The sequence below is a fragment of the Solibacillus faecavium genome, assembly GCF_014836905.1.
GTDB lineage: Bacteria > Bacillota > Bacilli > Bacillales_A > Planococcaceae > Solibacillus > Solibacillus faecavium.
Genome location: NZ_JACSPZ010000011.1, coordinates 57,672 through 115,342 on the forward strand (window position 1 = coordinate 57,672; position 57,671 = coordinate 115,342).

Here is a 57,671-nt window from a genome sequence, read left to right on the forward strand (position 1 = left end):
TTTCCGTCTGACTGCGAAAGAAATCCATTATATTGTGAATCAATCTGATTCAATTGCTGTCATTACAGATGCGGATCAAACTGAATTAATTAAGTCCGCAATTGCAGATGTTTCTGTTAATCCATTAATTTACAGTACTGGAGATGCAGCTGAAGGGGTTATATCTTTAAAAGAGCTTGATACTACACAAACTGATGACCCGAATGTACCAATTTCTGCAGATGATGATGCGCAAATTTTGTATACATCAGGTACAACGGGTAATCCAAAAGGGGCACTGCTTACACATGGGAATGTAATTAGTCTCAATAGTGCTCAAACTGTAATGATGAAATTAAATCGTGAGGATGTCTATTTACTAGTAGCGCCGGCATTCCACTCGGCAGGTTTAAATATGGTTCTTACATCTTGCTTTTTTGCTGGTGCCACAGTTGTCATGATGCGTGATTTCCATCCTTTAGAAACGCTAAAAGCGATAGAGCAGCATAAAGTCACGCTATTCTTTGGTGTGCCTGCTATGTACAATGCATTTTTCATGATTCCGAAAGGGTCTTTTGATTTATCATCTGTTCGTGGCTATATTTATGGTGCAGCACCAATGTCACCAAGTATGATTGAAAGTGCTGTAGAATATTTGGGTTCAGACCAGTTCTATAATGCGTGTGGTTTAACTGAAGGTGGACCAGGAGGCGTTTATTTAACACCAGAAGAACATAAGACAAAGCTAGGTGCGAGTGGAAAAGCGATGACATTTTTAGATGTTCGGGTAGTAAATGATTATATGGAAGATATATTACCTGGTGAAGTCGGTGAGCTAATTATGCGCGGTGAATCTGTAATGAAAGAATACTATAAAAAACCAGAAGAAACAGCGAAAACGTTTCGTGACGGTTGGCTTTTAACAGGTGATTTAGCAACAATTGATGAAGAGGGCTTCATTACACTTGTAGACCGAAAAAAGGACATGATTATCTCAGGGGGAGAAAATGTTTATTCGGTTGAAGTCGAGCAGATTTTAAATGGTTATCCTGGCATTGTTGAATCGGCAATTATTGGTTTGCCAGATTTGAAATGGGGAGAGGTAGTAACAGCTGTTATCGTTAAAAAGGATGATATAGAGATTGATGAAGAAGATATCAAAGCATATTGTCGCGAGCATTTAGCTGGTTATAAATTGCCACGTAACTTTATTTATGTAGAAGCTTTACCTCGTAATGTTTCCGGGAAAATATTGAAATATCAATTACGTGAAAACTGGAAAGAGGATAAAATTAGTCAGTAGGGGACTACTTTACAGCAATTCAAAAGAGTATCAGGCGGTTTGTATTAGTAGGGGGAGTAATCATGTATTTAGAAATTTATCTTTATCCTGTCCCTGAAGAAAACAAGGAACAATTTTTAAAAATTAATCGAGAAGCTGAACGTATTTACAAAGAATATGGTGCCCTTGAGAGCGAGACATTTACTGCTACCTCTATTCAGCCAGGGTATGGTTGTATAGGAATGATATCGGCCGTTGAATTACTTGAAAGCGAGATACTTATGTTAGAAATTAACCGTTATGATAATAAGGAGCACCATAGTCAGGTTTTGGAGAAAGTTGATAATGATGAACAAATTGAAAAGTTATACAATCAAGTGATTGAGGTAATCGATCTTAGTCGTACTGTCCGTGGTGAATTCGAGTTTCTTTGAGGGGCATAAGCTGAAATTTCTTTAATTGGTGCAGGCACATATTCAAAAGTGCGTGCATTTTTTGATGAATAATCCCTAATATTTTGTCATACAAAACACCCCTTAAGTTTTTACACTAACTAAAGGGGTGCTGTTCTAATGATTTACATTTTTTTACGGTGTCTCTGTTAAGTCTTCCTCTATAGAATTCGGTGTTTCTATTAATTCTTCTTTAGAAGATTGTTCCTCAGCAGCGGCATCGCCAGGTCCTTCTGTAATTACTGGTAAATTAATATATAATTTACCGGCAGCTTTTTGACGAGTTTCATTATTAAAGTCATCGATTGCAATTACTTCAATAACTGCTCCGTTTGCAACAGTATCAGCAGGAACTGTCCAATAGCCAACGTAATGACCATTTCCTTGTTCCATCATTGGTAATGCAGTTGCATTTTGAACTAAGTTTGTTAATGGCATATGGATTACAAAAGTAGGTTTTAATCCTGGCTCACTATCAAACTCAATCTTAACTGTTCTACCCGTTGTAATTGTAATGTCTGTATCTGGTTTTAAATTTGTAATGATCGGTGCATCGAAATCTGCAGTTACAGTAACTGTCTTAGAAACACTGTTGCCAGCTTTGTCTGTAGCTACTACTGTGATTTCATTCGCTCCATTATCAAGAATAACGCGTTTAGAATACTTTCCATCGCTGATAGTAGCGTTTGAGCCATTAACAGTCACTGTGTCAATATTTTCATCTGTAATTAAACCTTCTACAGTAACTGTTTCACGATTTACTTTTTCACCATTAGATGGTTTGTCGATCGTTAGTTCCGGAACTATCGTATCTAAAGTTACTAAAACCGGAGTCGATTCACCTGTTACTCGACCATCTAATTTCGAAAGAACAGAAAATTCATTAGCGCCTTCAACTAAGTTTGCTTTAATTTCAAATTTGCCATCGTCTCCAACTACTGTTGATGTAACTACTTCACCATTTTGTTTTAACTCAATAGTTGTTGTTGGAGATGCTGTTCCAGTAATTGTTGTTTCAGGCTCATTTGTAATTGAGTTAGTTACTGGAGAAGTGATTACAGGACCGACTACTTCATAGCTAACACGTGCCCGAATCATATAGTTTCCTTCGCTTGCAGGAGCTGAAGACCATGCACCTGATACATGCTGATAGCTTCTAGCTGCATTTTTACCATCTTCATCCGTTGCTAGACCTGGCGTATTCGGGTTTGCAACTGTTTGACGGTAAACCATATAGAAGTCACCATTTACAACAATATTGTGATCTGTTAAATCTACAACTGTCCATTCACCATTTCGAAGAGCTGTTGCATCAATTGGACCAGCTAATTGTTTACCTGGCGTACCGTCTGCTCCGGTAGCATCCCAAACTTCCACTGCAAATGCAGTTCCGCCTGGAGTAGGCCATTCAGTTGTCCAGAAGCGGAATACACCATCTGTTACAATTCCGTTTTCTTTTCCTTCAGGAAGAGACATTTTTACTGCCCATGCATTTCCGGCAGCGTTGAATGCACGAGCATTTTCCGCAGTACCATCATCATAGCCGATTTCTCCACCTGGATATGTGTAGAAAGGTTCAAGAGAAATGCTTATAGGTGATAATTCACCTGTAAGAGAAACAGGAATTTCTTTTCCATGGTATCCACGAGCAATTACTTTAAGTGTGTACGAACCTACATATGCTGTAAGGGCAAAGTTACCGTTAGCATCTGTTTGGACAGGTGTGATATTTGCGTCTTCAACTAAAATAACTGTTGCACCTTCAATTGCTTCTCCTGTTGATTCGTCAGTAATTGTACCGCTTATTGTATTTTGTTCAATTTCATCTAATGTGAAATTCGCAGTAGAAGTGCTATCCGCATCAATTGTGACTGTTTGTACTTCAGATTCGAAACCGTAAGCCTCTGCTTTTACATTAAATGTGCCCGTACCATGTGTCATTTTGTATGAACCGTCTGCTGGGCTTGAATAAACCGAACGTCCGGACTCTATCACACTTACTTGAGCGCCTAATGGAAGAAGTGTTGGATTGTTGATTACTTCAATCTCAGGTGCCTTATCTTTTGAAAGTACATCAGGTTTAATTGTCTTTGGATCTACAGCTTCTTTTAATGCATCTTTTTCTTTCCCGTTACCTTTATTGCCATTGTTTCCGTTGTTGCCATTGTTCCCCTGGGTATTTCCTTTATTGCCGTTGCCATTATTATTGTTTTTACCTTTAGAAACTTTACCAGTTTGAGATACGCTAGCTAATGCTACATCATCAATATACCAGCCATCTCGTTGTACACTAGAATCTGAGAATGCATTGAAACCAATATAAATACGTTGTCCAGCATAGTCTGATAAATCAACCTCTGCGTCTAACCAACTATTGGATATACCTTGAACCATTAATAATTGTGTCCAGTTTTCTTGGTCTGTTGACACGAATACATGTCCATAATCATACGCTCTACCAGAACTAGCTTGTTCGAAGTTATGCCAATGTTTAAATTGTAGGTAAGAATTTCCTTCAGGTAGATCAATTGGAGGTGCAACAAGTGTTGCGTTCATGCTGTTTGCGTATGTGCCAGATAAGTTTGTTGCATACACCTTTTCACCTGAGGCAGCATTTCCTGGACCAGATGTTGGTACACCCCAGTCCCAGCTGTCATTAGTACCAAATGAGTACCAGCCAATTGGTTGTGTTTCAAAGTTTTCAAAATAACCAACAGTGATGCCTGGTTTTACTTCCACAACGTACTCGTCACTGATGACTTCATTGTTACCGAAGTCATTAATTGTCCATTTGTACGTAAATGAATTGCCAGATATTAAATCCCCTGGAATAACTACAGCGAATTCACCAGCTTTATGATCACCAGATTTACGTCCAGCAGGGATTTGTTGCCAAGCATTATTTTCATCTTTGTAGTTAAGCACAACTGATGAAACACTAATGTTATCACTAACTGAAACGGTTAAATTTAGATCCATTCCGGCATATGTTTCACTTGGTGCAGTATGCTCGAAATTAGGGGCTTCATTATCCGTTCCTGCTTGTGTAACTTGACCCTCTAGCGTACCTAGTCCAGTAATAATAGAAGAAACTGCTTCATAAGCATCTACTAATCCATAACCATAACCTTGGTTAGGTGTAGTTGTGTATTGACTATCTGTTAAAGGATTTGCAGTGTCTAGAAGAATCTGTTCCATTTCATCTACTGTTAAATTAGCATTTACTTGACGTAGAAGGGCAGCTACACCTGATACAGCAGGACCTGCCATCGATGTACCATTCCAACCACCTTCATAACCACCGCCAGGAACTGATGAACGAATGTTTACACCTGGAGCAGAAATATCTGGTTTAATTTCAGCATAAGGAGAAGGGCCACGGAGAGAGAAATTCCCAACTAAGTTATTGATGTCTGTTGCTCCTGTAGCAAATGACTCTGGATAGTTTGCTGGTGCAGCAACAGATCCAGCACCCCCTGGGTTAGTAAAAGTTGTATTACCTGCAGAGAATTCAGGGAAGATTTCTGCTGCACGCCAGTTAATAACAACATCACGATACCATTCGTCTAATCCAGGACCACCGCCCCAAGAATTATTTACAACATCGGGTGCCATATCAACACGTGCATTTCCGTTAGCATCTGTTGGTGCTAAAATCCATTGAGCCGCCTCTAATAGATCAGCATCTGAACCACCATTAGCAGTGAATGCTTTTACGGCAATATATTTAGCGCCAGGTGCAACACCTATTTGATTAGAGCCATTTGGTTCACTACCAACCATTGTACCGGTAACGTGAGTTCCGTGATCTTGATCATCATATGGAGTAGCACGTCCAGCAGAAGTTGAATCATACCAGCTATAATCATGAGAAACTTCACCGGTTGCTGCGTTATAGCCACGGTATTTTTCTTTTAAAGCTGGGTGATCCCATTGAACGCCGGTATCGATACTTGCAACTACCGTACCTGATCCATCAATACCCATATCCCAAACTTCTGGAGCATTAACGCGTTCAATATTCCACTCAACGTTTGCAACTTCCGCACTTGGTGCTACGGCGTCTTCAGTTTTGGTCGTAAAGAGTTGACGTGTTTCATTTGGTAATACTTTCTCTACTTCCTCAAATGTGGCGATTTTTTCAGCAACTTCTTGGGTTGCTGTGACGGCAATGGCATTTACGATATAAAAGGATGTAATATCTGATGCATTGCCAACTTCCGCTTCTTTATTGAGGAATTGCATGACTGATTGTTGTGAATCTATAGATGTTGCCTTTAATTCGGAGACAACAGCAGAACGCTGAATCAACTTGGCGTTTAGAGCGGATAAGTTGGAATCTACCGCTTTTTGACGAGCAGCCTCAGCAACTTGAGCAGAATTCGCTTTATCTTTAAATTTCACTAAAAAGGTTACTTTATTATCTTCTTTGAAATTTTCAAGTAAGCGCGCATTCAGTTTTTCACGTGCGGAACTAAAAGTACTAATAGAATTGGAATCTCTAAAAGATTCATAGAGTTGATTGGAAGTTGTTTGTGCGCTAGCAACACTTGGTGTCAATAAAGAAAATGTCATCGCTGCAGTAGCGAGGATACTAAATGCTTTCCTAGAATTCTTTTTCCTCTTCATTTTCATTCCCCCTTAGATTTTCGATCGAACTTTACCTATAAATTTGCAGCTTGTAGGTTGTCCTTTAAGGATTTTAAAAACAACCTTTCCTCCTCTCTATAGTTTTTTGGGTAGAAATGACTAATTTGTGAAATTAAATTCTCTAGATGTAAGTACTATGTTAGATTATGGAAAATACTTTATTTGTCGTATTATGTCGAATAATTTAGAGGGTAAACACTTTTGAATTTAATTACCTATTTTTTGTAAGTAATGGAGAGTCAACAGACATAGCTGGATATCAGTGGGGTATAGTATTAATAAGGTTTTACAGATATTATGGATTTTGCAAAAAGATTGAATTTATCTGTTATTTTTAAAAAAAGATTAGTTTAACCTAAAAAAGAGCAATAGGTCTAAAGGTCATTTATTTTTTGGAGGTTGTAAGAAGGACTTTTTATCTGTATATCGATTTTGAAATTATTATTCTTAATGAAGAAAAGCGGTAAGTATCTTTCGATGATAATTAGATTGGAAATTCAGAATTTAAAGCGACTGATAGTATTAATAGTTTTTAAAAATAAACAATGCAGTAAACAGAATGTTATTTTCAACAAACTTATCGATAAATTTGAGAGGGAAAAAAGGCTTGTAAGATCCCTGTATATATTTAACTAGTGTACAAGTTTTTATTTCACTGGAGTTCTTTTTGAGTAAAAGCTAAGGTTTTGGAATGTCGAAATTTGTCTAAATTCTAGGTCCTGTATAATTTACAATTAAATTGGTTCATCACTATAAGTTGGGATGACAAAATTGCCGCCTCGCGATAGCGCAAGCGGCTTGATTATGTGTTTTTTTACTTCACTTTATAACGAGGGCAAAATTTTGGGATTGGTGGGCCTCGCAAACGGCAATAAAGGCAGTGATAAAGACATGTATCACGTGGCTTTAGCGCTGTCTTGCCGTAGCCCACCAATCAAAGTAGAATTTTATTAGAAAAGTAACCCCATGTTATGGTGATGAGCCATTCAATTGAAAAGTAATTGGAGTAAATAGGGAAAGTATATATTTTGTAAAATTATTGTGACATAATGAAGAGAATAGGAGGACTCAGTATGAAGAACGAATTAATATTGATACTTACATATGTAGTTACAATTACTTTAGTGACTTTGACAACATTTAATCCAGAAGAATACATAATAAAGGATGCCTATATGGCGGCTTTAACGGGTCTTATTTATATTGTCTTTACAATTGGATGGGGAAGGCTAGTGCAGCAAATAAAATTTAACGCATTTCATAAATGGCTTTTTGTTTTGATTACTTGGTATACGTTATTAACGATTGGAGATATTTTATTATTTCAGAAAATGCCAAGTGTGTTGATTATGCTTGGGGTGTTACTTTTTATACTAGGATGCCTTTATGTTTATCGAGCAAATGGCATAGTAGTAGATGCTTTAACAGCTGCTCTATTATTGTTGATACTCTACATTGCGATGCGAATTGAACATACTATTTTTCCAGGAGCGATAATTGGTGGCATCTTCATTTCAATGCCATTTTTAATAATCGCGGCAAAGAAATCCCTTCGTGCAACACAAGTTCTAGCGCGTCTTGTATTTTTCTTAATGGCTTTTACCGTTTTATTTTTATTTCCTGGAACGCCTATCATTGCAGAGGGCGGCTATTTGCTGTATTTAGTAATCATTATCATTGTTGTAGCTTTTGTCCTTAGACGTAAAATTGAACTGCTCTTGCCACAGGAAGCCATGCCTGTATTATTAGTAGTTACTTTGGTTATGTATGGTGTGAAATTTATTTAATATGTCATAAATAAGAAGGCTGACGAGAAAATAATACTTTCTCGTCAGCCTATATTTATGTGCTTTTTTACAACATTGTTATCCATGTTATGTGTAGAACGAATATCCCGGTATATAAGAACATAACGAAAGAAAGAACTACTCGCCAAACGTTTGTTAACCTTGTAGGAAAGTCTGATTTCCATAATAACCAAACTAGACCAGATAAAATAACTTTTGTTCCTAGAATCGTTAAAGGGGAAAGTGAACTCAACAGTGGGTTCGCTTCTTCAATCCATTCGTTACTAAGTCCCCAAGCTGTACAAATGCCATCAATAAGATTTAACACCAATATGACCAACAACATCCGTTTAATATCAAATAAACGTCTCACTATATATCACTCTTCGCTCGAATCGCAATCTCTCCTTTTTTAATTTTTCCATAGATTTATTTTTTCTACTTTTTGATTTTTTTCAAATTCTCCATCTTTAGATAAGCGTTTACCAAAGTGTACTTATTTTATACTGCCTATATAACCGGTATTAATTAGAAATTAGATTTAATCATCTTGAGCCATTAGTTCTCAATTTATAGATATCGAATTATTTAAAAGGGAGTGTTCGTGAATTAACTAATATCAAATTTAGATTAACTGGTTTGAGGGAGAGGCAAATATCAGAATTCAAAATATAAATGACGTTTTAACTGCATATTAAGAGATGCTAGATGAATATAATTTAAAGAAGACGCTAAAACGATAGGAATATTTAAGATTATTATTCTTTTTTTAATAGAAAGGTGATGGGTATGGTACAGAAAGTATTATCAATGTCCCAACAGCTGCTAATTGGGGAAGCACTTAAATATGCTGCACATAATGTTGCTGATCGGGAAGCATTTATAGATGGAGATCATCGATTAACGTATGGGGAACTTTTGACGCGTTCGCTACATTTAGCGGGATGGCTACAAGCTCAAGGGATTGGTGTAGATGACAAGGTAGGCTGCTTGTTGAAGAATGGCCTGCCTTTTGTTGAGTTATATTTCGGCGTTTCATTAAGTGGTGGTGTTTTTGTTCCAGTCAATTTCCGTTTGGGTTCTAAGGAAATGGAATATATTCTGAACCAATCTGATGTAAAGATATTATTTGTTGAAGAAGAATTTATAGATAGCGTTCGTTCTATTATGCAAAACTTATCTCAAGTCAAAATTATCGTGCCAATTAAAGCCGAGAATTTAGAATTTGAGATAAACACAATCCCATATGAAGCCATATTTAGTACAACTACTGAATACAAGTCTGTAAATCTCACTGACGATGACGCGCATGCCATTATTTATACATCAGGTACAACAGGAAAACCAAAAGGGGCAGTTTTAACCCATAAAAATTTTTATATGAATACAATGAATAAACTTTATCACTCTCAACCTAGGAAGGGCTCAAGGCAACTGATTATTCCTCCACTTTTCCATGTTGCTGCGCTGTCCTCTCTTTTACAAAATTGTCTAATAGAAGGGACGATCATTATCCACCGTGAATTCCAACCAGATGTCGTTCTGAAGACTGTCCAATATGAGAAAATTGAAACAATGTTTATGGTTCCGGCTATGTGGAATTTTCTATTCCAAGTGCCGAATCTATCTGATTATGATTTAAGTTCAATGACGAATTGTTCTTTAGGGGGAGCAATCTGTCCTATTGAAATTAAAAAAAGAATTTTACAAGTGTTTAAAAATGCAACGATATTAGAAGCTTTTGGGCAAACAGAAATGAGTCCCTCCACAACATATTTAGCCGGTGAAGATGCACTTAGGAAGACGGAATCTGTTGGAAAACCTTCTATCAATGTAAGGGTACGAATTGTGGATAATGAAATGAATGATGTGCCTGTTGGAGAAGTGGGGGAAATTGTCTATCAAGGACCAACTACAATGAAGGAATATTATAAAAATGAGGAGGCAACAGAAGAAGCTTTCAAAGGGGGCTGGTTTCATAGTGGCGATCTAGTACGAATGGATGAAGAGGGCTATATTTATGTGGTAGATCGAAAAAAAGATATGATTATTAGTGGCGGTGAAAATATTTACCCGAAAGAATTGGAAGATGTTTTATATTCTCATCCAGATATTTTAGAAGCTGCGGTAGTGGGAATTCCGGACCCTACATGGGGTGAGACTGTGAAAGCTTATATTGTATTAAAGTCAGGAAAACAGATGACGGAAGAACAAGTAATCCAATTTTGTCAAAGTAGCATTGCTTCTTACAAGAAACCGCGTGCTATTGAATTTATGGAGTCGTTGCCTAGAAATGCTGCGGGAAAGGTACTTAAAATGGTTTTGCGTACGGGAGCTTACCAATAAGTCTAAAAAAATATCTAAATATTTAAAATAATTAATAGTGTGAAATGGTAAACTAAAAAGAAGGGAAGAACATACGTTGACCTACCAAAGTATACAAGTGACATTAGCAGTAAATGGTGTTTGTACAGTTAAGTTAAATCGTCCTCAGGTAAGAAATGCACTTGGCCTTCAAATGCGAGAGGAATTAAAAGATTTCTTTACTGAAGTTCAAAACAATGATGACGTAAAAGTGATTGTGTTGACAGGTGAAGGAAATGCGTTTTCTGCAGGCGGTGATTTAAGTGCTTTAAAAGATGTAGAAGCTGCTTCGGGTCGCAAGAGATTGCAAACGGGACATGAAATGATTTCTTCCATTGTAGATCTTGAAAAACCGGTTATTGCTGCTGTTAATGGAGCAGCAGCAGGAGCAGGGTTTAGCCTAGCATTAGCTTGCGACATAATTATTGCAAATCAATCTGCCGTATTCATTCAAAGTTTTTCAAAGGTGGGATTAATTCCTGATTTAGGCTCTATCTATTTTTTACCAAGACTTATAGGAAGGCATCGTGCACTAGAAATGATGTTCTTTGGAGAAAAAATTTCTGCCGAGCAGGCTCATGAACTTGGAATTGTTAATCGAGTACTGGAAGATCATTTGTTTACAGACGAAGTTTACAAACTAGCAAATCAACTTACAGAAGGTCCGCAAATGGCTTTAGGGTTAATGAAGAAACTAGTAAATAGAAGCATTCTTGATGATTTGGCCCAGTCTTTAGAGTTAGAAGGGTTTGCACAAGCCATGTGTTTTGAATCAGCAAACTTTAAAGAGGGGGTAGAAGCCTTTTTTGAAAAACGAAAACCTGTTTTTAACCAATCATAGTTAACTGAATAGATGTATGTTGGAGTTTTATAAAAGTGGAGAGGTGGATTTTATGGAGCGTTTACCAAAAAGTTTAGAAAATTTAAGACTACCAGTTATCGGTTCCCCATTGTTTATTATTAGTAATCCGAAACTAGTGATTGAGCAATGTAAAGCAGGCATTGTTGGATCTATTCCAGCGTTGAATGCACGACAAACGAGTGTACTTGATGAATGGTTAGCTGAAATAACTGAGGAATTAAATACTTATAACAAAAATAACCCTGAAAGACCTGCTGCCCCGTTCGCGATTAATCAAATTGTGCATAAAACGAATACTAGATTAGAGCAAGACATGGAGCTTTGTATGAAATATAAAGTGCCTATTATTATTTCTTCGCTAGGGGCCCGAGAAGAGGTATTTGAAATGGCTCATAGCTATGGTGGTATCGTTTTTCATGATGTCATAACAAATAATTTTGCTAAGAAGGCGATTAGTAAAGGAGCAGACGGATTGGTTGCCGTTGCTGCCGGTGCAGGTGGACATGCTGGCAGACAAAGCCCATTTGCTCTAATACAGGAAATTCGGGAATGGTTTGATGGACCATTAGCGTTGTCAGGTTCGATTGCAAATGGTAGGGCTATTTTGGCGGCACAGGCGATGGGTGCTGATTTCGCTTATATTGGGTCACCATTTATTGCAACAACGGAAGCAAATGCTAGTGAAGATTACAAACAAATGATTGTAGACAGTACGGCAGAAGATATTATTTATAGTAATTTATTTACGGGTGTGCATGGCAATTATTTGAAAGGTTCTATTAAAAATGTAGGGCTTGATCCAGATAACCTAGAGCAAGGCGATCTTTCAGCTATGAATTTTAAAGAGGGAGATAAAAAAGCTTGGAAGGATGTTTGGGGAAGTGGACAAGGTATTGGTGCAATTAAAGAAGTAGTGCCGACGAGAGAGCTGATTAATCGGTTTGAGGAAGAGTATAAAGAAGCACATATGAAAATGGCAATGCAAAAGCTCCCTGTATAGGATGGGTAAGATGAATTTAGGGATTAAAGCCAATCTATGCTTGAATTCAATCATGTTTTTAACAGACTTCTCTCTATAGGGAAGTCTTTTTTTGAGCAGAAAAAGCAGGAATACGATATTGTGAATTTCAGCTGTTAATATTATAAACTTTAATAAATGGTCTATTTTTTAGTGATTAGTTTTAAAAATTTTTCACAAAATGAAACCTTTAAACTAAATTCGTGCTCTAAGTTAGTAGGAGGGAATAAGATGGATCAGTACATACAACAAGCACTTGCTGGTGATGAAAATGCAATCCGGCACATAACTACGATGCATAAGCCTAGATTACTCGCTAAAGCATATACATATATGAAAAATAAACAGGATGCGGAAGATATTGTGCAGGAGACGTTTATAAAAGCGTTCGATGCATTGGCACAGCTAAAGGAACCGAAATATTTCGCAACATGGTTATACAAAATATTGATTCGTGAATGCTTTCTCGCACTGAAAAAGAAGAAGCGAACAGAGCTGTTAGAGATAGAAATTATGGAACAGCTTCAGTTACTGGACCAGGAAAACAGCGAGGATTACAGCGAGTTACATAACGCCATCGAAATCCTTAAAAAAGACTACCAAATGGCGATCGTAATGCATTATTTTTATGATTTTAAAGTGTTTGAAATCGCGGAAATGTTAGGGAAGCCAAACAACACGATTAAAATGCATCTGCACCGCGGCAGAAAGGCAATACGCCAAAAGCTAGAGGAAACGATGCAAAAATCAATCCAACAAAAGGAGGTAAATCGCATGTTAAAAGAACAATTATTGGTCTTAGCACAGCAATATGGAAATGTGCCTGAACATTATGAGCTAGAACTAGAAGATTATCATGAGGAAGGAATTGCTTCGTTTATGTGGCAAGGGCCAAGTAAAGATGAAGGGGTTTTTATTCGATTAGATGATAAAGGGCGACTTGATGATTTTGCGATAACTCCCTCAAAAGAAGGTGCACCGATTACTGAAGAGATGAAGCTTAAAATAGCCGAGCGACTGCTACATGAACAATACCCGGAAGCACTTTCGTATTATACACTAATAGAACAAAATAAAAAGGAATCGAGTACAAGCTTTAAGTATGGACAAGTTGTGGGCGGGTTTCCATTAGACGGTTTTTATTGTCTTATAGAAGTAACCGATCCAGGTGAGGTCATTCATTTCACCTATACGGGTTATATGGAAAATCCTCCAGAAATACCAAAGGAGCTTTACCCTACGGAACGTATTTTAAATGCATTGTATGAAGGTGACTGGTCAATTTGTGCAGAAAGCTTTAATGAAAAATATAATTCCGTTGCAGCATCAGGTATATATGCGATCTATGAATCAAAGCTATTAAGGCAGGCCTATGATGCGGTAACAGGCAAACCGTTATTTGATTCTGGTGATGAGAGAAAGCAAAATTATATGCCATTTCCAAATGTTGAAGCATTGCCGAAAAAGGACAAAATTGGAGAAATCATTGGCATCAATGAGGAATGGGAGCAATATGAAGAGGTAAGCATGAGTATGGATGAAGCGTATGAAGAGCTGAATTGGCGTCCTAAAGGCTGGCAAAATCCTCAGGGGAAATCATACGAGCATTACATGAAAAGTAAATTTGAAAATCGAGTAAAAGCAAAGGTGGACAAACGTACGAAGCGTTTGGATAGTTTTATTTGGTTTGCAGATATTGAAGGTGAGGGGAACCTTTCTGAAGAGGAATGTTTACAGATTGCCGCACAGTTTATTCAAACATACTATTCGGAGTATACACCATATTTATATGTTGAAGTAAAAGATGAAGAGGACATAGAGGAAAACCGTGCCTTTTTCCGTTTTGTCGTGCAGAAGGATGGATTTTTCGTTGAAAATGAATTTTTCCATATGAATATTAGTAAAATAACAGGCGCTATTTTGATGTTTTTAACACCGAATGTAGCGGTTGAATATATTGAACAGTTTGAACCAAAAGCAATTAAGCCCGTTAAAGAATTACTGCCACTAAAAGGTCTAAAAGTACATCTGGAATGGGACAAGGTGTATGGGGAAACAGAAGAGGATGAGGTCAATATGCGTTTTATTTACCGTATACGGATGACGGATGGTGCCTTTATAAAAGGGGTAAATGCGGAAAGTGGAGAGGTTATTTATAGTTTGATTTAATGAAAAGTCTGTGCGAAACTACTAGCGAGGTCCACCAATATTTTTAAACTAATTCGGCATCAAAAAAATATTTTAAAAATAACGGAAATTAGTTCCTCTATTTATCCCGTTAAGCAATCCAACCTACAAATATTAGTAATGACCAAAAATTACATTAAAACATAGAAATTGTTAGTTAAATATGAGCATTTTGTGAATTAGTATGCAACATTTGACGCGATTAAACCGTCACGTTATAGTCAGGTTACAACTAGATATTATTTTTCAAAGAATAATATTTTCTTGAATGGAAAATATATAGCTTACTGACAACGAAGAAATATACTAATAGGAGTCCTATATGCTACATTACACAAAACTGTTTTCATGTCATCAAAAGGAATGGCTCGTGCTGCTACATGGTCTAGGTGGCAATAGCACCCTTTTTTATAAACAAGCAGATTATTTATCGCAGCATTATAATTTATTATTAATTGATTTACCGGGTCATGGCGATTCGAATGGGTTAGATGTAAATTACTATGTCGCAGCAGATGTAGTGCCGAAAATTACAGAGGTGCTCGAGAAGTTAAAGATTAAACACGCACACTTTTTAACATTTTCACTTGGGACAATTATCGGCAATGAGCTTATGTACCGTGCGAAGCAGTACATTAAAACGATGACGCTAGCTGGTCCGGTGCTCAAGTTTAATAGATGGTCGTCACTGTTAATTCAGAGCGCATGGATATTCCGCCATTTCGCACCATATATGCTCTTTTACAAAACATTTGCATACTTAATTATGCCGAAAAAATCGCATGCTAAATCACGTTTTTATTTTGTGCAGGAGGCAACGAAGTTAGGACGAAAAGAGTTTGTAAAGTGGACGTATTTATTGAAAAATGCGAGGAAGCCCTATGAGCAGCTTAAGCAAAGTGACTGTACAATTCCGAAGTTTTATCTAATCGGTAGGGAAGATCATTTATTTTTAGATGAAGCTAAGCGAGCAGTAGAGAATAATTCATACGCATCATTACAAATCCTTGATGACTGCGGGCATGTATGCGTTATTGAAAAAAGCGCGGAGTCAAATGAAGCAATCCACCATTTTATCGAGTCCAATCAGGTGTTTGCAAAAGTTAGTTCACTGTGAGACTTCTCAACACTTTCATAATAACAACTTTAAAGCCACCTACACTTTTATAGTAGGTGGCTTTAAACACTTGTAATGAACATTTAGAGGAATTCTTAAGGTATCACTTTTTTAAATATAAAATGAAACTAGATAAGTACTCGTTTACTCTAAAATGATTGTTTTTTGATCAATAGTAGTTTAAATATGGTGCTCTTTTTATACTTATAAATATTTTTTCGGCTTTCTTCTATATCGATTACGGTTTCAAAACCACTTTAATACAATCATCTTGTTTTGTGTCGAATATTTCATAACCATGTTTTGCTTTTTCAAGAGGGAGGACATGTGTAATAATATCGCCCGCATTTACTTTACCCTCAGCGATTAAGTTATAGACATGAGGCATGAGATGAACAACTGGGGCTTGTCCGGTACGAATCGCTACATTGCGTTGGAAGATATCTCCGAGTGGGAAAGCATTGTATCGACCACCATAAACACCGGTAATTTGAATTGTACCTCCTTTACGTACGGCTTGGCTGGCTAAGACAATCGCTCCCATAGCACCACTTTGCAGTTTTACGCCACTTGCAAGGAATTCTAGAGGCGTCATTTTTCCACTCATCCCGACACAATCAATGACAACATCTGCGCCGCCCTTTGTAATCTCTTTCAAATATTCACCACAATTTTCATGGTCTTCGAAATTAACGATTTCCACCTTGTTTGTCTTCTTTGCGTGTTTGAGACGATATCCAATGTAGTCAACTGCGATTACTCTTTCTGCACCTTTCAACCAAGCAAATTTTTGCGCCAATAGTCCAACAGGTCCGCAGCCAAGAATAACAACCGTATCTCCCTTTTTTACACCGGCATTTTCTACACTCCAAAAAGCAGTTGAGGCAGCATCGGCAAGGAGAACTAAACTTTCATCGGGAACTTCGGATTTTTCAGGGATTTTGAAGGGGAGAAAATTACCATAGGGAACACGCATATACTCTGCCTGACCTCCCGGAAATCCGCCTGCTGTGTCTGAATATCCGAAGTAGGCGCCCATTTCACCATTGTCATTGGCATTATCGCATTGACTTTCCAACTCGTGATTACAATACCAGCAGTTCCCGCAAGCGACATTAAAAGGAATGACAACCCGGTCACCTTTTTTCACCTTCGTTACATCCTTGCCAACTTCTTCTACAATTCCCATTGGTTCATGGCCAATGACATAATCTTGCCCTATATTTGGGATCATACCATGCATCAGATGCAAATCAGATCCGCAAATAGCTGTTGTTGTTAGGCGAATTATAATATCATCGGATTTTTTTATTTTAGGATCTTTTACTTCTTTAACCTCAACATTTTTTATACCTTGGAAAGTAACAGCTTTCATTAAAAAATCCCTCTTTTCCGTTTACTTTTTTGGTGGGGTAGGGAACATTCCTTTGCGATTCATGCTCTTAGGGAATAGATCCAACTGTGCAATACTAATCGCATTCTCTGCAGATTTAATATCCAATTCTTTTTGACCTTCAAGATCATAGGGCTTAAGCCATTCTTTCTTCAACATTAGCTCAGAAATCTCAAAGTATATATCAATCATGACTTCTAGCTGCGTTCTCATGATTTTTTGGAGAGTTGGGGAAGCTGTTTCTGTTAAGGCGATTGAAAGATTTCGAATTCCCGTTTTTGTTGTAAGTAAAAATTCAAGGGCAATTCCCGAATCAGTTAGTTCGGGCATTCCGATTGAATTTAAAGGATCTAAATAGTCTTCCATAACATAGTCCTCCTAATATTCTAATTCCGATTTAGCGTAGAGCTTAACCATAGCGGTAAGTGCGGGGGTAGTTAATTTTACGTTTTTGTCTAATAAAGCTCTTAAATCATCATCAAAGACTACACCTTGACTCAGCTTCGATTTAAGTAAACTAGTTGTCATAAAGTTAATGACTTCATGAAATTCCATTGTTTCATGAAGTGCTAATTTTTTCTCAAACATTGTCATCCCACCTCCAGAGTTTATTTGAAAAAGTTTGCCCTGGAGCGAGTCTATTTATTCAAATTCACCTTTTAGGTTGGATTAAACAGCTGTTTTTATTAATTGAATAACTAAAAAGACGAACTGAAGCACATACTTCTTTTGTGCTTCAAATTCGTCTCTTTATTTACGTTTGATAAAAACAAATGATTAAGACTTATGCATTAAACCACATCTGTATTAGTCATCGTTAAGGTTGTCCGGAGTGGAAAGCAACTTTTAGCCTCATAGTAATATTACTTATTATTGTTTTTCTTGATAAATTTAACGTTGTTGTTATTGTTGTTATTACGGTTAATTTGATTATGATCATTTAAATTATCAAAGTTGAAATCTTCACCGAATTCAAATGCATTATTATTGTTCTTATTGTTATTATTATTGCGTTGACGTTCACGTTTGAAGTTATTATTTTCCAATGCTGCTCACCTCCTTACGCATAATTAGAATGGCTTAAACAGCTATAGAAAATACTCAATAATCAGTTGGAAATTTTCCCTTAAGTTTAATTTTTTGAGTGCATCATTACAGGAATTATTTACCATCGCAGCGCATGAAAAAGTACAATTTGTCATACATAAAGAGCTGAATAAAAGTTGTGCCGTTGTTCAAGCTACTGGACTTTAAAGAAAAATTTATCCATAAATTTGAAGATACTTATGAGTAGTTGTATTAAATTCTTATACTCTACATTCAGAGCATACTAGGTAATAAAAATTTGCTTAGAGAGGTAAGTTGAGTGAGTGATTTAGAAAAGTATGAAAAGTTAAGAGCTTATATTGAACAACAGATAGCTGATATACAAGGAAATCTTGAATCGATAGGAATGGCAGAAAAATTAGCTAAACAAATGCAACTTCATTTTTTATTTCAGATAAAGGATAAAATGAATCAGCTAGATGAAGAAGATTGATTAATTTGGAAGGAAAATAACTCCTGAAAAGTTCTGCTCAACAAGCCACTCTATTTTCGGGCAGAGTGGCTATTTTTATAAATTTTACTTGTAATAACCCGCCTATTTATCCATAACTTAATCGAGAGTGTGATGGTACCAAATTGCTGAATGATATCTTTTAATATCCTATTGATCAATCAAAAGATTGCAATATTATTTGTAAGAATATTACAATCTATTACAAAGAGGATTGGCAACAATGGTAATAAGCAATACTAATCTTATTACTTTGAATCAATCCGACTATAAAAATAAATTAGAATTGGAGGCTATTCATTGATGAAATACGAAATTCCTAAACTTTTGAAAGAACATGAAAACTTGATTAAAGGTACTTTTAGGTATAGTAATGAGATAAGTTTTAAGCGTGAAGAAACAAAACCTTATGAAAGTAAATTAGGGGGATGTCCCTATTTGGAAAATAATTTAGATTATCCGATAGGTGAAAATGGAAAACCTATGTTGTTTTTAGCACAAATTAATCTGGCCGACCTTGAAAATTTAGTTGAATTACCAGAAAAGGGATTACTGCAATTTTTTGTTACAAATGATGACTTGTACGGTTTGGAAGACCCCATTTTCGTAAGATATATTGAAAGTTATATAGAAAATGAAGAACTTTTAGTGAAGGAACATCCTTATGGAAATGAAGAATATATCATGAATCTCCCTTTTTCACATAGTGGTAAAATGTATTTTAAATCAAGGGAAATGCCTATGTCTTCCTCATTAGATTTATTTCAAGAGACTTTTATGGATAAGTTATCAGAAGAAGAATATGAGAAATTGAGCGAAGATTGCTATAGTAGCGATAGCAGAATTGGCGGTTATCCATATTTTGTTCAGAATGACTATATTGGTTTTGATGATGACGATTTTCTTTTATTGCAACTGGATATCGATGACGAATGCGGTATTATGTTTGGGGATTCTGGCAACTGTGTTTTCTCTATTCCAAAAGACGCTTTGAAAAATAGGGATTTTTCAAAAGTCGTGTATGATTGGCAAAGTTGCTAGTGAGATACCAAATTCGTCTAAAGCTTATAAAAAAGCCGCCACTAATAAGCGAAAGAGAGGTTTAAAGTTTATATGGATAAACAATCTTATGCAAGATATTTACTTCAATTGATGGATGATGATATGAATTCCGGAGAAGCAGATATCGATGAAGCACGATTCTATGGTTACTTTCAAATGTTTATGCCAGATGGAAAAGGTGTAGAGGCTACTTTTGAACCTCTTGAAGCTGGACATGTTTATTTGGAGAGGATATTACAAATCTATGAAATGCTAAATCCTATGGATTATAGTGGGCCAACAGTGTCAGGATATTTTATTAGTAAAGATAGTAATGTACCCAATGATATACTCGTAGATTATGGCAGGCAGTTTATTCAAGGCTTAAAGGATTTATTGCTGGGATCTTCCGGGAAGTTTGATACGAAAGATTCTACTGAGTACCTAGATGGAATCGAAGAGGTTAAAATTGTACCTCCCGGATCGATAGATGGAATTCGTCAGCAATATGATCCTGAAATATATGAGGCGATTTTTGATATAATCAGCGAACAGATTGAATACGATGAACCGATTGAAGTTTTGGACGAAGCATATTACTCGATTGCTTGTGATTACTGGATTTCATATTATCTTCAGTGGCCCCGTTATAGATTAAATGGTGACCCGTTCGCAGCTTATTTTGAACTGTACAGACATGGATACGCAGCAGTCTTCTCAGAAAATAAACTATATATTGGTTTATAATTTTGGAGGTGAATAGAAATGACGGAACGAATACCATGCAGGATGGAAGGATGCAGCGCAACTATTCTACCGAGTACAGCAGCCAAAACAAACGGTATCTGCATGCCTTGCCACCAGGAGCAGGAACGAAAAAAACGGGTAGCTTATATTGAGAAAAACCGAAAAACGGTGAATCTCTATGAGGGATTAGCAGATCAAGTGGACATTCTCAAGGTCATGCATGCACCGAGAAAGTATGATCCGCTAATTCAATACGCTCCCTTTCCAATAAGAAAGGAGAAGCTTTACGTTTCTTTATCAAACCAAGATGCGCAACGTATGCTGAATTATGCAATAGAATTACTTGCTGTTAACAAGGAAAGTGAAGCACAGGATATTCTATTAGCTTTGGTGTGCTACCGAAATGAGAATATATCAATTGCTTTACCAGAGCTTATACAGCGCGGCTTGTTTCAGGATCCGATTCTTTTTAAAGATGCACCACAAGACATTCGAAATCAGCTTATAGAGCGGGTGTTATGGGATGAGGACAACCGAAATCATCTTCTCCTTGCACTTGGTTGGATTGGTGATGCTAAGGTCATAAACCAGTACCAGGAATGGCAAATGCATCAACCAAAATGGGCGGAACAGTTATATGTAACACCTGAAACTTACGCTGTTGATGGAGGATGGGAGCTTACTCCAAATGGGGAAAGGCGCAACCTAGTACATCAAATATGTTTTGGCATCAGGCAAGCTGACCATCAGGATGATGTTGTAATTGAAGAAAATCATGCCCGTTTTCTTGAGACGAGCGATTCAACATGCCCATGGTGCAATAGGAAGTTAACGAAGTTGATGGTCGCTGCTACTTCTCATCCGGCTTTGCAATATCTCGACCTGCAAATGGAGAACCTACAGGTGATAACCTGTGAATTATGTGGGAGCTTTAGCGTGATATATATGGAATTGGACAAAGATGGCTTACCTGTCTGGAGCCGTTTTAATCAGGAACCCGTTTATCTCCCAGATTTAGATGACGTAAACAGCAGTACTGAACCCTCACCTAAACTAGTTCTATCAAAAGAGCCACAATCACCGTATTATGCTGCTGTTTGGACTATGTCACAATTGGATTCTCAGATTGGCGGGCACCCAAGCTGGGTCCAGGATCCTGAGTATCCAGTTTGTCCTTGTTGCGAACGAAGAATGCAGTTTTTAGGGCAAATCGATTATGCTGATTTTGATGAATATGCTGAAGGCATCTATTATATGTTTATTTGTTCTAAAGACCTGATTACAGCAACGATATATCAGCAAAGCTGAATGGCATTCATGTTTAATATAGTACCGTTTCAAAGGAGTGGGTTACGCTTGAATTGGAAGGAAGTTAGCAAGACAGATGATCTTTCACTTGTAAAGAAGGCTGTAACGGAACTGGATGTGAATGAACGGGACGAGCGGGGGAGAACACCGCTGATGCTTTTTTTGACCAATCGAATGCCAGTTGAGGCGATAGAAATATTGATCGAACAGGGAGCAGATCTTGAGGTACATGATAAACTTGGTGATACTGCACTAAAAAAAGCTGTAAAGTTCAAGCAAATTGAAGCCCTGTTAAAGCTCATCGAAGCTGGGGCCAAACTGGACTCCCCTTTCGGCATATTGGCTACAGCTTGGAATGCAGCTCGTATAGATAAAAAGATTGCGGACCTTCTGCTCGAAACCAAAGGAGCCGTTCGCCTTTCTCTGACACTAGAAGAGCAAAGGGTTGTTGATCGGGTTTTATATGAGGAGTCTCAGAAAAAGATGTGTGAAAAGATTGAAAGAATAAATTCGGCGGAAATCCTACATGCCATTGTGAACGAATATAACTGGGATGATGGCCCGGAACCGATGTTGTCGGTTTTTCAAAATCCGGTCACTCAAAAAATTACACTTCTTGACATGTATGAATTGTTAGATGGAGATTATTGGCTGGATAAGGGTAATTCGAGTGATCCGCTTAGCACGGAAGAGGAAAGACACTTTAATCAACTTGCGGTTGCCCTAAATGAAAGATTGGAGCGGACCAGCAGCTAAAAAAGCCCGCTTTGAAAACGGGAGGCTACTTCATGCTTTTTACTATGCCCCCATTTTCCTTAAGTCAAAAAATAATTCTACGGACAAAAGAGTAAACAATTGATTTGTGCTACTCTTTTTTGTTTTATATATCCTGTCTGTTTAGATAAGGGGGGCTTTATTAGCTATTGCTTAGCAATTGGGAAATGCCAATCGTATGAGCTAAAGATTTGGCTGGAATGGTAAGACTTAAATTACAAAAACAAATAGGTTGAAAAACTTTACTCCCGCGTATTAGTAATTGAGAAAACAGGGTATATGTTAGATGTGATACATAGGAGGAGTAAAGATGAAACTTGAGTTTTTAAAAATTGAAAATATCGTGGAAACAGAGAAAAACAAAATCATTTACATTCCAGCTGGGGGCATCCAGTTTGGATTTAAAAATAAGATTATTTCTTTAAAAGATCCGTTACGAATTGTTATGACACATGGAGGGAGCTTCCTCAATGTTGTTCGCTACATTGATTTCGTAGTTTACGATGACCTATCAATCTATACGACAGGTGAGATTAAGCGAGAGAGCTTATTTGGGATAGTAGCGAATGACGAAGTAATATTAGCCATTCATAAAGCGCTGGAAAAAAGCAGCAAGGATGTTCCGTTTTACAGGTCATTGGATTTTAAAGAAATGTATAACCGTGATTTTGAAGAAGGTTACGATCAGAGTGTTAATTTTGAGGTAATGGATATGGAAATTTAAATACTGAACATTTTGTGGTTGAAGCCATAGAAATGGAAATCGAAAATTTTTTAAAAAACCGTAGCGAGTACAGGCGCTATGGTTTTTTGAATATAGTGACACGTAAACAATGCTTATTGTAATTGAAATGAGTGCACCAATTAATATTCTGATGGACACTTGTAATTTTTGCAGTTCGGGAAATGGGAGAGGGGGATATTGCGTCATTTTCCTACTCTTGTTTTATAATGGAATTTATAGTTTTTAGATAAGGAAGTGATTTTATTGGTCAGTAAAATAATTTTAGATGACAGAGTAATTCAATTGAATAGCTATGAAGAAGAAAAAGTAAATGGGCGCTATAAAGTCTCGGTCATTTTTGATGTGACAAGTGAAGATTATCATGACGTTGCGACTTTACTTTACAACGGAACATTTGACGTTAAAATTCCTGAGAAAGAATTAATGTTTAGAGGAAGGATTTATAACTACTCCACTTCTATAACAAATTTATATGAAGAAAATCAGGTAGGGCAGTATACATTGACTTTAGTGGAAAAAAAGGACTGAAATGTAATGAAATTAAGCATATTAGATCAATCTCCTATCTCTTCAAATCAAACACCTCAGGATGCACTAAACTGGTCAATGAAATTAGCACAGGCTGGGGAGACATTTGGATATACAAGATACTGGATTGCCGAACATCATGATTTATCTGGTCTAGCATGTCCTGCACCTGAAGTGATGTTAAGCTACATTGGCGCTCACACGAATCGAATTCGTATAGGCTCTGGCGCGGTTTTATTGCCTCATTATCGACCATATAAAGTAGCTGAGACCTTTAATATGCTGGCGACATTATTTCCAGATCGTATTGATTTAGGAATTGGACGAGCACCAGGTGGATCTTCTGAAGCGATGACTGCTTTATCTGGTAACTTTATTAAAAATGTGGGGAACTTTCCTGCCTTAGTAAGAGACTTACTTCATTTTATAAACGACGATTTCCCAACGGATAACGAATATTCAAAGTTATCGGCTTCTCCCATACCTGAAAATCCGCCCGTAACTTGGCTCCTAGGAACAGGTAAAAAAAGTGCGTTACTAGCAGCGGAGCATGGTTTGCCATATACTTTTGGTTATTTTATGAGCGATCAGGATGGTGCTGCTATCATTAAGGAATATATTGATACTTTTAAACCAAGAAAAGAAGGGCAAACGCCGCAAGTCATCGTGACTGTGAATGTTATTTGTGGAGAAACAACAGAAAAAGCCGAAGATGTTGCAGCAAGCTATCTCATCTGGTCTTTACAAATGGACAAAGGGGAGGTGCATCAAGGAGTGCCTTCTATAAGTGAAGCTAAGCAATATAAGCTAACGGAAAAAGATCTAGAAACGTTGGAAAAAGTGAAACAGAACATCATTATTGGCAACCCTCATGAAGTGAAACAGAAGTTACTTAAGTTAAAGGCAAAATACGAAGCAGACGAATTGATGATTAATACCATCACATACTTACCGGAAGATCGAATTCGCTCCTATGAACTCATTGCAAAAGAAGTGTTTCAGAAGAAGGACAATACTTAGGGGATTTAATAGTAAATTATCAACAATCGGGCGCATTCTTGAAGAGGAATGGCGTCCTTTTTTAACTATAGGGCAATCTAATGTTGACTTAGAAACTTGAAAAAACAACTACTGCTTTCCCCATTTTGCAAACTTCCTTAAATAGAGAATACCTAAAGTCATAAATAATGTACCATTTACTTTATACATAAGCGTTTTAGAAGTTTCATCATGTACTGTAATACTAAGAAGTAAAGAGCCCCATATAATGACCAGAAGTCCTATGATTGAATTAATTATTTTCATACTTCCACATCCTAAACCAATTTTTTACATTAGCTATTACTTCGATATATTAGTTACTATTTCCTTTAATTAGATCAGAACGACATTAAGTGTATATACCTTTATTTTACATATAAGGATAAATTATTGATGGAATTAATATATAATTAATAGAATAAGAGTGAAAATTAAAGGTTAAAGGAGAGATTCAAATGGAAACAAAAATCAGTTTAGCAATCGTTTTAGCCAGTATCATAATTGGTGGCTCTTTACTTTATAGCGCAACTAATATATCCAATAGTATAAATGATGTAAGGAATGATATAACAAGTTCGAATATTCAATTGGCTAACTCAATAAGTGGAAATGGCATAATAGAGAATTACGAGTTAGTAGTGATCGATGGATGGTTATATTTATATAATTCAGTGAGTGGTCAAATCTGGAAAAAGGCAGATAATGATAATCCCGAAGTGACATGGCAAGTTGTGGAGCATTTTAGTCAATAGAGTATATGGAGGTGTTTAAATTTGAAGAAAATAATTTTCATATTTAGTTTCATTTTTTAAACTGCTTGTTCAGATGAAACGCATTCTATTTACGGAGAAATCTCTTCAATTGAAGAAGATAGTATCAATGTTGGCTGTTCGGATTTAGTTAATAGTAAAGATGACATAGGTTATTCTTGTGCTATTAAAATAACCGAGGAAACGATTATTAAGACTCAAGCTGGTGATGTATTAACACTTGATGAATTAAATATAAATAATATCGTTTCAGTATATTTTGAAGAGCCAATATCACTAAGGGCCGATACTGAAAGACCAACATTTGAAGCTAAAGAGATAACGGTGATCAAAAATTAGAAATAAAAGGTGTGAGATTTTTGCTATTAAAAAAGAGTTATTGGGGAATCTAAATGCCTCTATAACTCTCAATTCATATTCAGTAAGAAGTTTTATTTGTAATAATTGGAAATAGAAGTAACAGGCAAAGTAGATTGGCTACACCGAATTGGAAATAAGCAAACCCTTCAAAGCCATAGAAATAAATATACCCCACAGAAATCATAATAATTCCGCCAGCTAATAAAACTAATGTAGGGATAACTGTAACTAATTTAGGGAAGCTTTTCTTTCTTAGATAAATGGAAAGTATTATAAATATAACACCTGCTAATATACCCAACAAAAAGGGACTCCAAAAAAGCATACATATACACCTCCTACATATCATTTTACCATATTCCCTTGCGTTAAAGACGAAATATTGAACCTTTTAACGAGAATTGATACATCAGTTAGATTTTTATGCGAACCCACCTTGTCGGGTTTATCAAGCTAAATAAACCGAGATAAATTAAAAACAAGAGGGAGATTGAATATAAACAGATAAATTCGGGTATAAAGCATAAAGATAGGTTTAATATTTTTATAAGTAATGTATTTTAGAGGAGGTTTTATTGTGGCAGAGAACAAAGACAAACATGTTGCAAAAAAAGAAGATGGGGAACGTGAAATTCTAACTACTCGTCAAGGACACCCTGTAAGGGACAACCAGAATATCCGCACAGTGGGTAACCGTGGACCAGCGACTTTAGAAAATTACCATTTCATTGAAAAAATTTCACATTTCGACCGTGAAGAGGTTCCTGAACGTGTAGTACATGCACGTGGTTCAGGTGCTTTCGGTTATTTTGAAACTTACGGCAAGGTTGGAGATGAGCCGGTAGAAAAATATACCCGCGCAAAAGTCTTTTCTGGTGCCGGTAAACAAACGCCACTTATGGTGCGTTTTTCTACAGTAGCAGGTGCAAAGGATTCACCTGAGACTGCACGCGATCCACGCGGCTTTGCGGTGAAAATGTATACGGAAGATGGCAACTGGGATCTTGTAGGTAATAATTTAAAGATTTTCTTTATTCGTGATGCGATGAAGTTCCCTGATATGATTCATGCTTTTAAAGCAGATCCAGTTTCCAACGTACCGAATCCACAGCGTATGTTTGACTTTGTTTCACGTACACCGGAAGCGACGCATATGATTACGTTCCTATTTTCTCCTTGGGGTATTCCAGCGACTTATCGTCATATGCAAGGTTCAGGTGTCAACACATATAAATGGGTTAATGAAAAAGGTGAAGCTGTACTTGTGAAGTATCACTGGGAACCAAAACAAGGTATCCGCAATTTGACACAAGAAGAAGCAAACTCTATTCAGGCTACAAATGTTGGACATGCTACACAGGACTTATATGAATCAATTGAACGTGGAGAGTATCCAGAGTGGGAACTGTTCGTCCAAATTATGGAGGACGATTATCATCCGGAACTTGATTTTGATCCACTTGATGACACGAAACTATGGCCAGAAGATAAGTTCCCTTGGTTGCCTGTAGGTCGTATGGTGCTTAACCGCAATCCTGAAGATTTCCATGGAGAAATCGAGCAGGCTGCATTCGGAACTGGTGTTCTAGTAGACGGTATGGACTTTTCGGACGATAAAATGCTGCAAGGACGTACATTCTCTTACTCAGATACACAGCGTTACCGTGTAGGCTCAAACTATTTAAAATTGCAAGTCAACGCACCAAAGGCACCGGTTCGTACAAATCAGCAGCGTGGTCAAATGGATACTCGTGATCCTAAAGAATCCGGTGAAAACCCACATATTAATTATGAGCCGTCAATGATTGGTGGCTACCGTGATGCAGGGGATAAAGCACACCCACCACATCAGCCATCTTATAATGCGGCATTAATGAGTGAGCCTATTGATCGCCCGAATAACTATGGTCAAGCAGGTGAAACATACCGCAGTTTTGAAGACTGGGAACGTGATGAGCTTATTAATAACTTATCGGATGCTCTGGCAATCTGTGATAAGCGCATTCAAGAAGCGATGTTTGATCACTTTACACAGGCGGATGAAGATTATGGCCGCCGTGTGAAGGAAGAGACTCAAAAGAAAATGAAAGAAATCGAAAAGGTGGCTCAGGAAGGTAAATTACCAGGCCGAGAGTCAGGGTTTTCTAAATATGGACAAGGTACGACTGCTGCGAATGAAGCAACAAAAGATGCAGTGAAGAAAAGCCATGAGGCAGACCCGTATTAATGATTAAATCCAATTAGTTAAAACTAAAAGACTTAAGTTTGGTATTCAACCAAGCTTAAGTCTTTTAACTTAACTGCGATTTGTAGTGGCGATGTAGTTACACTTATTGGTGGAAACATGACTGTATTTATAATGGAGAGATAGTTATAAGACTATCAACGGAATATGTTCATGATAAAGCGTAACCCCTAAAAATAGGGAGCCCCCTGTTAAAGTACTTTTAAATTAACGTACATTGCTAAAAGGAAACCTACAAGTGCGCCAATAACCCCTAAAATAATCATTGCTAATCCTTCTTGTTTCTGCTCTTGATAATCACGTCGTAATACTATCCCTATACAAATAGGGAAAAACATAAATAATGGTGGCATTAAAGTAATAAATAATAACGCCACTGAGATCCAACCAATTGAGCTTAATATAGAACCACCGTTTTTTTTCTCCTCCATAGCTCCCCCTTAATCATCAAAAGTGGTTAGGTCTAATGTACATAAATTCGGATAACGTAATTATTAGGTAAAACATTAATACTCCCAAAGTGGTAGAGGAGAATGATCTTGAAATGCTTGTTTCACTAAAGCATTCGTTAGTTGAAGATCATAAATAATAACCAAATTAATAAGAGATGATTGCCCTCATAATAAACAATAATTATTCTTCTAAATGTTTTAGGTCATGTAAATCAGATGTACTCCAGCCTCGTTGGGTAATGTCATTTTTATTACTGACGAAATATTTATATTCCACTAGTCGTTCATTATCAAATATTACGCCTATATAATATGGATTCAGGTGTTTATAACCGTCCTCCCGATGGGGCACCGTCCTAAAACCCCAAGTTTCTCCAGGGTACTGTTCTTCCAAATATATCTGTAGATAACCTACTTTTTTTTCGATTTGCATATCAATCCAATAGGGACGTACAAAATAAAAAATACCAAAAGAAACTAAAAATAAAATAGCCAATCCCTGACTAGCTTTTCTCCATCTTCCTTTCAAAATAATAGAAACTAATAGAATAACAAGTAAAATCCCACCAACTATAATCAATTCAATTAGTTCAGTTGGATGCAATGAATATCCCCCTTTTTATTGAATCAGTTAGTTCACATTCTAAGCAGCTTTATCATTGTTCTTTAAAATAATAATCAAGGTAAGCTTTTTCTTCAACAGGAGAAAGCAGATCATAAGCTATCCCAACGTTTCCGTCTTGAAGCTCCCAAATTGCGTTATGGTCCTCAACTGCTTTAGAAAAATCACCTTCTACCCATCTGCTTAATATATCTATATAAATCTGACCCCATTCATACTTTTCTTTGTTCATTTCCGCTATTTCAAGCAAACGTTCAATGCGTTCTTTCGTAATCATATGAACGCCCCATTTCTGGTCTGCTTTTACTTTTTGGTGAGACATAGCATGTATTACTTCTTGCAATTGAAATTCTAACATTCCATCTGGGAAAAATTCGATTAAATCAAGCTTTTGGTCCTCTGGCATATCTTTCTCAGGAGTTTGAAATCCTTTTTCAATTTGTTCCCGAGCCTCTTCAATTTCTTGTTCCGTTGGCTGTTTTAAATAAGCATCTAAATAATAAATTCCAACTGCAAGGACTAGAACACCTATAATAATTCCTAGAATGATTAGTGTTTTCTTCATTTAATATACTCCATTAACCCACGTGCAACAGCTAGCTCTACGTCCTCATTTTCACTCGCTAGATCTATAATAAATTCATTAATCACTGCATATTTTACTTCTTCAGTAATTTCAACCACTCCTTACTTTGGTAATTTACTACCAATATAATTGTAAGATGATTTGAAACAGCTTACAAGACCAAAAGAAAAACAGCTCCCAACTGCTAGTTCTTAAAATTATTTTCATTAAAGTAATTCATAAAAAAATCCATTACTTCTGTATTAGTTTTACAGAAGTAATGGAGTATAAAGCTTTAATCTTTATTGGATTTCCAAACGTAAATCACCCGTCTTAGCTAGTCCTTTAGCTTTTAGGAAATGATAAACAGTAACAGAAATGATCGCTGGTAAAATGACGCCTAATACAATATACATTATTAAAACCATCACACCTTGGTTAGCAAGAATATTTAAAGGTGCAATAAATGAGTTTAGACCAAGTCCAGCTAATGTATAAGGAACTTCAAAGTTAAACATTAATATCGCGATTGGCGCACAAATGATGGAGGATAGAAATGGTCCTATAACAAGAAGTGGGTTTTTAACGAGATTTGGCAATTGTACTTTTGGTGTTAAAAATGATTGGGCAATATTGGCACCTAATTCGTTTTGTTTATAAGACATCGCCGTAAATCCGGCAAACTGAGCTGTACATCCAATCAGTGCAGCGGCACTCGAAACTGGGTCAAGTTGTAAGGCAATAGCAATTGCTGCAGAAGAGGCTGGAGACATCAGGAAAATACTCCAGACTAGTGCGATAATTATGGAACCTATCACAGGAGATCCTGAAACAGAGTTTGCGATAAATCTACTTAACTGCTCCAAAAGTGGGGTAGTAACTGCTGCTAATACTACACCCGAGACACCTCCGATTAATATAGCTGAAAATGGAATAGCCAACATATCTAACTTCGTTTTACCAGCAATGCGCTTTCCAACCCAAACAGCAATAATGGTAGCTAACACGGCACTTATCGGTTGCCCTGTAGTAAGAATCCAGGCTCCATCTGCATTCATATGAAGGGCATTTGCACCGATCGTACTAGATGCCATCGCACTGAAAATAACTAATGTATTTCCACCAAGTTGATAAGCGATACCAGCACCAATTGCAGGCGCAAGCATAAGTTGTGCTGCCTTACCGATAGTTGTAAAGCCTTCCCAACCAGTAAAAGTTCCGAACGTTTCAATCAGAAGGCCAATACCTAATGTGACAAGAACTGCGTTTGCAAGCCCTTGAGACCCTTTATACATCCTATCAATAATGTATTGTTTTGTCGTTTGTTTCATTTTCAAATACCTCCTAAAATATAACATTAATTATATTATGAATTTTCCGAAAATAACAAACCCATGAATGGATAGGTTACTTACGAATAGAAATAAGCTCTGTTTGCTTGATTAACTACTTTGTTTAAATCCTTTCCTCTAGTAAATTGTTATAATATTAATATAATTTAAAAAAGTAGTCAATATTATTCTGGTATAATAATGATGAAGTAAAGCAAAGATCTAATGACATCTTGGGATTTAGCATTTTGGTTAGCAAGCGTAAATTTATAATGTTAAGGATAAATCGGTACTCTTATACTCTATATATAAATCAAGGCCTAATCACAAATAGGGACATCAGTTGATAATGAGTTAGCTAAAGTATTTGGTGAATCATTACAATTTTTTGGGAAGTATTGGTCGTGGGAAGAAGTGATTTATGGTAGCTTAAGAACAAGGCTAACAATGAATGTGCTTACAGGTTTATACAAAGAATAGGAGGAGACGAATTAATGCTTGAGGAGAAGCAAAAACAACATACTAAATGGTTCTTAGATGGAGATTTAAAATTACGACAACAAGATCTTGAAGATGGAAGAATAGGTATTTGGGTTTCAGTTCATAAATTTAACGTTTGTTTTACCATGATTATGTATGATTTTATTGATTGGTGTAGGGAGTTGGATATAAATTTAGAAGTTGATATGGGTTGGAATAACCATAGGGGCTTTGTAATTGAGAGTAAGGATTTAGTGTTGTTAAGGTCAGAAATAAAAAGGTTCATAGACATATACAATATAAAGCCTACTGAAGATGGCGAGAAATTTTCTGACGATGAGTGGTATTCATAATATAATGTGAATGTTTTTAAGAGATAATCAATAGTTACTAAGGATATAGGTAAAGACTTAAGAAATGCACCAAAATATTTTAGGCCCTGCTTATCATTTTGGGGAGAAATAGAAGTGGAGAAGGTGGAAAAAATGAGAAAAAAGTTATCTAAAGATGAATTAGTTGGACTAGTAAATAAAATATGTAATCCTAAGCTGTCTGATGAAGAAGTAAGCGGATATATAGAAATTTTAGAAGACAATGTTCCTCATCCAGCCCCTAGTGACTTAATTTTTTGGAATGAAGAGGATTTATCACCAGAAGAAGTAGTGGAGATTGCCTTAGCGTATGAAGAAGAAAAATAATTATATTTAGAACATGTATCAGGAGAACCTTGAATGGCTATATGCCTTCAAGGGTTCTTTTTTGTAGGTTTGAAACCCCTCTGCTGTACAGGGGATTCCGGAAAGCTTTTAGCTATGGACAATAAAAAAACTCCAATCGTACAATATAGTTAGGTCTGGACAACCGACTACATACGAAAGGAGCTATAAAAAAGGGTTTTGTTTAGTGTACTCAAATGGATGTTAATTTTCATGCATTTTTGCATTATGTAATACGAATAGCCAAATATCCGGAAGTATTCTGGATAGTTAGCTATATTGCACACGTAGTAAAAAATCGCAATTAAAAAAATTGTAAAAGCTGTCCACAAGAGCAGTCTATTTTAGAAATAGGATTAGTCTACTATCTATAATACAGTATATTTTTTGTAATCATATTAATCCCGTACCCTAAAATCAACTGAAATAGATGGTTTAAGCCTTTGCATTATGATTGCCAAGAATATTGATTTCAATCGGTTCGCTATCAACGTAGACTAATAACGGTTTATTTCCTATGATGTAACCTGAAACAACTTTAATTCCATCTTTTCTTAGTGTAATCTTTATTTCGCAATTAATATCTATTTCGTTTTCGCTAATAAAAGTAGCGTGTAATATCAGGTCTAAATTTTCAAAATCAAATATGTGCGATTTAAATAAATTTAATAATTTACTCGGGATATTGAATTTATTTAACATCTTTCCATCAATGTAGTACTTACCTTCACCACAAACCTCAAAGTTATTCAGATTACCCTCATATATTAAGTCTTGTTTTTCGTCAAAAACAACCATTTTTCGGTTATTCTATTGGTAATATATGTTAAAATTATTTTTATGAAATGTGAAGGGGTTGGTGTCATGGTGCATAAAAAGAAGTATTTTATTATCTTCGTACCAGTGTTAATAATAGGCTTACTTTTAATATACTATTTTACGGCAAATGAGCTTACTTATCTAATGTTAATTCCTCTGATTGCTTGGTTCATTTATTATGCTTGGATATATATCGAAAAAAGATTAAAAAACAAAACTTAATTATTTTATTTGATTGATAAAGCATAAATAATAACGTTCCCAAATGACACTTAGGGAACCAATCCCCCTTATTCAATTGAATAGGGAAATTTTGGCTGTTTGTGAACAATAAGTACACAAACTATGCTTTGGGTGCGTTTATATATTCAACAACTTTTATTAAGAAATAACGTCTATGTAGGAAATAGTATAAGTTGAGGTGATATTATGCGGTATTTATTCCATAAAACAACGCTTTTCATTATGGGTTTTTTATCATTCTGTTTAATAGTGATTGGGTTTCTATTACAAACGATTCTTATACCTTTACAAGATTTCGATTCTATAAGTAAACCAGAGCTATTAGAACTTCAAAAAGAACTTGCATTAAACTATCCTTTAGGAACAGGTTTGCTTTATCTTGGAATATTTCTGATGATTTTAGTTATTATTCTTTTCATTATGAAGTTTATAAATAAAAAATAACAATTAAAAATCAGACGCATAACTATTCAGACTCAATGAAATAAACGTTCCCAAATCAAAGTTTGGGAATACATCAGAAAGCCAGAGATATTGTTAAATCAACGTTTATGGCTTTTTGTATGTAATATTGTTTATACGCGGTTTTATGTATTTTTCTACAAACCTAGTTCCAATAACAGTTTGAGCGTGTTTTTGGAAATGCTGCGTCATGGGTTTTCTTGCATAAAATCATGCATATCCTTATCGTTGTAAATCCGCATTTTTCGAAGTAACCCCATTTAGAGTAAAATATTTCATAAAAAAACGCTTAGAAATAATCTGAGCATTTTTAATCACCATTTATATAGAGAATTTACTGTCTAAATATAATGCTAAATTAGAGTTACATTTACATTATTTTTAATATTTTTCTCCTCATCAACCGAACCCGTTAGGTGAGATGTTTACTTTAGAATTCGGCAACAATTTTGTGGTCACGACTACAGGTATTTTTAGAATAACTTACTCTATCAAAAATAATTAAAAAAAGTACTTAGAATAGGAAAAATATTAGGATATAATCTTTTCAAATTAAATATTAAATTCCATTACTAAGCGAAAACCGCAGGGAATATAACCACTTCATTTATGTTGGTGGTTATGTTCATCTGCGGTTTTTTCTTTTTCGAAAGGAGTGACATGTAAACAATGCATAAAAGTCTTGAAGATTATCCAGTGATTTTGACTGCTGAACATATAGCCGAAATTTTAATGGTTTCCAAACCAACTGCTTATGAATTGATGGAACAGACTTCATTTCCATTGATTCGAATTGGTCGTTGCAAACGAGTTTTAAAGGATAAATTTTTTGATTGGCTTTCACAGCAACAGGCGTGTGGCTTATAAAACAGGAAGCAAGTGGTCAAAATGAAAGTAGATCACTTGCTTACCTTTATTAATACACAAGATTAAATGGAGGTTAGCAATAATAATGCAAGGCAGTGTGAAAAAGAGAGGAAATACCGATCAGTATGTAGTTGATATTGGAAGAGATCCTTTTACTGGTAAGCGTAAACAAAAAACAAAAGGTGGTTTCAAACGCAAAAAAGATGCACAAGCAGCTCTTAACAAAGTGCTTCAGGAAATTGATGCACAAGGTTATGTAGAACCAAGTAAGGAAATTTTCGCTTCTTTTATTGAAAGTTGGTTTAAATCTCACTTTGAAAAACGGATTAAAGAAACAACGGCATCTAATGCTCAATCTTTAATCAATAAACATTTAATAAGAGAGAACCCGTTTGCAAATAAACCTTTATCGAAAATTACGACAGAGGATATTGATGCTTTTTATAATTTTAAAATTAATGAAGAGTATAGTTCGAGTTATATTCATAAGATGCATCAAATTTTAAATCAAGCATTCAATCAAGCGGTTAAATGGAAGAGAATTAAATACAATCCAGTTAACGACGCTGATCCGCCTGCTGTGAAAAAAGAAGAAATGAAAATTTGGTCTTATGATGAAATCAATACGTTTCTTGAACACTGTAAAGGAGAAAGACATTATTTAACTTTCTTACTTGCCATTTATACTGGATTGAGAAGAGGCGAGATTTTAGGATTAAAATGGAGCGATGTTGATTTTATTAATAAAACGATTCATGTCCAACGTTCGTTAGCTTATATTCCGAAAAAGGGTTATATTTTAACGTCAACTAAGACGCGAAAATCGAATCGAATCATTCCAATTTCAGATATGGTTGTGAAAGCCTTAGTTAACCATCGCAAACAACAAGAAATTTGGAAAGAACAACTTGGTGAACAATATCAGGAGGAAGATCTTGTGATATGTACGGAAACTGGATCAAAACAAGATCCACGAAATGTGTTACGAGCATTAAAAAGACTGATTACCACTTCTGGCGTAACACAAATTCGCTTCCATGATTTTCGTCATACACACGCATCCATTTTAATTTCTAATAGTATTGATGTTGTGAAGGTGTCAAAACGCTTAGGTCATCCGAATGCTAGAATCACGTTAGAAACATATGCTCATCTCGTTCCAAATGAAGATAATGATTTAGCAGATGTTTTTGAAAAAGCACTGGAAAAAATCTCGTGAGCATTTTGTGAGCATGGCTTGAAATTCGTGGTTCTGGACTGAAACTGTTCCAAAAGAAAAAGCCAACAAACGCTGTTATAACAACGTTTGTTGGCTTACTAAACTGATGGTCCCGACTGGTCTCGAACCAGCGACCCCCACCTTGTCGAATTTATCCGGCTAAATAAAACGAGTTAAATTAAATTCAATTAAGTTAAATAAGCCTGATTTAATAAGGTTTTTAAGAGAGGATAAATTAATTCATTTAAATAAATAAGCACAAAAAAATAATTCTGCGGACAAATTGCGGATGAGTAAACAAGTGGTTTGTATTACTCTTTTTTTATTTATCTGTATTATCTGTTTTAGAAAATTGTGTTGTCATATCAAACCAACAGGGATTTTTTAACATCAGTAACTATTTATAAATGTAAAAAAGCTGATTTGTTTTACGTTAGTCCTAGGGCATTCACATCCTAGTTAATTTAGTTTCGTTGCTTAAATTATGCCGAATTGGGTAAGTGCTCATTCTTATTGTTTGAAATCCTAGATATCGAAGTGATTGAAATTAACGTGAATAGGACTAAACAAAAATAATATTATACAGTAATAATATTGGCTATTAATGTTAGATGATGTATTATAATGGAAATGTAAAATTGCAACTTGAGAATTGAACAGAAGATTAGTAAGTTTTTATTGAAATATTGGAAAGGAGGAATAGAAATGAACGATAAGGCATTAAAGAAAATAACTTTGCTACTAGTAGTTTTATTCTTAACGTTTGGTACCATGATTCCAAATAAGAATTGGGTACAAGCAGCTAGTGGTACTCCACCAAAGGTAATCAATATTAATCGAAATTTACCTCTTGATGAAAAAACAAATGCAACAAGTATTACTTATCTAGTAACATTCAGTGAAAGTGTAACGGGAGTTGATTCCGATGACTTCATATTAACAACAACAGGGAATGCATCTGGTCGTATCGCATCAGTGGTTGGAGGCGGAACAATCTTTCAAGTAATGGTTAACGACATAACAGGTGTGGGAACACTTCGATTGGATTTAAAACCTTCTGGAACAGGGATAGTTAATGGAGATGGACTTGCGATTGCAACAGGTTATACAGTGGGACAAGTCTATACCGTAGGAACAGCACCAACAATTATAACGCAGCCAAGTAATCAAACGATAACAGCAGGAGGCAGTGCAACCTTTACGGTTACAGCAACTGGCGATGCAACATTAAGCTATCAATGGCAAAAAGGTGGAATAAATATTGTAGGAGCAACAAGTGCTAGTTTAACAATTAATAATTTACAGACAAGTGACGCTGGTGACTATACGGTAGTAGTGACAAACGAAATAGGAAACGTAACATCGAATGCGGCAACATTATCTATCAAGCCCGCGACAGTCGCACCAACAATTACAACGCAACCAAGTGATAAAACAATAACTGTGGGAGGCGGTGCAATATTTACTGTTACAGCAACTGGCGATGCACCATTAAACTATCAATGGAAAAAAGGTGGAGTGGATATCGCAGGGGGAGCAAGCGCAAGCTTGACAATTAACAATGTGCAAATAAGTGATGCAGGCAGTTATACGGTAGTCGTAACAAACGCAGTAGGAAATGTAACGTCGAATACGGCAACATTAACAGTTACGCCAGTCCCAGTCGCACTGGAAATTACAACACAGCCAAGTAATCAAATGATAATAGCAGGAGGCAGTGCAACATTTACTGTTACAGCAACAAGTGATACATCTTTAAGCTATCAGTGGAAAAAAGATGGAGCAGATATTGTAGGGGCAACAAGGGCGAGCTTGACAATTAACAATGTGCAAGCGGGTGATGCAGGCATTTATGCGGTCGTAGTAACAAACGCAGTTGGAAATGCAACATCGAATGCGGCAACATTAACTGTTATGCCAGCCCCGACACCAGTTGATCCAACACCGGGTAATGGTGACGTGGAAGTAGAGCCAACGCAACCAGCGCCAGTTAATCCGACACCAACAGTGCCGACACAACCAACACCATCTGTTCCAGCACCAACAGATACAGTAACACCACCGGCTGATAACACTGAAACAACACCGCCTTTAGAAGTACCTACTGAAACGCCAAGTGTGGAACAAGACATTTTAAAATTAGTCAAGTTAGATTTACCGGTTGGATTAGTTGAAGGTTCAGTAACGATAACAATTAATAAAGAAACAGGGAATTTAGTCATTACCAGTACAGAATTAAATAATACGAGAGCAGCTACAATTACAATTCCGGTTCTTACTGAAAATGCTAATAAGATATTAAAAATCCGTACTGCAAATGGTTTAGAAGCTGTAGCCTATACAATTAAAGACGGTAAGATCGTTGTGCAATTGCATAAAGCTGGTGAATTAGTATTCGTTGATGCGAACATAGATTTAACTGATATTAGCAACAATCAATTCCGTTCAGACATTGAAATGTTAGCACAACGCGGTATCTTCACAGGAGATAACGGCAAATTTAATCCAACTGCAAACATGACACGTGCTCAGTTTGCAGGAACATTAGTCCGCGCACTAGGTTTAAATGAAACAGCTACAAGCTTTGCTGATGTTAATTCAAGTACTTGGTATGCGGGAAGTGCAGGTGCATTAGCTGATTTAGGTTTGATGAATGGTGAAAGTGGTGCATTCAATCCGGGCGGAAAAATCACACGTCAACAAATGTTTGCGGTATTAAGTAACCTTTTAGAAGCAAAAGGTATTGAAGCGTCTAATGATTTAACAGGTGATTTCAAGGATGCTTCAAAAGTATCTGATTATGCGAAACCACATGTATCAATTCTGATTGAAATTGGTGCAGTAAGTGGCGATAATGGCTTATTAAAGCCACAAGAAAACGTAACAAAAGGTCAAATGGCCAAAGTGTTAGCGAAAGTTCTAGCAAAAGTAGAAGCACTTTAATAAACAAAAAATGCGAGCTCTTTATAGGGTTCGCATTTCCTTATATTAGCAGACTTTTTTCACAACACTATCCCAAGTAACACTAAATAATTTGAAAAAAACTGCGGACAAATCCAAGTACCTCCGTCCTTCCTACTATAGTATTGATTCTCTCCACAATGTATTTGACTATTTCCTTATGTTTTATTAATTTCAAATAATTTATAATATGAAGACGTAATAAAATCTAGTTGAAAAAGGAGCTAAATGGATTGAAATTCTTTCGCAATAATTTGTATGAAAAACTTCTCGTACAATGCAAGCCTCAACTCATTCTTTTTCTAATGTTGACTTTATTTTTATTATCAGCTTGTAACTCAGAAAACGGCACAACAGCACCTGAAGAAAATAGCGAGCCAAACACTACTGAAACATCTCCAGAAAACACCGAATCGACAAAACCTACGAATGATGAAACATCAACAAATTTTGAAACACCACAACAGTGCAACACGATTAAATTTGAGAAGGATGCTCTTATTAACGGCGGTGAGCTCGCCCATTGTATGATGGAAACAATGCTGGCAGTAAAAACCGGATCACAATTTGCACAAACTTCTACCGAATCCTCAAATGTCGATTTTAAATTTGATCCACAATATTCGATGCATGTGGAAAATGAAGATATGAGTATTATTATTCATGAAAATACAGGTTGGTTGAAACAGGAAGGGCAATGGATTGAAGAGGATGATACATCTGAAGATATGGATGTCATACTTGCAACAAATACAATCAAATTGACAAGAGTTTTTTCTCATCCGTACATGATTACGCAATATTTAGCAGCTGTATCGCAATGGAAAGTGATTGAGTTTGGAGAAGTACCTGATAATAAGGCATTTGTTAAAACAGCTTGGCAACTTGTCCCAGAAGGCCCTGTCAACTTAGAAGGCATGACACTTTCAGATGTTGAGCTATGGATTACTGATGAATATTTAGGTGCATACTACGTTTCTACTGGTAATATTGCAGGCATTTCTGAAACAACTAGTAATACATTCACACAATGGGGTGAGCCCATTACAATTCCAGAACCATTTTAATTCATAGTTTAGACCACTCACTATTCATTTTGAGTGGTTTTTCTTTGATATGAAGAAATTAATTTAATAAAATTTATCACTAGTGTCGTATTAAAATAATTTAACGTCATAAATAAAACTGAATTTCCTGTAATGTTTTTCGTGCAGAAAAAAGCTTGGGACACGTCGGGTGGTAAGACGGATTCGCTTGAAAAGGTTTTTATTTTGAGTGAATGAAGCTGAATGGTATAGCTGATGGAGGAATTTGCTCTTTGTCCATTTATCCGGTGCAGGGGAATAAGATGGTTTTATGATATCTGGGAGCAACTATCCTGATGGTTATCCAGACTTTACTAAATATGCACATCCAACTGTTAAGCCAGTAGTAACTTAAATTGCAAGCTCAACCAACCGAGACGGGCTAACTGATATCCAATTTCAATCAAATCAATTGATAGCCTTAACCTCGTGAAACTGTGGAGGATAACGATACAATAATAGACACGGGGATAGAAGTTGTTAAAGGAGACGGAACAGGTGTTTTTGATGCAGGTGAAGATTTCGTGACAGGCCTGTGGGATACAATCACAAATCCAAAAATCCAGGTGTAAGAATGAAAGACTCTCAAAATGGAAAAGCCCGCAACCGTTGTTATACCAACGTTTACAGGCTTTTAAAATGATGGTCTCGACAAGTCTCGAACTTGCGACCCCCACCTTGTCGAATTTATCCGGCTAAATAAACCGAGTTAAATTAAATTCAATTAAGTTAAATAAGCCTGATTTAATAAGGTTTTTAAGAGAGGATAAATTAATTCAGTTAAATAAAATAAGTACAAAAAAATAATTCTGCGGACAAATTGCGGACAAAAGAGTAAACAAGTGGTTTGTATTACTCTTATTTTGTTTTTCTGTATTAACTGTATTATAAGTTTTGTATCTATATAGGTAGGGGTCTCTATATAAGCTATTACAAACAGATGAACTTTTAATGTAACTCAATATTCAAAAGTAATCAGTTCTGTTAAATCATTAATTTTCACCGCAAGGATATAAGTACTTAAATTTGACCTTTGCTTTATTCAACAAACGGGCCATATTGTGGAGCAACTTTTTTTCTAATTGAGGGTTTCCTAAGAGCGTTGTCCCCCAACAGCGCCCGATGGTTGAAAATCATTAACCAATCCTTATTTAATCATCAGATATAAATAGTTAACTCCTCATTTCTTTTTAATTAATAAAATCACTACAACACAACACAGTATTTTTATTTGATCTTTGATTCTTCTTCCTTATCGCCGGTGTGTATATTTTTGTTTTGTCTAGGTTAGATTTAAAGTAATGTTCGACGGAAATTGAGGTGATTTATATTAGATCGCGTTCTTTAAAGAAAGAGGAAAAGGATTCCGTATCCCAGGACATCCCATTATCAAAGAAGCTTGAAGATAACATAAATTTTTTCTCCGCTCTATACAAGGATAGTCCGGATGTAGTTTTTTGTTCTTTTATTGCCGGAAAGAACGAGGTAGCCGTTATTTATATAGAAGGATTAAGCGATACCCAAAAGCTTGAAGATCAGGTACTTGAAACATTATTGAATGAAAAAGAGTTCGATGAAACAAACATGCTTCTTTCTATTAAACACCGATTGCCGATTGCAAATATAGATAAAGTTTCCACATATGTAGCCTGTGTCGAGGCAATTGCAGGCGGAAACCCCCTTCTGCTTTTGAACGGGTCAGAGGAAGCTTTAGCCTTGGGGCTAGTAAAATTTGAAAAGCGTTCGATTGAGGAACCCCAAGCCGAAACTGCCATTCGAGGGTCAAGAGAAGGTTTCACCGAATCACTTGGTACCAATACTTCTTTAGTACGACGCATCATTAAAGACCCGGCACTGAAAATGAGAAGCGTCACTGTCGGCAAATATACGAAGACAAAGGTCGCGATTGCTTATATTGAGGGGTTAGCAGATAAAACCTTACTTGAGGAAATAGAAAATCGGCTTAACCGCATTGATATTGATGGGGTGCTGGAAAGCGGGTACATCGAACAATTTATTGAAGAAAGTACCTATTCGCCTTTTCCGCAAGTATTGTATACGGAACGGCCAGATGTAGTTTGCGCTAACTTACTGGAAGGCCGAGCCGTTTTAATGATTGAGGGCACACCTTTTGCATTAATAGTACCTGTGAGTTTCTTTAGTCTTTTTCAGTCTCAGGAAGATTATTACGAACGATTTTGGATTGGGACTTTCATCCGAACTCTCCGGTTTCTTTTTTTAATAATCGCCTTGTTCCTCCCTTCTGTTTATGTCGCTATTACGACGTTTCATCAGGAAATGGTTCCAACGGATTTACTGCTAAGTATTGCATCTTCCAGAGAAAGTGTCCCTTTTCCTGCCCTTGTAGAAGTAATTATCATGGAGATCGCCTTTGAAGCATTACGTGAAGCTGGAATACGTCTTCCTAAACAGGTTGGTTCTGCTGTTAGTATTGTTGGTGCACTTGTGATTGGACAGGCAGCGGTTCAAGCAGGGATTGTTTCTGCCCCTATGATTATTGTGGTCAGTATCACCGGAATCGCCTCTTTCATGGTCCCTCGTTATTCGGTTGGGCTTGCCATTCGTCTCTTAAGGTTCCCTATCATACTTTTAGCAGGCGTATTAGGATTAGTTGGAGTGATGCTTGCATTTATTATGCTCATTATACATTTATCCACATTAAGATCATTTGGCATTCCGTATTTAAGCCCGGTCAACACACTGCAAAAACATCCGTTGAGAGATACAATTCTACGTTCACCTTTATGGAAAATGAACAAGCGCCCCCACTTAACGGGTGATTTTAATGAAACGAGACAAGGAACGAATTTAAAACCAGGTCCTTAATGATAAAGACTACAATAAGATGGTGGTGAAGTATTTTGTTGGAAAAAGGAAGAATCTCAAGCCTTCAGATGGAAATTTTAATCGTTCCGACTATAATCGCGACCGGTATATTATCAATTCCATCCGTAGCCGCCAAATTCGCCCTACATGATATGTGGATGACACCAATCGCAGGTTCTTTTTTAGGTTTTCTAACGGTGTTCATTGCTTGGAAGCTCCATCAACTATTTCCGAAGATGACCCCTGTTCAATATAGTGAAGAGATTTTGGGGAAGCTGTTAGGAAAGATATTCGGCTTTTTTCTAATTTCCTTTTATATCCACAATACGGGGATCATAGTCAGACAGTATTCCGACTTCATTACTAATAATGTACTGCTAGAAACACCTACCCTCTTAATTTCCGTCACAATTGTTTTAGTCAGTGCACTGGCCGTGCGTGGGGGAATTGAAGTGATTGCCAGGGCTGCTGTTATTTGCACGGCACTTTATCTAAGCACAGCAATATCACTTCTTTTTCTGATTAAGGATATTGATATCACTTATATGCTTCCGATTTTAGAGAATGGACTACTTCCTGTCATGAAGGGCGGCTTTATACATCAAGCATGGTTTAGTGAGTTTTTTCTTCTAGCCTTTATTTTCCCTTTCATAAAGAACTCTAAAGAGAGTTTGAAATCCGGGATGAGGGCTTCCTTCTACGTTATGCTAATGCTGTTATACGTTAACTTTTTTGTTCTCACTTTTTTAGGAGTGTCATCTGCCAATCAATTTTATCCAGTATACTCAATTGTCCGTGCCATTAACGTATTAGGATTTTTCGAGAACTTTGAAGTGATTATCATGGCTTCCTGGGTTCTGGGGAGCTTTGTTAAAATAGCCATATTTTTATATGTATCCAGCTTAGGGCTTGCGCAGTTATTTCGACTTTCAGATTATCGGCTGATTGTGTTTCCTCTAAGCGTATTTATAATTTTCTTTAGTTATTGGGACATTCCAAATTTAGTAGTTTTGGTAGACTATATGTCCACTATTATGCCTTTTTATTTTGTACTTGTTCAGACTATTCTGCCGTTGATTTTACTGCTGATTGCTTATGCACGAAGAAAAAGAAGTGAAAGCGGTTGAAGAAAAACTATCTTATTTTAATTTTTTTATTTATCCTTCCCCTCCTCTCTGGTTGTTGGAGTAGAGTGGAATTGCAGGACTTAGGAATTATTACTGCTACTGCAATAGATTACTTAGATGATGGAAAAACTAGAGTGTCAGTCCAAATATTTATCCCTCGTACAATCACAACGGGTCAAGGTGGCGAGGATCCTAGTGCAGGCTCCACATTTGTTCGAGAAGGGACAGGAGATAATCTTGCCACTGCTATTTCCAATTTACAAGAACATGTCCCGAGAAGACTCTTCTGGGGGCAATGTAAAATCTATATTTTTGGGGAGGAACTTGCCAAGAAAGGGATTCGCAATGAAATAGACTTTCTGGTTCGTCATCCTAGTCCTCGTGTAAATTCTTTTCTATTTGTAAGTGAAGGAGATGCAATGGAGATGCTGACGTTGGTTCCTCCTTTAGAAAGATACTCTGGCGAGGCGCTTAGAAAATTGGCAGAGGAAGAATCCAGTATCAAAACAACGTTAAGAGATGTCGATATGGCTTTAATGGGAACTAGTGAAAGTGTTTCAATGCCCTATATTAAAAAGCTTGAATCAGTAGAACAAGCAAAAAAACCTCATGAAACAATACCAGTTATTCACGGGGCCGCCATTTTCAAAAAAGATCTAATGGCAGGAACGTTGAATGAAGAGGAGGCCCGCGGCTTACTTTGGCTAAAAGACGAGGTAAAGAGGAGTACAATCTCAATTAAGCTTGAAGGGGAAGACGGGGAAATTGCAATGACACCAACATCCGGTAAGGTTAAATTCAGTCCCGAAATTGCAGGTGGTAACTGGATAATGAATCTCCATATTGGAATTAGCGGAGACATTGTTCAAAATGAAACGCATTTAAATCTTATGAACAAAGATGTCATCAAAACCATCGAAAAAGAGTACGAAACAGGTTTAAGGGAACGAATATCCAAGACGATTGAACAGCTCCAACAAGAGTTCCATGTAGATGCGGCAAATTTCGGGAGACGGTTTCATCAAAAATATCCAAAGGAATGGAATAAAGTTAAAGACAATTGGGATGAAAAATACCCTGAAATTGAGATAAAAATTCTTGTTAAGGCAAAAATAAAAGGACCGGGTTATATTGGTCCCCCTGCTGCACTTCCAAGAAATGAGGTGGAAGAATAATGCAATTAGATTGGATGACGATATTTATCATACAAGTTTGTATTTGGTCCATTGTCTTATATGATTGGAAGCGGCTAAAGAAAGCACCTAAAACGGATAAAATTACAGTTTCCGTAATCTTAATGTTGTCAATTATTCTGTCCTTTATTAATCTTGAAAATATGCCCGGACCCATTACTGTTCTTCGATATTTATTTGATCCTTTAGCTAAAATAATGCAGTAAAGGGTCGACTTTCCGTTGTATGATGTCGATGTTCTAAGCCGGCATTTATTCGAGGATAAAAGAAGTGTATAATACGAGTTCGGTTAAGAAGGGAAAAACAACAAATCATATAGGAATTCGCATTGATTTTATGAATTATTTTAAAAATAGCAACTGAATTCACTCAGTTGCTATTTTTTATTAAACTCGTCCTAATTAATAAATTGACAGATTATTGTTTAATTAAGAAAACTATATTTTATAGTAATATTATTTACATTTAACTATTAATTGTTACGAATAATTTAAATTTTAAAGTTCCCTTTCAATTCTGCACTTTAATGATTTAGAATATTAAAGTAAAAAATCATTTTTTTAAAAATTAGTAAAATAAAACTAAATAAGGGAAAAAACAGATGAAAATTTTAATATTAAAAATAATATTAAAGATAAGAATTGAAGTAAAAAGAAAACAAATGTATAAAAAAGCAAAGGATTTAGGGTTTACACACCCAGAAGTAGTAAATTACAGTCAAGAATTGGATGAATTACTTAATAAATATTCTAGTACTGTGGATTGATTAAATGTTGATTCCTAGTAATGTATCTTTGACTATATTGTGAGGCATAAAACCCGCTGAAAATCCTACGTTAATTTATCCTAAAAAAGAGAAGAAAATTGCGAATCAAGAAGATGAAATTGATAAAGGCGTTAATTATCGGTTGATTTCACCGGGTGAAAACTCTAGATTATGGGAGCAGTTTCACAAAGATAATATAATTGCTATTGGTAGGGACTATTTAGGTGTTATAAAGAACTATAGTTTAAAAGAAGCTGTTGAACGAAGAATAGCAGAGCAAAGAGCAGATGGGGTGCGTCCTGTTCATGATACAAAGGCTGTGTGGGATTTCTATAGCGACATTAAAATAGGCGACATCATATATGTGAAAGAGGGAATAAAAAAAATTCTCGCACGCGGAGTTGTTACGGGAGATTACTACTTCGCTTATGAAGCTTCAGAGTAAAAACATAGAAGAACAGTAAAGTGGCTTCAAGTCGGAAAGTGGGAGCTACATCAGACTTTTGCTCAAAAAAAGTTAACATGTTTAAATAATTATCCAAATTTTATTCAAGAAATAGACAAAGTAATGAATGAAGATTTTATTGATCCAAAAATTGCTGAAGTAAATGAGTTTCAAAATTGGTTATCCAATCAAGTTACAGATACAGGAGCTAGCTTAAACGATAAAACAGTGAAGCAAAAAGTAAATGCATTAAAGGAAATAGAACGCCATTTTGAAGCTGCCATTTTTGGTGAATCAGATATTGAGCAACTGAAACTGTTAAAAGATATCGTTGTATCAGATGATTCCTACAAAAAATATAAAGGCGTTTCAGGCAGTTCAATTGATTACTACATTCGTTTTATTGAATCTAAACCTACTGTACAAGAAAATGAAAATTTTACAATGGATGATTTTCTTTCGGCTGTATTTATTGATAAGAAGGAGCTTGTACGTTTAATTTCTCTACTTGAAAATAAGAAGAATCTTATTTTGAAAGGGGCACCGGGAGTAGGTAAAACGTTTATTGCTAAAAGTTTAGCGTATGTCATGATGGAAGAGAAGGATGAAACTCGTATCCATATGGTTCAGTTCCACCAAAGCTATAGTTATGAGGACTTCATTGAGGGGTTCCGCCCAAAAGCTGAAGGGGATGGATTTGAACTGAAACAAGGTCCGTTTGTGAAGTTTGCTAGAAAAGCAGCACGAGATCCAGAACGAGATTACTTTTTTGTTATTGATGAAATTAATCGCGGGAATATGAGTAAAATATTCGGGGAATTAATGATGCTAATCGAAGCGGATAAGCGAGGCGAGCAAATCAATCTTCTTTATTCTAACGAGAAGTTTTCTGTACCTTCAAATTTATATATCATTGGAATGATGAATACGGCAGATAGAAGTTTAGCTTTATTAGACTATGCACTTAGAAGAAGGTTTTCATTTTTTGAAATTAAACCGGCCTTTTATAATAACAAGTTTAAATCGTATGTGAACCAATTAAATAATCCAGAAGCTTTAATTTGTGTTATTGATGAAATTAAAAGTTTAAATAATCAAATTGCAGAAGAGTTAGGAACAGGTTTTCAAATTGGGCATAGCTACTTCGTAGGGGATGTAAGTTAGGTCACGCCAACCCTAAAATCACATTAGAGTTCTATGCACACCTATTACCAAATGCAGATAATGACATTGCAGACATTTTTCACAATGCTATCCAAAGTAACACTAAATAATTGGAAAAAATCTTGCGGACAAATTGCGGACAAATCCTAGAATTCAAGCGTAAGGTAGTTGGTCTTCCAAAAAGAAAAAGCCCATAAACGTTGATATACCAACGTTTACGGGCACTTGAAATAATGGTCTCGACAAGTCTCGAACTTGCGACCCCCACCTTGTCGAGGTGGTGCTCTCCCAGCTGAGCTACAAGACCTTAATAAGATACAAAAAACAATTATATCTATGTTCTTGTAAATTATACCATAAAATTATGTTGGAGGTATTAAAAGGAGGCTTATTTTGTGGTTTTTTTTTACTATCTGAAGAGTTAGGTGATAAAAGTACATACCAACTGTTACATAATCGCATCCCTTCATGCTCAGTGATTGCTAAATTTCAAACATCTCAACCGCCATTGAAATCAGTTTATTCTGAATACATAGTGCAATTTTTTCCGAAACGAACGAATGTTAAATCAATGGCAATGGAACAATGTAGTAAAGTGGATCCAGGACTGAAATTTATTTCTGAACATAATATGAAGGCTTGTCTACTTTTTGATAATAAATCATATATTGAATAGTCGACATTAGAATTTTCAACTTTGTAGCTAATGGAAAGAGATTAAAAAATGAGATGAAGGGTGATTGAAATATGGATAAATTTCAGAAATTAAAAGATTTTATGGATACTGTACCGCAACTAGGGCTTTCTGGTATTGATTGCATCATTTATCGTGAACATGAGGAGATTTTTCGATATGATGCTGGTTATTCGGATATTGAGAATCAAGTTCCTATGCAACCCAATGCATTGTATAACATCTATTCGGCAACTAAATTAGTCACATGTATTGCGACATTACAATTAGTTGAAGACGGGAAAATATTATTGACTGATCCCTTGTATATGTATCTACCTGAATTTAAAGAGATGTATGTTAAAAGTGGAACATTTATTATTACACCTGCAACAAAGCATATAAGAATAGCTGATTTATTAACGATGACAGCGGGCTTAAGTTATGAAAGGGATACGCCGCAACTTCGAAAACTTTTTGAAGAGAAAGGATTGGATTTTAATACAAGAGAGTTTGTAGAGACACTTGCAAAAGAGCCTCTGTTATTTGAACCAGGCGAAGGTTGGAATTATAGTTTTTGTCATGATGTTTTAGCTGCGGTAATTGAAGTTGTAACAGGTAAAAGCTTCGGAGCGTATTTAGAAGAAAAGATTTTTAAGCCATTAGGGATGAAGACAACTGGTTTTTCTGTTGCAGAAGAAAAGAAAATTAATATTGCTCCACAATATGAGTATAATCCAATAACAGAAAAGTTAAGACGAATTAGCAGCGATTGTGTAGGAGTAATTGGTTTGAGGCATGAGAGTGGAGGCGGTGGGCTAATTACTACTCTTGAAGATTACATTTTATTTGCAGATGCATTGGCCTGTGGGGGAGTTGGCAAATATGGGGAACGCATTATTAGTGTAAATTCCATTAATTTAATGAGAACAAATCAATTAGAAGGCAAAAGTTATTTAGACTACAAAAAAATGATACCAGCTGAAGGAGTTGGTTATGGTCTAGGTGTATCAGTAGTAATGGATGCGGCCAAGGCATTTCGTTTAGTACCTGACAATTCTTTTTCTTGGGGTGGGTTAGGAGGAGTTCATGTTTTTATAGATCCTACAAACAAAATTTCTTATTTTGTTGCTCAACATTGTCTTCGTAGCCCAAAACATTTAATAGAACCAAAAATGCTAAATATTTTATATGGAGCGCTTTGAGATATTCTGATTGGATATACGGGGGAGTACATTGAATTGCATAAAGAAGATATAATGCATATTCGTGAAATAGAAAAGCTACAATTTGTTGACTACGATGTATGGGCACACAATCATTTAAAATAATATTTAGTATTTGTAGTAATGACTCAGGATGTATAAACTACATGAACTGACGGAGGCATTAGTAAAACAAGCACAGTAAATTACAAAAAACGCTCAGAATAAACTATTGAGCGTTTATGCTTGCCTTCTATATTGCCTATTTACTATTAAAAACTATGTTAATTGTTTTGTTATTTACATTTTTATTTTGGGGTTTTCTCCTCATCGACCGAACCCGTTATCTTTTTTTTGCTATTTTTTGAATTAGCTAAAGAATGACCTAAAGATGATTGTATAGAGTGAAATAAAATAGAAAAGAATTAAAGTGTACATAATAAATGCGCTCAGACGATTTTTTTAACGAGATGGCGGTTAATCTCATCTCGATTCGTCTGAGCGTATTTAAAATTATAGAGTTTTTCTATATTTATATAATGCTTCTATTGCTGATGCTTACCTTTCGCAAGCCCAGCCATCTTTATCGTAATAGCATGCAGGTATTTATCCACGCTGTTTCCTAAATATTAACGTTTTTTCTTTTTATCATCTTTTAGTAATGCTTGCTTCTTATCTATCTTTTCCAGGGCTACATGGACTTGATATTTATTGTCTTCGAGTTGAACAACATTGACTACTTTTCCTTTACGGCCTTTTATCTTGAGATTTTCATCAACCTCGGGTATACGTTCTAAACATTGACTTAGTACAGGTGTGTTGTTTTCTAAATAATGAATAGCAAATTGCATATTTATGGGCTCCTTATAAACTCAAATATAATTTTGAGTGAATTTTTTTCAATTTATGATGATTTCGGAGCGTATAGAACTGACTAAAAAGAAGATAGACAAACTATTTAGAAATGATTTCTCCACTTCAATAATAAGATAGGGTAACGAATGAATTGAGGTGTGAAGAAATGACGAAAAAATGGGGTTTAATGGCTGTTGCTGCATTTGGTCTGTATGCGGCCGCGATGTATTTTTATATTTTTCATGGCCAAAATAGCGGAATACCAGATGTTCTTCAAGGATCGGCAGCGGATCCAAGTACTTTTCTTACTACGCAGGAGTTGTTATTAAGTGAAGAGTTATCAAAGATAAGAAATTTCCTCTTCTTTGTAGCAGGGCCGTTGGAATGGCTGCTTTATTTTGCTATTTTGATTACTGGAATGTCCCGGGTGTTTGAAAAATGGAGTTCTGTACAGTTTAAATGGTCCTTGTTTAGAACAGGCATGTATGTATTTTTACTCTCGTTAGTATTGTTCATCCTACGATTCCCACTGGATTTTTATCAGTATACGGTGAGCAAAAGCTATGGTATTAGTACTCAGTTTTTTTCCTCCTGGATGCGGGATAATGTAATTGATTTTTGGCTTGATTTTGGGATGTCGGTGATTACGGTGTCGGTTCTCTATTGGCTTATTAAAAAAAGTCCGAAGAGATGGTGGTTCTATACTTGGGCGTTAACTGTTCCATTTTCAATTTTCCTTATGTTCATCCAACCCGTCGTGATTGACCCGATCTATAATGATTTTTATCCATTAAAGGATAAAGAATTGGAGACGAAGATTCTTTCACTTGCAGAGCAGGCGGACATTCCTTCAGACCATGTGTATGAAGTGAATATGTCGGAAAAGACGAATGCTTTAAATGCGTATGTGACAGGGATTGGCGAAAATTCTAGAATTGTACTGTGGGATACGACATTAGACCGGTTAACGCATGATGAGATTCTCTTTATAATGGCGCATGAGATGGGTCATTACTTGTTAAAAGATATTTATATTAACATCGCTGTCTATTTGTTCATGACGTTTATAGGGCTTTGGTTAATTGCAAAAATAATGCCTCGGATGATTAATCGTTATGGATCGATTTTAAAAGTTAAGAAATTAAGTAATATTAGCTCATTGCCATTGTTTTTATTGATTTCATCATTCCTTTTATTCTTCTCAAATCCATTGTCAAATGCGGTTTCACGTTATCAGGAGGTTCGGGCCGATGAATATGCAATGGAGCTCGTGGAAAATCCCGAAGCAGCGATTTTAACGTTTCAACAGTTGACGAAAGCTGGACTTGGCGAAGTAAACCCGTCCACACTGGTCAAATGGTTCCGCTACTCCCATCCGCCGATGTTAGAAAGAATCAATAAAGTAGCCGAACAAGCTGACGAAGAATAGAATAATTTGGGCGCTTCAAAACCCTGTAAATCAAGGGTTTGGGGCGTTTTTTCTTTTTCTGGTGAATTAGCGCGAATGCTGGATTTTATTGAACAAAACCTATCATCATAAATGGGTTATGTTATTATTTACATATTAGTTCTAATAATTAGAATAGAATGAAAATTACTATGGGGGAAAGCTTTATGGAACAAAAAATACTAGAATTGCTCAACGGAATTTATCCAGTGGATTTGATTAAATTGGAAGCCGTTACAAATGAAATGTATCGGTGTACCGGAGCACAAGGCGAATATTTTGCAAGGATTACAAACTACAAAGGGTATGATGAACAAGTAGAAGAGGTTGCCTATACAAACTTCCTACATAAAGCAGGACTAGGTGTGTCACCAACAATCCTTTCAATAAATGGTCAAGAGGTAGAAAAAATCACCATTAATAATAAGGAAGTTTTAACAGTGCTTTATGAATCGGCTCCTGGTAAGCATTTATCAAGAAAAGAATGGGATGCCGATGTATTAAAAGCTTTAGGCCGGCAAATCGGCAAATTACATCGTCTCTCGAGAAAGTTTGAAGAGACTTATCCGACACGCTACATCAACGATTGGCATCAAAATGAGGAGTACGCTTTCTTGAAGTATATTCCTGAGGAAGAAACTGCGATTAGAGAGGTTGCGCAGGAGATTTTAACAAAGATTAAAAACCTTCCGAAGGACAAGGCCAATTATGGGTTGTTACACGGTGATTTATGGTTAGAGAATGTAGTAGTAGATCGTGATTTAAAACTGACAATGGTTGATTTTCAGGATTGTGAGAAGCATTTTTATGCTTTTGATTTAGCTGTTCCTATTTATAGTGCGATTGAGTATTCATTTGTCGGTGGTGGCAACATCCTGGAATATGGAAGAAGTATAACGAAAGCAATCATCGAGGGCTACAAAGAGGAAAATGATATCGCGAACGAAATGCTAGAAAAAATCCCTTTATTTATAAAACTTAAAGAAGTGTTTGAGTATAGCTTAATGCATATGTACTGGAACAAAGAAAAGTTAACCGAAGAACAGATTCGAATTATGAATCATTTTAGGATACGAATTGAAAATAACTACAATTTGTTGGATATAGATGGTTTGTTTTAGGGGGGTACTTCGATGTCATTTGAGCAATGCCAATATGTAAATGCTTTAATGGGGAAATTCAGTAAAACATGGTTCGTCGCCGGTGGATGGGCGATTGACCTTTATATAGGGGAAGAAACAAGGGAACATAAGGATATTGAAATGGCTATATTTCGAAAAGACCAACTACATTTAAAAAGATATTTAAATGACTGGGATTTTAAGCAGGTGAAAAAAGGTAAATTTTATGATTGGGGAAATGAATTTTTAGAGCTACCGGTTCATGAAATACATGCTACTCATAAGTTAAATGGAGAGAGAATGGAAGTTCTTCTTAATGAAACAGTGGAGAATGACTGGAAATTTAGACGTGATTTAAGAATTCATGCGCCACTCAATTCAATTTGGAGCGTTTCTGAAACCGGCATTCCCTATTTAAATCCTGAAATTGTTCTATTATATAAAGCGAAGAATACAAGAGAAAAAGACCATCAGGATTTTTTCATAATAAAGGACTTGCTTAATAATAAGCAGAAACAATGGCTACGAAATGCACTTGAACTGCACGAACCAGAACATAAGTGGCTTGAATTATTAATTTAATAATTTGGCGCGGTACTAAAATAATGAATGGAGATAACTATAGTGAATAAAACAGCCATAATGTTATATCCGCAATTCAGCGAATATGAATTAAGTGTCGCGCTATCGATTTTAATGCAAGGGAACAAATCCATTATAACGGTGGGGTTGAACAACCAACCTATTAGGGGAGAGTCTGGATTAACTTGTGTAGCTGACACCACGATTAGTGAAATTAATATTGAAGAGATTGATAGTATCGTGTTACCGGGTTGTTTGGATATTGAACCGCTTCTAGATGAAGAGGGTTTAGATAAGTTTTTAAAGCAAGTCGTTTCATCAGAAACAATCGTTGCCAGTATATCAAGTTCTCCGTATTTTTTGGCAAAAGCGGGATTGCTGACAGGGAAGAAATATACAGTGGGGTTACCGATGGAAGCGATTGAAAAGCTAGGCGTTTTTGAGAAGGAAAATTACTGCCCTGATTTAGTCGTACAGGATGGCAATATGATTACAGCACGAGGAAGTGGGTTTATTAAATTCGGCGTTTGTTTAGGAAAGGCATTAAACCTCGAATTCGATGAAAGCTGGTATCAAGAAACATAAAAAATACATAATGATTTGGTGATGATGAGATGGATATTTCCAATGTAGTAGAAAATATTGATGATATGTTAAAAAGCGCGGAAATGATTGGTATCGGTTCAACACGAAAAGTTTATCGTTACGAAAACCTTGTCTTCAAAACTTTTTTACACCCGATTGGATACGCTCAAAGCAAAAATGAACATGAAATATATAAAACATTGGAAATGAAATGGTTAGAAAAACATATCGCACCGATTCTTTTTATAAATGAAAAATATTTGATTCAGCCTTTTTATGAGCAGCTCCCTTTAAATAATCACTGCTCCTACGATCTTGATTTAGAGATGGATCCAAGAATGACAGAAGATTTAAAAGCTGCTCTTCGTGTATTTGATCAAGAACTAGATGGCTTTGATTTTAAAGATGGTGGCAATTATGGTTTGAATGAAGAGGGGCACCTCGTTTTAATTGATTATGGCATGACGAAAACATTATATGAAGAACAATGGGTTCCATTAGCTGAAGCGGGTACGCTACCTCAAATTCGATTTGAAAAATGTCAGGTGTGTAATATTGAAAAGGAGCTTCGGATGTATGGAGAAAATGACACCGATCTGCGTTGTGTAGCTTGTGGTAAAGATTATTAATAAATGGTAGATCTTTGATGGAGGTGTACTCAGTGAATAATAATAATGAAACTCCCCAAGCACGAAGAGAGCGATTGAGACAGGAAGAATTAAAGCGAAACCCATCTGCTAGTATGCATGGTGGAGGGTTTCAGGATTTGATTGGAGATTTGGGTTGGAAAGGTACAGGGTTACTCTTTCTTATAATAGTCATTGCTATTGTTATCTATTTAGCATTTTTCAACTAAAGAAGATTATAGGTAAGGTGTAATTTTGAATAATCGAATCTTAAAGGGGATGCCTATGAAAATTTATTGGGTTTTAGTTGGAATATTTTTTCTAGCTTGGATTGCAATTTCACATCAATATCCTGAACCGAGTTGGTGGTCCATCTTTAATGCGGATCGCTCAACACATACACCTCTCATGGAGCATGTCTCATTAATTAAAGTATCGATTACACTCATCATTTTTGGGGGAGTGGCTTACCTTGTACAGCGGTTTATTTCAGTTTGATGGGGGGGGGATGTCCAGACGTTTTAGAGTAATTTTATATATCGCTATTATAGTTTTAGCATTAATATTCGCTCGGTTTATTTATATTGAAGTAAATAAAAGTATTTATAAAAATAGGGTATCGAATTATTTGATTACGGAAATGGGATACGATGAAGATGAAATAGCCAAAGTTGAAGGGGTTTATGGGTTCAAAATGCCTAAATTTTATGCAACCGTGGTTTTTAAAAATGAACCGTACGTTGAATATCTTTATTTTGCACATGGCAGTGTATTACAGTTCGAGTATCAGATTATTGATCCTCAGTACAAGAATTTATCTCAGGATGAATTGAAAAATTATGACCCGAGATTCTAGTGGCAATTTTTTTGTGAAATAAATAAGGGAAGTTTTTACCCTTAAAAGCAAAACTGGTGGGATTTGATCCGAAATAAAGGAAGAAATTACCGTTATTTCATTAAATAGCACGTTTTTTTATGAATTTAGACATGATAAGGGAAAATCCTTCCGCTATTTTTGAGGGTTTTCTCATTATTTTTGAAATAAGGGAAATTATTACCGCTATTTTTGGCAGGAGGGGGAAATTTTTGAGAAATAAATATATCATATTGTTTTCTACTTTACTTTCTATTTTAATAGTAAGCTCTGGATGCGCTATTTCAGGTGAGGAGAAAATAACAATCGAGGTTAATTCGGAATCAGAATATGTGGATACATTTAAAGATTTGAATTTGGGCATCCTGTTTGATTTTAATATTAAATTACCGAATGCGGATAAAAGCTGGGTGAATCTATGGGTGGAGCGATATATTGACGGTGAATTAGAGTCAGAACCATTAACGCAATTATCCTACGGGAACAGTCCTAATAAAGTTCAAGAAGGACATTTGGGTTTTGGTATGATAAATACGAGCTCAGAAGAAATGCTTGTTTTCCTTTATGGACCTAGTGTTAGAACCAATCCAGAAAGAATTGAAAAAGAAGCTAAGTCGGGTATTATTAGTGGAGCGGAATATGCCATTGGTAATGACAAAGTAGAATTAGAATTAGGTGAAACAAAAATTTTAGGAGTGTATAGAGAAAAGGCGGGCTCGATGCGTACGTTCGATTTCCAAGATGAGGATTCCATTAATCAAATGATTCAACAGGATGATGAGGTACTACTACTAAAGATAAAGGTTGAAGAAAGAATTATTAATTATTAACAGAGGGCGTGATTCAGTAATTTGAATCAACGCCTTTTTCATTACTGATTAAGCATCTCCCAATAAAGTCCTTTTCCCTCCACCAATTGTTGATGTGTACCGCATTCGACAATTTGTCCCCGGAGCATGACGCAGATACGATCAAACTGGTCCAAGTCTGCTAGGGAATGGGTAACCATAACAACGGTTTTGTTAGCGGCTTCCTCGTGTAAGGTGTTGAACAATATTTTTTCTGTTGAAACATCGAGGCTCGTAAACGGTTCATCCACAATCCATAAGTCACTTTCTTTTAATAAAAGTCGGGCAAAAGCTAACCGCTGTTTTTCTCCGCCTGACAAATTCCCGCCTTTTTCAAAAATAGGATCTTCGAGGTTTTTGATTAATTGTGCTTTTTTAAGTACTTCTTGTAACGCTTCGTCGGATGCTTCCTCATTCGCCATTAGCAGATTGCTTTTAATTGTTCCCGAAAAGAAATGGTTGTGCTGCAGCATCGTACTCATATGCGTATACATCGACTGTGAGCTGATGTCATTAATATCAGTAGTATTAACGCGGATTACACCGGACGTTCTTTTTATTTCCTTCATTAAAAGTTGCAGCAACGTAGTTTTGCCGCAGCCACTTGGACCAATAATGGCTATTTTCTCACCAGCCTGAATGTTTAAAGAAAGCTTTTCAAGAGCGGGTCGAGTAGCAGCAGGGTACGAATAGGAGACGTCGTGCAATTGTATCTGTTGGATAAATCCCTTTAAATGCTGTGTTCCATCTGATTCATTTTTAGATGTAATTGCCTCAAGTCGACCAACGGCATTTTTCGTATGTCTTGCAAAAATAGGAACGAGGGCAAGCGGGACGGCCGATTCAAAAACCGTAAGCGAGATGAGCACAATTAATGCAAGATACACGCCATCCAGCTGTCCGACTGAAGTTAAATAAGCTCCGACAAATACTACGGAAAAGCTTGTAAACAAGGCAATGAGCTGATTCCATAAATAAGAAGTCTGTTCCTGATCAAGCTCTTTTCTGCGGGAGTTCCCGTATCCTTTGTATAAGGCTGATAATTCCTCGGCTTTTGATTCATTTTGATGATGCAGTACTAAATCCCGGTAGCCGTAAAAGTATTCTGTAGCTAAAATCGTGAGTTCCTTTTTTTCTAATGTACTTGTAGAATAAGGACGCCGAAATAATATATAGGGAACAACAATGCTTGTTAATACAATACCAATGAGCAAAAGCAGCGAAATCCACGGTGAGAAAAACAGTGAAAATAATATGACCACCATAAATACAAAAAGGGCGAT

The 57,671-nt window shown here is 36.2% G+C and carries 55 protein-coding genes and 1 tRNA gene (2 of these 56 cut by a window edge); 41 read left to right on the forward strand and 15 right to left on the reverse strand.

The features are described 5' to 3' along the window. Together H9635_RS17215 and H9635_RS17220 are read left to right on the forward strand one after the other, a co-directional pair. Positions 1-1,282 carry the 3' portion of a class I adenylate-forming enzyme family protein gene (locus tag H9635_RS17215; protein ID WP_191701537.1) on the forward strand. The gene continues 245 nt to the left of window position 1, outside the view, so only the last 1,282 of its 1,527 coding nucleotides appear in the window; its start codon lies beyond the left edge, outside the window; its stop codon occupies positions 1,280-1,282. Between the two features lie 62 nt (positions 1,283-1,344). Beyond that, on the forward strand, positions 1,345-1,695 hold the full coding sequence (locus H9635_RS17220) for a DUF1428 family protein (RefSeq protein WP_191701538.1): 351 nt from the start codon (positions 1,345-1,347) through the stop codon (positions 1,693-1,695). A gap of 153 nt (positions 1,696-1,848) precedes the next feature. Here H9635_RS17220 and H9635_RS17225 read toward each other — a convergent pair whose 3' ends face one another. Continuing rightward, positions 1,849-6,342, reverse strand: coding sequence for a S8 family peptidase (locus H9635_RS17225; RefSeq protein ID WP_191701539.1), 4,494 nt, complete (start codon positions 6,340-6,342; stop codon positions 1,849-1,851). Between the two features lie 1,094 nt (positions 6,343-7,436). Between H9635_RS17225 and H9635_RS17230 the strand changes: the two genes are divergently transcribed. After that, positions 7,437-8,150 (forward strand): hypothetical protein, encoded by a 714-nt coding sequence (locus H9635_RS17230; protein ID WP_191701540.1) that lies wholly within the window; start codon positions 7,437-7,439, stop codon positions 8,148-8,150. 67 nt (positions 8,151-8,217) lie between these two features. Here the strand turns inward: H9635_RS17230 and H9635_RS17235 are convergent, their stop codons facing one another. Then, positions 8,218-8,523, reverse strand: coding sequence for a DUF5658 family protein (locus tag H9635_RS17235; protein WP_191701541.1), 306 nt, complete (start codon positions 8,521-8,523; stop codon positions 8,218-8,220). 416 nt (positions 8,524-8,939) lie between these two features. Between H9635_RS17235 and H9635_RS17240 the strand changes: the two genes are divergently transcribed. From H9635_RS17240 to H9635_RS17260, 5 genes are all read left to right on the forward strand, one after another. After that, positions 8,940-10,496, forward strand: a complete 1,557-nt coding sequence (locus tag H9635_RS17240; protein ID WP_191701542.1) for a class I adenylate-forming enzyme family protein — start codon at positions 8,940-8,942, stop codon at positions 10,494-10,496. 76 nt (positions 10,497-10,572) lie between these two features. After that, positions 10,573-11,355 carry an enoyl-CoA hydratase/isomerase family protein gene (locus tag H9635_RS17245; protein WP_191701543.1) on the forward strand — a complete coding sequence of 261 codons (783 nt, stop codon included), beginning with the start codon at positions 10,573-10,575 and terminating at the stop codon, positions 11,353-11,355. Positions 11,356-11,407: 52 nt separating this feature from the next. Next, the gene (locus H9635_RS17250) at positions 11,408-12,376 is read left to right on the forward strand and encodes an NAD(P)H-dependent flavin oxidoreductase (protein ID WP_191701544.1); all 969 of its coding nucleotides are present in this window, start codon (positions 11,408-11,410) and stop codon (positions 12,374-12,376) included. 249 nt (positions 12,377-12,625) lie between these two features. Next, on the forward strand, positions 12,626-14,563 hold the full coding sequence (locus tag H9635_RS17255) for a sigma-70 family RNA polymerase sigma factor (RefSeq protein ID WP_191701545.1): 1,938 nt from the start codon (positions 12,626-12,628) through the stop codon (positions 14,561-14,563). A 340-nt stretch (positions 14,564-14,903) separates the two neighbouring features. Then, a complete protein-coding gene (locus tag H9635_RS17260; protein WP_191701546.1) occupies positions 14,904-15,698 on the forward strand; it encodes an alpha/beta fold hydrolase in 795 nt (264 codons plus the stop codon). Between the two features lie 238 nt (positions 15,699-15,936). On the opposite strand, the gene H9635_RS17265 is transcribed toward H9635_RS17260, so the two are convergent. The 4 genes from H9635_RS17265 to H9635_RS17280 all read right to left on the reverse strand — a co-directional run bounded on the left by H9635_RS17265 (position 15,937) and on the right by H9635_RS17280 (position 18,137). After that, a complete protein-coding gene (locus tag H9635_RS17265) occupies positions 15,937-17,073 on the reverse strand; it encodes a zinc-dependent alcohol dehydrogenase (protein ID WP_191701547.1) in 1,137 nt (378 codons plus the stop codon). A 21-nt stretch (positions 17,074-17,094) separates the two neighbouring features. Further along, complete coding sequence (locus H9635_RS17270; RefSeq protein ID WP_191701548.1) at positions 17,095-17,457, reverse strand: spore coat protein; 363 nt, start codon at positions 17,455-17,457, stop codon at positions 17,095-17,097. A gap of 12 nt (positions 17,458-17,469) precedes the next feature. Continuing rightward, positions 17,470-17,679: a spore coat protein gene (locus H9635_RS17275; RefSeq protein WP_191701549.1), complete on the reverse strand. Its 210-nt coding sequence runs from the start codon at positions 17,677-17,679 to the stop codon at positions 17,470-17,472. 275 nt (positions 17,680-17,954) lie between these two features. After that, positions 17,955-18,137 (reverse strand): histidinol-phosphatase, encoded by a 183-nt coding sequence (locus H9635_RS17280; RefSeq protein WP_191701550.1) that lies wholly within the window; start codon positions 18,135-18,137, stop codon positions 17,955-17,957. 320 nt (positions 18,138-18,457) lie between these two features. On the opposite strand from H9635_RS17280, the gene H9635_RS17285 reads away from it, so the two are divergent. The 9 genes from H9635_RS17285 (at position 18,458) to H9635_RS17325 (ending at position 25,585) form a co-directional block, all read left to right on the forward strand. Further along, complete coding sequence (locus H9635_RS17285) at positions 18,458-18,631, forward strand: hypothetical protein (RefSeq protein ID WP_191701551.1); 174 nt, start codon at positions 18,458-18,460, stop codon at positions 18,629-18,631. Between the two features lie 321 nt (positions 18,632-18,952). Next, positions 18,953-19,690, forward strand: coding sequence for a YwqG family protein (locus H9635_RS17290; RefSeq protein WP_191701552.1), 738 nt, complete (start codon positions 18,953-18,955; stop codon positions 19,688-19,690). A 72-nt stretch (positions 19,691-19,762) separates the two neighbouring features. Further along, the gene (locus H9635_RS17295; protein ID WP_191701553.1) at positions 19,763-20,437 is read left to right on the forward strand and encodes a hypothetical protein; all 675 of its coding nucleotides are present in this window, start codon (positions 19,763-19,765) and stop codon (positions 20,435-20,437) included. A gap of 18 nt (positions 20,438-20,455) precedes the next feature. Then, entirely contained in the window at positions 20,456-21,745 is a 1,290-nt protein-coding gene (locus H9635_RS17300; protein ID WP_191701554.1) for a DUF1963 domain-containing protein, read from the forward strand. A 48-nt stretch (positions 21,746-21,793) separates the two neighbouring features. Then, positions 21,794-22,501 (forward strand): DUF4274 domain-containing protein, encoded by a 708-nt coding sequence (locus tag H9635_RS17305; protein WP_191701555.1) that lies wholly within the window; start codon positions 21,794-21,796, stop codon positions 22,499-22,501. Between the two features lie 328 nt (positions 22,502-22,829). Beyond that, on the forward strand, positions 22,830-23,243 hold the full coding sequence (locus H9635_RS17310) for a molecular chaperone (protein WP_191701556.1): 414 nt from the start codon (positions 22,830-22,832) through the stop codon (positions 23,241-23,243). A 264-nt stretch (positions 23,244-23,507) separates the two neighbouring features. Further along, complete coding sequence (locus H9635_RS17315) at positions 23,508-23,792, forward strand: DUF3219 family protein (protein WP_191701557.1); 285 nt, start codon at positions 23,508-23,510, stop codon at positions 23,790-23,792. 6 nt (positions 23,793-23,798) lie between these two features. Further along, the gene (locus H9635_RS17320) at positions 23,799-24,812 is read left to right on the forward strand and encodes an LLM class flavin-dependent oxidoreductase (RefSeq protein WP_191701558.1); all 1,014 of its coding nucleotides are present in this window, start codon (positions 23,799-23,801) and stop codon (positions 24,810-24,812) included. Between the two features lie 476 nt (positions 24,813-25,288). After that, entirely contained in the window at positions 25,289-25,585 is a 297-nt protein-coding gene (locus tag H9635_RS17325; RefSeq protein ID WP_191701559.1) for a hypothetical protein, read from the forward strand. 436 nt (positions 25,586-26,021) lie between these two features. Here the strand turns inward: H9635_RS17325 and H9635_RS17330 are convergent, their stop codons facing one another. Continuing rightward, positions 26,022-26,288: a hypothetical protein gene (locus H9635_RS17330; RefSeq protein ID WP_191701560.1), complete on the reverse strand. Its 267-nt coding sequence runs from the start codon at positions 26,286-26,288 to the stop codon at positions 26,022-26,024. A 252-nt stretch (positions 26,289-26,540) separates the two neighbouring features. On the opposite strand from H9635_RS17330, the gene H9635_RS17335 reads away from it, so the two are divergent. Continuing rightward, positions 26,541-28,190: a catalase gene (locus H9635_RS17335; protein WP_191701561.1), complete on the forward strand. Its 1,650-nt coding sequence runs from the start codon at positions 26,541-26,543 to the stop codon at positions 28,188-28,190. Positions 28,191-28,399: 209 nt separating this feature from the next. Here the strand turns inward: H9635_RS17335 and H9635_RS17340 are convergent, their stop codons facing one another. The 4 genes from H9635_RS17340 to H9635_RS17355 all read right to left on the reverse strand — a co-directional run bounded on the left by H9635_RS17340 (position 28,400) and on the right by H9635_RS17355 (position 31,178). Next, positions 28,400-28,639: a hypothetical protein gene (locus H9635_RS17340; RefSeq protein WP_191701562.1), complete on the reverse strand. Its 240-nt coding sequence runs from the start codon at positions 28,637-28,639 to the stop codon at positions 28,400-28,402. Between the two features lie 202 nt (positions 28,640-28,841). After that, positions 28,842-29,264 (reverse strand): hypothetical protein, encoded by a 423-nt coding sequence (locus H9635_RS17345; protein ID WP_191701563.1) that lies wholly within the window; start codon positions 29,262-29,264, stop codon positions 28,842-28,844. Between the two features lie 52 nt (positions 29,265-29,316). Continuing rightward, on the reverse strand, positions 29,317-29,847 hold the full coding sequence (locus H9635_RS17350) for a DUF6241 domain-containing protein (protein ID WP_191701564.1): 531 nt from the start codon (positions 29,845-29,847) through the stop codon (positions 29,317-29,319). A gap of 302 nt (positions 29,848-30,149) precedes the next feature. Then, on the reverse strand, positions 30,150-31,178 hold the full coding sequence (locus tag H9635_RS17355; RefSeq protein ID WP_191701565.1) for a PTS transporter subunit IIC: 1,029 nt from the start codon (positions 31,176-31,178) through the stop codon (positions 30,150-30,152). A gap of 494 nt (positions 31,179-31,672) precedes the next feature. Between H9635_RS17355 and H9635_RS17360 the strand changes: the two genes are divergently transcribed. After that, on the forward strand, positions 31,673-32,011 hold the full coding sequence (locus H9635_RS17360; RefSeq protein WP_191701566.1) for a hypothetical protein: 339 nt from the start codon (positions 31,673-31,675) through the stop codon (positions 32,009-32,011). 132 nt (positions 32,012-32,143) lie between these two features. Beyond that, positions 32,144-32,356: a bacteriocin immunity protein gene (locus H9635_RS17365; protein WP_191701602.1), complete on the forward strand. Its 213-nt coding sequence runs from the start codon at positions 32,144-32,146 to the stop codon at positions 32,354-32,356. A gap of 453 nt (positions 32,357-32,809) precedes the next feature. Here the strand turns inward: H9635_RS17365 and H9635_RS17370 are convergent, their stop codons facing one another. Further along, positions 32,810-33,172 (reverse strand): hypothetical protein, encoded by a 363-nt coding sequence (locus tag H9635_RS17370; protein WP_191701567.1) that lies wholly within the window; start codon positions 33,170-33,172, stop codon positions 32,810-32,812. A 1,395-nt stretch (positions 33,173-34,567) separates the two neighbouring features. Between H9635_RS17370 and H9635_RS17375 the strand changes: the two genes are divergently transcribed. From H9635_RS17375 to H9635_RS17425, 11 genes are all read left to right on the forward strand, one after another. Further along, positions 34,568-34,765: a helix-turn-helix domain-containing protein gene (locus tag H9635_RS17375; RefSeq protein ID WP_191701568.1), complete on the forward strand. Its 198-nt coding sequence runs from the start codon at positions 34,568-34,570 to the stop codon at positions 34,763-34,765. Between the two features lie 85 nt (positions 34,766-34,850). Further along, positions 34,851-35,984: a site-specific integrase gene (locus tag H9635_RS17380; RefSeq protein WP_191701569.1), complete on the forward strand. Its 1,134-nt coding sequence runs from the start codon at positions 34,851-34,853 to the stop codon at positions 35,982-35,984. Positions 35,985-36,689: 705 nt separating this feature from the next. Continuing rightward, complete coding sequence (locus H9635_RS17385) at positions 36,690-38,927, forward strand: immunoglobulin domain-containing protein (RefSeq protein WP_191701570.1); 2,238 nt, start codon at positions 36,690-36,692, stop codon at positions 38,925-38,927. 251 nt (positions 38,928-39,178) lie between these two features. After that, positions 39,179-40,012 (forward strand): hypothetical protein, encoded by an 834-nt coding sequence (locus H9635_RS17390; protein ID WP_191701571.1) that lies wholly within the window; start codon positions 39,179-39,181, stop codon positions 40,010-40,012. A gap of 1,338 nt (positions 40,013-41,350) precedes the next feature. Next, complete coding sequence (locus tag H9635_RS17395; RefSeq protein WP_318245229.1) at positions 41,351-42,877, forward strand: spore germination protein; 1,527 nt, start codon at positions 41,351-41,353, stop codon at positions 42,875-42,877. 38 nt (positions 42,878-42,915) lie between these two features. Further along, on the forward strand, positions 42,916-44,004 hold the full coding sequence (locus H9635_RS17400; protein ID WP_191701572.1) for a GerAB/ArcD/ProY family transporter: 1,089 nt from the start codon (positions 42,916-42,918) through the stop codon (positions 44,002-44,004). Then, positions 44,001-45,179, forward strand: a complete 1,179-nt coding sequence (locus H9635_RS17405; protein WP_191701573.1) for a Ger(x)C family spore germination protein — start codon at positions 44,001-44,003, stop codon at positions 45,177-45,179. The genes H9635_RS17400 and H9635_RS17405 overlap by 4 nt, the downstream gene beginning before the upstream one ends. Beyond that, the gene (locus H9635_RS17410) at positions 45,179-45,403 is read left to right on the forward strand and encodes a hypothetical protein (RefSeq protein WP_191701574.1); all 225 of its coding nucleotides are present in this window, start codon (positions 45,179-45,181) and stop codon (positions 45,401-45,403) included. Before H9635_RS17405 ends, H9635_RS17410 begins: the two co-directional genes overlap by 1 nt. Positions 45,404-45,798: 395 nt before the next feature. Then, positions 45,799-45,963 carry an aspartyl-phosphate phosphatase Spo0E family protein gene (locus H9635_RS17415; protein WP_191701575.1) on the forward strand — a complete coding sequence of 55 codons (165 nt, stop codon included), beginning with the start codon at positions 45,799-45,801 and terminating at the stop codon, positions 45,961-45,963. 142 nt (positions 45,964-46,105) lie between these two features. Next, the gene (locus H9635_RS17420) at positions 46,106-46,408 is read left to right on the forward strand and encodes a hypothetical protein (protein WP_191701576.1); all 303 of its coding nucleotides are present in this window, start codon (positions 46,106-46,108) and stop codon (positions 46,406-46,408) included. Between the two features lie 123 nt (positions 46,409-46,531). Beyond that, a complete protein-coding gene (locus H9635_RS17425; RefSeq protein ID WP_191701577.1) occupies positions 46,532-47,572 on the forward strand; it encodes an AAA family ATPase in 1,041 nt (346 codons plus the stop codon). A 234-nt stretch (positions 47,573-47,806) separates the two neighbouring features. Here the strand turns inward: H9635_RS17425 and H9635_RS17430 are convergent. Further along, positions 47,807-47,879 (reverse strand) — tRNA-Val (locus H9635_RS17430). Positions 47,880-48,319: 440 nt separating this feature from the next. On the opposite strand from H9635_RS17430, the gene H9635_RS17435 reads away from it, so the two are divergent. Continuing rightward, positions 48,320-49,450 (forward strand): serine hydrolase domain-containing protein, encoded by a 1,131-nt coding sequence (locus tag H9635_RS17435; RefSeq protein ID WP_191701578.1) that lies wholly within the window; start codon positions 48,320-48,322, stop codon positions 49,448-49,450. Between the two features lie 629 nt (positions 49,451-50,079). On the opposite strand, the gene H9635_RS17440 is transcribed toward H9635_RS17435, so the two are convergent. Continuing rightward, positions 50,080-50,301, reverse strand: coding sequence for a hypothetical protein (locus H9635_RS17440; protein WP_191701579.1), 222 nt, complete (start codon positions 50,299-50,301; stop codon positions 50,080-50,082). 170 nt (positions 50,302-50,471) lie between these two features. Between H9635_RS17440 and H9635_RS17445 the strand changes: the two genes are divergently transcribed. The 9 genes from H9635_RS17445 (at position 50,472) to H9635_RS17485 (ending at position 56,370) form a co-directional block, all read left to right on the forward strand. Then, positions 50,472-51,734 (forward strand): M48 family metallopeptidase, encoded by a 1,263-nt coding sequence (locus H9635_RS17445; protein ID WP_191701580.1) that lies wholly within the window; start codon positions 50,472-50,474, stop codon positions 51,732-51,734. A gap of 185 nt (positions 51,735-51,919) precedes the next feature. Beyond that, entirely contained in the window at positions 51,920-52,873 is a 954-nt protein-coding gene (locus H9635_RS17450) for a phosphotransferase enzyme family protein (RefSeq protein WP_191701581.1), read from the forward strand. Positions 52,874-52,885: 12 nt separating this feature from the next. After that, positions 52,886-53,455, forward strand: coding sequence for a nucleotidyltransferase domain-containing protein (locus tag H9635_RS17455; protein WP_191701582.1), 570 nt, complete (start codon positions 52,886-52,888; stop codon positions 53,453-53,455). A gap of 42 nt (positions 53,456-53,497) precedes the next feature. Continuing rightward, entirely contained in the window at positions 53,498-54,040 is a 543-nt protein-coding gene (locus tag H9635_RS17460; protein WP_191701583.1) for a DJ-1/PfpI family protein, read from the forward strand. A 29-nt stretch (positions 54,041-54,069) separates the two neighbouring features. After that, entirely contained in the window at positions 54,070-54,669 is a 600-nt protein-coding gene (locus tag H9635_RS17465; protein WP_191701584.1) for a protein kinase, read from the forward strand. A 32-nt stretch (positions 54,670-54,701) separates the two neighbouring features. Beyond that, a complete protein-coding gene (locus H9635_RS17470) occupies positions 54,702-54,896 on the forward strand; it encodes a DUF6366 family protein (protein ID WP_191701585.1) in 195 nt (64 codons plus the stop codon). Positions 54,897-54,951: 55 nt separating this feature from the next. Further along, the gene (locus tag H9635_RS17475; protein ID WP_191701586.1) at positions 54,952-55,164 is read left to right on the forward strand and encodes a hypothetical protein; all 213 of its coding nucleotides are present in this window, start codon (positions 54,952-54,954) and stop codon (positions 55,162-55,164) included. Then, complete coding sequence (locus tag H9635_RS17480; protein WP_191701587.1) at positions 55,139-55,522, forward strand: DUF3139 domain-containing protein; 384 nt, start codon at positions 55,139-55,141, stop codon at positions 55,520-55,522. Before H9635_RS17475 ends, H9635_RS17480 begins: the two co-directional genes overlap by 26 nt. Positions 55,523-55,752: 230 nt before the next feature. Then, on the forward strand, positions 55,753-56,370 hold the full coding sequence (locus H9635_RS17485) for a hypothetical protein (protein WP_191701588.1): 618 nt from the start codon (positions 55,753-55,755) through the stop codon (positions 56,368-56,370). 41 nt (positions 56,371-56,411) lie between these two features. Here the strand turns inward: H9635_RS17485 and cydC are convergent, their stop codons facing one another. Continuing rightward, positions 56,412-57,671, reverse strand: partial view of a thiol reductant ABC exporter subunit CydC gene (cydC, locus tag H9635_RS17490; RefSeq protein ID WP_191701589.1) — the 3' portion only. It continues 402 nt past the right edge of the window; the window shows 1,260 of its 1,662 coding nt (coding positions 403-1,662); the start codon falls outside the window, past its right edge; the stop codon is at positions 56,412-56,414.

Bases quoted from the DNA above. Each gene is read 5' to 3' on its own strand.
- H9635_RS17475 (WP_191701586.1), top strand. From the start codon at position 54,952: ATGAAAATTTATTGGGTTTTAGTTGGAATATTTTTTCTAGCTTGGATT.
- H9635_RS17450 (WP_191701581.1), top strand. From the start codon at position 51,920: ATGGAACAAAAAATACTAGAATTGCTCAACGGAATTTATCCAGTGGAT.
- H9635_RS17220 (WP_191701538.1), top strand. From the start codon at position 1,345: ATGTATTTAGAAATTTATCTTTATCCTGTCCCTGAAGAAAACAAGGAA.
- H9635_RS17300 (WP_191701554.1), top strand. From the start codon at position 20,456: ATGACGGAACGAATACCATGCAGGATGGAAGGATGCAGCGCAACTATT.
- H9635_RS17415 (WP_191701575.1), top strand. From the start codon at position 45,799: ATGAAAATTTTAATATTAAAAATAATATTAAAGATAAGAATTGAAGTA.
- H9635_RS17465 (WP_191701584.1), top strand. From the start codon at position 54,070: ATGGATATTTCCAATGTAGTAGAAAATATTGATGATATGTTAAAAAGC.
- H9635_RS17250 (WP_191701544.1), top strand. From the start codon at position 11,408: ATGGAGCGTTTACCAAAAAGTTTAGAAAATTTAAGACTACCAGTTATC.
- H9635_RS17455 (WP_191701582.1), top strand. From the start codon at position 52,886: ATGTCATTTGAGCAATGCCAATATGTAAATGCTTTAATGGGGAAATTC.
- H9635_RS17445 (WP_191701580.1), top strand. From the start codon at position 50,472: ATGACGAAAAAATGGGGTTTAATGGCTGTTGCTGCATTTGGTCTGTAT.
- H9635_RS17240 (WP_191701542.1), top strand. From the start codon at position 8,940: ATGGTACAGAAAGTATTATCAATGTCCCAACAGCTGCTAATTGGGGAA.
- H9635_RS17410 (WP_191701574.1), top strand. From the start codon at position 45,179: ATGCAATTAGATTGGATGACGATATTTATCATACAAGTTTGTATTTGG.
- H9635_RS17435 (WP_191701578.1), top strand. From the start codon at position 48,320: ATGGATAAATTTCAGAAATTAAAAGATTTTATGGATACTGTACCGCAA.
- H9635_RS17370 (WP_191701567.1), bottom strand. From the start codon at position 33,172: ATGGTTGTTTTTGACGAAAAACAAGACTTAATATATGAGGGTAATCTG.
- H9635_RS17375 (WP_191701568.1), top strand. From the start codon at position 34,568: ATGCATAAAAGTCTTGAAGATTATCCAGTGATTTTGACTGCTGAACAT.
- H9635_RS17365 (WP_191701602.1), top strand. From the start codon at position 32,144: ATGAGAAAAAAGTTATCTAAAGATGAATTAGTTGGACTAGTAAATAAA.
- H9635_RS17360 (WP_191701566.1), top strand. From the start codon at position 31,673: ATGCTTGAGGAGAAGCAAAAACAACATACTAAATGGTTCTTAGATGGA.
- H9635_RS17310 (WP_191701556.1), top strand. From the start codon at position 22,830: ATGAAACTTGAGTTTTTAAAAATTGAAAATATCGTGGAAACAGAGAAA.
- H9635_RS17320 (WP_191701558.1), top strand. From the start codon at position 23,799: ATGAAATTAAGCATATTAGATCAATCTCCTATCTCTTCAAATCAAACA.
- H9635_RS17440 (WP_191701579.1), bottom strand. From the start codon at position 50,301: ATGCAATTTGCTATTCATTATTTAGAAAACAACACACCTGTACTAAGT.
- H9635_RS17350 (WP_191701564.1), bottom strand. From the start codon at position 29,847: ATGAAGAAAACACTAATCATTCTAGGAATTATTATAGGTGTTCTAGTC.
- H9635_RS17255 (WP_191701545.1), top strand. From the start codon at position 12,626: ATGGATCAGTACATACAACAAGCACTTGCTGGTGATGAAAATGCAATC.
- H9635_RS17355 (WP_191701565.1), bottom strand. From the start codon at position 31,178: ATGAAACAAACGACAAAACAATACATTATTGATAGGATGTATAAAGGG.
- H9635_RS17325 (WP_191701559.1), top strand. From the start codon at position 25,289: ATGGAAACAAAAATCAGTTTAGCAATCGTTTTAGCCAGTATCATAATT.
- H9635_RS17425 (WP_191701577.1), top strand. From the start codon at position 46,532: ATGAATGAAGATTTTATTGATCCAAAAATTGCTGAAGTAAATGAGTTT.
- H9635_RS17225 (WP_191701539.1), bottom strand. From the start codon at position 6,342: ATGAAGAGGAAAAAGAATTCTAGGAAAGCATTTAGTATCCTCGCTACT.
- H9635_RS17295 (WP_191701553.1), top strand. From the start codon at position 19,763: ATGGATAAACAATCTTATGCAAGATATTTACTTCAATTGATGGATGAT.
- H9635_RS17385 (WP_191701570.1), top strand. From the start codon at position 36,690: ATGAACGATAAGGCATTAAAGAAAATAACTTTGCTACTAGTAGTTTTA.
- H9635_RS17260 (WP_191701546.1), top strand. From the start codon at position 14,904: ATGCTACATTACACAAAACTGTTTTCATGTCATCAAAAGGAATGGCTC.
- H9635_RS17230 (WP_191701540.1), top strand. From the start codon at position 7,437: ATGAAGAACGAATTAATATTGATACTTACATATGTAGTTACAATTACT.
- H9635_RS17265 (WP_191701547.1), bottom strand. From the start codon at position 17,073: ATGAAAGCTGTTACTTTCCAAGGTATAAAAAATGTTGAGGTTAAAGAA.
- H9635_RS17275 (WP_191701549.1), bottom strand. From the start codon at position 17,679: ATGTTTGAGAAAAAATTAGCACTTCATGAAACAATGGAATTTCATGAA.
- H9635_RS17290 (WP_191701552.1), top strand. From the start codon at position 18,953: ATGAAATACGAAATTCCTAAACTTTTGAAAGAACATGAAAACTTGATT.
- H9635_RS17330 (WP_191701560.1), bottom strand. From the start codon at position 26,288: ATGCTTTTTTGGAGTCCCTTTTTGTTGGGTATATTAGCAGGTGTTATA.
- H9635_RS17270 (WP_191701548.1), bottom strand. From the start codon at position 17,457: ATGGAAGACTATTTAGATCCTTTAAATTCAATCGGAATGCCCGAACTA.
- H9635_RS17380 (WP_191701569.1), top strand. From the start codon at position 34,851: ATGCAAGGCAGTGTGAAAAAGAGAGGAAATACCGATCAGTATGTAGTT.
- H9635_RS17340 (WP_191701562.1), bottom strand. From the start codon at position 28,639: ATGGAGGAGAAAAAAAACGGTGGTTCTATATTAAGCTCAATTGGTTGG.